This window comes from Flintibacter sp. SJQ-8 (genome assembly GCF_054108085.1).
On sequence record NZ_JBPJWR010000011.1, the window covers coordinates 224,668 to 279,182 of the forward strand.

The 54,515-nt window shown below is 62.6% G+C and carries 58 protein-coding genes, 1 tRNA gene, 1 other RNA gene and 2 pseudogenes (2 of these 62 only partly in view); 42 read left to right on the forward strand and 20 right to left on the reverse strand.

Annotated features, from left to right (window positions below):
- Together ACSAMP_RS09315 and ACSAMP_RS09320 are read left to right on the forward strand one after the other, a co-directional pair.
- Positions 1-75, forward strand: partial view of a hypothetical protein gene (locus ACSAMP_RS09315; RefSeq protein WP_457800280.1) — the final stretch only. 174 nt of this gene lie to the left of the window's left edge; only the last 75 of its 249 coding nucleotides appear in the window; its start codon lies beyond the left edge, outside the window; the stop codon is at positions 73-75.
- The gene (locus ACSAMP_RS09320) at positions 72-842 is read left to right on the forward strand and encodes a peptidoglycan recognition protein family protein (protein WP_457800281.1); all 771 of its coding nucleotides are present in this window, start codon (positions 72-74) and stop codon (positions 840-842) included. Before ACSAMP_RS09315 ends, ACSAMP_RS09320 begins: the two co-directional genes overlap by 4 nt.
- A gap of 118 nt (positions 843-960) precedes the next feature.
- Here ACSAMP_RS09320 and ACSAMP_RS09325 read toward each other — a convergent pair.
- Both ACSAMP_RS09325 and ACSAMP_RS09330 read right to left on the reverse strand, forming a co-directional pair.
- Positions 961-1,158, reverse strand: a pseudogene (locus tag ACSAMP_RS09325) (manganese catalase family protein); the annotation flags it as partial.
- 3 nt (positions 1,159-1,161) lie between these two features.
- Positions 1,162-1,623, reverse strand: coding sequence for a spore coat protein CotJB (locus ACSAMP_RS09330; RefSeq protein WP_441795637.1), 462 nt, complete (start codon positions 1,621-1,623; stop codon positions 1,162-1,164).
- Positions 1,624-1,756: 133 nt separating this feature from the next.
- Here ACSAMP_RS09330 and ACSAMP_RS09335 point away from each other — a divergent pair, with 133 nt between their 5' ends.
- From ACSAMP_RS09335 to ACSAMP_RS09345, 3 genes are read left to right on the forward strand one after another with little or no spacing between them, the layout of a single operon-like run.
- On the forward strand, positions 1,757-2,458 hold the full coding sequence (locus ACSAMP_RS09335) for an N-acetylmuramoyl-L-alanine amidase (protein WP_457800282.1): 702 nt from the start codon (positions 1,757-1,759) through the stop codon (positions 2,456-2,458).
- Positions 2,459-2,509: 51 nt separating this feature from the next.
- Positions 2,510-2,788 carry a DUF4160 domain-containing protein gene (locus tag ACSAMP_RS09340; protein ID WP_457800283.1) on the forward strand — a complete coding sequence of 93 codons (279 nt, stop codon included), beginning with the start codon at positions 2,510-2,512 and terminating at the stop codon, positions 2,786-2,788.
- Between the two features lie 33 nt (positions 2,789-2,821).
- The gene (locus ACSAMP_RS09345) at positions 2,822-3,268 is read left to right on the forward strand and encodes a DUF2442 domain-containing protein (protein ID WP_457800284.1); all 447 of its coding nucleotides are present in this window, start codon (positions 2,822-2,824) and stop codon (positions 3,266-3,268) included.
- Between the two features lie 36 nt (positions 3,269-3,304).
- Here ACSAMP_RS09345 and ACSAMP_RS09350 read toward each other — a convergent pair whose 3' ends face one another.
- Entirely contained in the window at positions 3,305-4,201 is an 897-nt protein-coding gene (locus ACSAMP_RS09350; protein ID WP_457800285.1) for a DegV family protein, read from the reverse strand.
- Between the two features lie 133 nt (positions 4,202-4,334).
- Between ACSAMP_RS09350 and ACSAMP_RS09355 the strand changes: the two genes are divergently transcribed.
- Positions 4,335-4,928 (forward strand): TetR-like C-terminal domain-containing protein, encoded by a 594-nt coding sequence (locus tag ACSAMP_RS09355; protein ID WP_457800286.1) that lies wholly within the window; start codon positions 4,335-4,337, stop codon positions 4,926-4,928.
- Between the two features lie 23 nt (positions 4,929-4,951).
- On the opposite strand, the gene ACSAMP_RS09360 is transcribed toward ACSAMP_RS09355, so the two are convergent.
- The gene (locus ACSAMP_RS09360) at positions 4,952-6,025 is read right to left on the reverse strand and encodes a radical SAM/SPASM domain-containing protein (protein WP_457800287.1); all 1,074 of its coding nucleotides are present in this window, start codon (positions 6,023-6,025) and stop codon (positions 4,952-4,954) included.
- A gap of 242 nt (positions 6,026-6,267) precedes the next feature.
- Between ACSAMP_RS09360 and radA the strand changes: the two genes are divergently transcribed.
- A complete protein-coding gene (gene radA, locus ACSAMP_RS09365) occupies positions 6,268-7,650 on the forward strand; it encodes a DNA repair protein RadA (protein ID WP_457800288.1) in 1,383 nt (460 codons plus the stop codon).
- 193 nt (positions 7,651-7,843) lie between these two features.
- The gene (locus tag ACSAMP_RS09370; RefSeq protein ID WP_457800289.1) at positions 7,844-8,695 is read left to right on the forward strand and encodes a patatin-like phospholipase family protein; all 852 of its coding nucleotides are present in this window, start codon (positions 7,844-7,846) and stop codon (positions 8,693-8,695) included.
- On the opposite strand, the gene ACSAMP_RS09375 is transcribed toward ACSAMP_RS09370, so the two are convergent.
- Positions 8,680-8,877 (reverse strand): hypothetical protein, encoded by a 198-nt coding sequence (locus ACSAMP_RS09375; RefSeq protein WP_441795646.1) that lies wholly within the window; start codon positions 8,875-8,877, stop codon positions 8,680-8,682. The genes ACSAMP_RS09370 and ACSAMP_RS09375 overlap by 16 nt on opposite strands.
- A gap of 84 nt (positions 8,878-8,961) precedes the next feature.
- Here ACSAMP_RS09375 and ACSAMP_RS09380 point away from each other — a divergent pair, with 84 nt between their 5' ends.
- Positions 8,962-9,372, forward strand: coding sequence for a DUF3842 family protein (locus ACSAMP_RS09380; protein WP_457800290.1), 411 nt, complete (start codon positions 8,962-8,964; stop codon positions 9,370-9,372).
- 28 nt (positions 9,373-9,400) lie between these two features.
- Positions 9,401-9,619 carry a hypothetical protein gene (locus ACSAMP_RS09385; protein WP_457800291.1) on the forward strand — a complete coding sequence of 73 codons (219 nt, stop codon included), beginning with the start codon at positions 9,401-9,403 and terminating at the stop codon, positions 9,617-9,619.
- A gap of 70 nt (positions 9,620-9,689) precedes the next feature.
- Here ACSAMP_RS09385 and ACSAMP_RS09390 read toward each other — a convergent pair whose 3' ends face one another.
- Both ACSAMP_RS09390 and ACSAMP_RS09395 read right to left on the reverse strand, forming a co-directional pair.
- A complete protein-coding gene (locus tag ACSAMP_RS09390; protein ID WP_457800292.1) occupies positions 9,690-10,730 on the reverse strand; it encodes a uridine kinase family protein in 1,041 nt (346 codons plus the stop codon).
- A 4-nt stretch (positions 10,731-10,734) separates the two neighbouring features.
- Positions 10,735-11,277 carry an ECF transporter S component gene (locus ACSAMP_RS09395; protein WP_457800293.1) on the reverse strand — a complete coding sequence of 181 codons (543 nt, stop codon included), beginning with the start codon at positions 11,275-11,277 and terminating at the stop codon, positions 10,735-10,737.
- A gap of 311 nt (positions 11,278-11,588) precedes the next feature.
- Between ACSAMP_RS09395 and ACSAMP_RS09400 the strand changes: the two genes are divergently transcribed.
- The 5 genes from ACSAMP_RS09400 (at position 11,589) to ACSAMP_RS09420 (ending at position 14,325) form a co-directional block, all read left to right on the forward strand.
- Positions 11,589-11,828, forward strand: coding sequence for a hypothetical protein (locus ACSAMP_RS09400; RefSeq protein WP_457800294.1), 240 nt, complete (start codon positions 11,589-11,591; stop codon positions 11,826-11,828).
- A gap of 210 nt (positions 11,829-12,038) precedes the next feature.
- Positions 12,039-12,956: a hypothetical protein gene (locus ACSAMP_RS09405; protein ID WP_457800295.1), complete on the forward strand. Its 918-nt coding sequence runs from the start codon at positions 12,039-12,041 to the stop codon at positions 12,954-12,956.
- 270 nt (positions 12,957-13,226) lie between these two features.
- The gene (locus ACSAMP_RS09410; RefSeq protein ID WP_457800296.1) at positions 13,227-13,436 is read left to right on the forward strand and encodes a helix-turn-helix domain-containing protein; all 210 of its coding nucleotides are present in this window, start codon (positions 13,227-13,229) and stop codon (positions 13,434-13,436) included.
- A 113-nt stretch (positions 13,437-13,549) separates the two neighbouring features.
- Positions 13,550-13,801 carry an IreB family regulatory phosphoprotein gene (locus ACSAMP_RS09415; protein ID WP_147562932.1) on the forward strand — a complete coding sequence of 84 codons (252 nt, stop codon included), beginning with the start codon at positions 13,550-13,552 and terminating at the stop codon, positions 13,799-13,801.
- A gap of 86 nt (positions 13,802-13,887) precedes the next feature.
- A complete protein-coding gene (locus ACSAMP_RS09420; RefSeq protein ID WP_441795848.1) occupies positions 13,888-14,325 on the forward strand; it encodes a 2-thiouracil desulfurase family protein in 438 nt (145 codons plus the stop codon).
- Positions 14,326-14,359: 34 nt separating this feature from the next.
- On the opposite strand, the gene sigG is transcribed toward ACSAMP_RS09420, so the two are convergent.
- From sigG to ACSAMP_RS09440, 4 genes are all read right to left on the reverse strand, one after another.
- Entirely contained in the window at positions 14,360-15,130 is a 771-nt protein-coding gene (gene sigG, locus ACSAMP_RS09425; protein WP_441795847.1) for an RNA polymerase sporulation sigma factor SigG, read from the reverse strand.
- 85 nt (positions 15,131-15,215) lie between these two features.
- Positions 15,216-16,442: an MFS transporter gene (locus tag ACSAMP_RS09430; RefSeq protein ID WP_457800297.1), complete on the reverse strand. Its 1,227-nt coding sequence runs from the start codon at positions 16,440-16,442 to the stop codon at positions 15,216-15,218.
- Between the two features lie 87 nt (positions 16,443-16,529).
- On the reverse strand, positions 16,530-19,523 hold the full coding sequence (locus ACSAMP_RS09435) for an FtsK/SpoIIIE family DNA translocase (RefSeq protein WP_457800298.1): 2,994 nt from the start codon (positions 19,521-19,523) through the stop codon (positions 16,530-16,532).
- 41 nt (positions 19,524-19,564) lie between these two features.
- Positions 19,565-20,443 carry an undecaprenyl-diphosphate phosphatase gene (locus ACSAMP_RS09440; RefSeq protein ID WP_457800299.1) on the reverse strand — a complete coding sequence of 293 codons (879 nt, stop codon included), beginning with the start codon at positions 20,441-20,443 and terminating at the stop codon, positions 19,565-19,567.
- A gap of 193 nt (positions 20,444-20,636) precedes the next feature.
- Here ACSAMP_RS09440 and ACSAMP_RS09445 point away from each other — a divergent pair, with 193 nt between their 5' ends.
- The 8 genes from ACSAMP_RS09445 (at position 20,637) to ACSAMP_RS09480 (ending at position 25,497) form a co-directional block, all read left to right on the forward strand.
- Positions 20,637-21,056 carry a MarR family winged helix-turn-helix transcriptional regulator gene (locus ACSAMP_RS09445; RefSeq protein WP_441795843.1) on the forward strand — a complete coding sequence of 140 codons (420 nt, stop codon included), beginning with the start codon at positions 20,637-20,639 and terminating at the stop codon, positions 21,054-21,056.
- A 69-nt stretch (positions 21,057-21,125) separates the two neighbouring features.
- Positions 21,126-22,139, forward strand: a complete 1,014-nt coding sequence (locus ACSAMP_RS09450) for an MATE family efflux transporter (RefSeq protein ID WP_457800300.1) — start codon at positions 21,126-21,128, stop codon at positions 22,137-22,139.
- Positions 22,140-22,269: 130 nt separating this feature from the next.
- Positions 22,270-22,944 carry a hypothetical protein gene (locus tag ACSAMP_RS09455; RefSeq protein WP_457800301.1) on the forward strand — a complete coding sequence of 225 codons (675 nt, stop codon included), beginning with the start codon at positions 22,270-22,272 and terminating at the stop codon, positions 22,942-22,944.
- Between the two features lie 98 nt (positions 22,945-23,042).
- A complete protein-coding gene (locus ACSAMP_RS09460; RefSeq protein ID WP_457800302.1) occupies positions 23,043-23,600 on the forward strand; it encodes an RNA polymerase sigma factor in 558 nt (185 codons plus the stop codon).
- Positions 23,597-23,863: a hypothetical protein gene (locus ACSAMP_RS09465; protein ID WP_457800303.1), complete on the forward strand. Its 267-nt coding sequence runs from the start codon at positions 23,597-23,599 to the stop codon at positions 23,861-23,863. Before ACSAMP_RS09460 ends, ACSAMP_RS09465 begins: the two co-directional genes overlap by 4 nt.
- Positions 23,823-24,158, forward strand: a complete 336-nt coding sequence (locus ACSAMP_RS09470; RefSeq protein WP_457800304.1) for a hypothetical protein — start codon at positions 23,823-23,825, stop codon at positions 24,156-24,158. Before ACSAMP_RS09465 ends, ACSAMP_RS09470 begins: the two co-directional genes overlap by 41 nt.
- 146 nt (positions 24,159-24,304) lie before the next feature.
- Complete coding sequence (locus ACSAMP_RS09475) at positions 24,305-24,658, forward strand: transposase (RefSeq protein ID WP_457799214.1); 354 nt, start codon at positions 24,305-24,307, stop codon at positions 24,656-24,658.
- Complete coding sequence (locus tag ACSAMP_RS09480; protein ID WP_457799222.1) at positions 24,652-25,497, forward strand: IS3 family transposase; 846 nt, start codon at positions 24,652-24,654, stop codon at positions 25,495-25,497. The genes ACSAMP_RS09475 and ACSAMP_RS09480 overlap by 7 nt, the downstream gene beginning before the upstream one ends.
- 68 nt (positions 25,498-25,565) lie before the next feature.
- Here the strand turns inward: ACSAMP_RS09480 and ACSAMP_RS09485 are convergent.
- A tRNA-Gly gene (locus ACSAMP_RS09485) sits at positions 25,566-25,639 on the reverse strand.
- Positions 25,640-26,129: 490 nt separating this feature from the next.
- On the opposite strand from ACSAMP_RS09485, the gene trpE reads away from it, so the two are divergent.
- From trpE to trpA, 7 genes and pseudogenes are all read left to right on the forward strand, one after another.
- On the forward strand, positions 26,130-27,608 hold the full coding sequence (gene trpE, locus ACSAMP_RS09490; RefSeq protein WP_457800305.1) for an anthranilate synthase component I: 1,479 nt from the start codon (positions 26,130-26,132) through the stop codon (positions 27,606-27,608).
- Positions 27,605-28,174: an anthranilate synthase component II gene (locus ACSAMP_RS09495; RefSeq protein ID WP_441795837.1), complete on the forward strand. Its 570-nt coding sequence runs from the start codon at positions 27,605-27,607 to the stop codon at positions 28,172-28,174. The genes trpE and ACSAMP_RS09495 overlap by 4 nt, the downstream gene beginning before the upstream one ends.
- Position 28,175: 1 nt before the next feature.
- Entirely contained in the window at positions 28,176-29,192 is a 1,017-nt protein-coding gene (trpD, locus tag ACSAMP_RS09500) for an anthranilate phosphoribosyltransferase (RefSeq protein WP_441795836.1), read from the forward strand.
- A gap of 3 nt (positions 29,193-29,195) precedes the next feature.
- A pseudogene (gene trpC / locus ACSAMP_RS09505) lies at positions 29,196-29,989 on the forward strand (indole-3-glycerol phosphate synthase TrpC).
- A complete protein-coding gene (locus tag ACSAMP_RS09510; RefSeq protein WP_441795834.1) occupies positions 29,986-30,585 on the forward strand; it encodes a phosphoribosylanthranilate isomerase in 600 nt (199 codons plus the stop codon). The pseudogene trpC and the gene ACSAMP_RS09510 overlap by 4 nt, the downstream one beginning before the upstream one ends.
- 19 nt (positions 30,586-30,604) lie before the next feature.
- Positions 30,605-31,789, forward strand: a complete 1,185-nt coding sequence (gene trpB, locus ACSAMP_RS09515; protein WP_441795833.1) for a tryptophan synthase subunit beta — start codon at positions 30,605-30,607, stop codon at positions 31,787-31,789.
- Positions 31,786-32,556 carry a tryptophan synthase subunit alpha gene (gene trpA / locus ACSAMP_RS09520; protein WP_441795832.1) on the forward strand — a complete coding sequence of 257 codons (771 nt, stop codon included), beginning with the start codon at positions 31,786-31,788 and terminating at the stop codon, positions 32,554-32,556. The genes trpB and trpA overlap by 4 nt, the downstream gene beginning before the upstream one ends.
- A 94-nt stretch (positions 32,557-32,650) precedes the next feature.
- On the opposite strand, the gene ACSAMP_RS09525 is transcribed toward trpA, so the two are convergent.
- Entirely contained in the window at positions 32,651-33,670 is a 1,020-nt protein-coding gene (locus tag ACSAMP_RS09525; protein WP_457800306.1) for a cytidylate kinase-like family protein, read from the reverse strand.
- 15 nt (positions 33,671-33,685) lie between these two features.
- On the reverse strand, positions 33,686-35,122 hold the full coding sequence (locus ACSAMP_RS09530) for a sodium:proton antiporter (protein ID WP_457800307.1): 1,437 nt from the start codon (positions 35,120-35,122) through the stop codon (positions 33,686-33,688).
- Between the two features lie 439 nt (positions 35,123-35,561).
- On the opposite strand from ACSAMP_RS09530, the gene ACSAMP_RS09535 reads away from it, so the two are divergent.
- Both ACSAMP_RS09535 and ACSAMP_RS09540 read left to right on the forward strand, forming a co-directional pair.
- Positions 35,562-35,897, forward strand: a complete 336-nt coding sequence (locus ACSAMP_RS09535) for a hypothetical protein (RefSeq protein WP_457800308.1) — start codon at positions 35,562-35,564, stop codon at positions 35,895-35,897.
- Positions 35,894-36,232, forward strand: a complete 339-nt coding sequence (locus ACSAMP_RS09540; protein WP_457800309.1) for a hypothetical protein — start codon at positions 35,894-35,896, stop codon at positions 36,230-36,232. Before ACSAMP_RS09535 ends, ACSAMP_RS09540 begins: the two co-directional genes overlap by 4 nt.
- 68 nt (positions 36,233-36,300) lie before the next feature.
- Here the strand turns inward: ACSAMP_RS09540 and ACSAMP_RS09545 are convergent, their stop codons facing one another.
- The 3 genes from ACSAMP_RS09545 to ACSAMP_RS09555 all read right to left on the reverse strand — a co-directional run bounded on the left by ACSAMP_RS09545 (position 36,301) and on the right by ACSAMP_RS09555 (position 38,882).
- Positions 36,301-37,956 (reverse strand): carbohydrate-binding domain-containing protein, encoded by a 1,656-nt coding sequence (locus tag ACSAMP_RS09545; protein ID WP_457800310.1) that lies wholly within the window; start codon positions 37,954-37,956, stop codon positions 36,301-36,303.
- A gap of 160 nt (positions 37,957-38,116) precedes the next feature.
- Positions 38,117-38,583, reverse strand: an RNA gene (gene rnpB / locus ACSAMP_RS09550) — RNase P RNA component class A.
- A gap of 59 nt (positions 38,584-38,642) precedes the next feature.
- On the reverse strand, positions 38,643-38,882 hold the full coding sequence (locus ACSAMP_RS09555; RefSeq protein WP_457800311.1) for a hypothetical protein: 240 nt from the start codon (positions 38,880-38,882) through the stop codon (positions 38,643-38,645).
- A 235-nt stretch (positions 38,883-39,117) separates the two neighbouring features.
- On the opposite strand from ACSAMP_RS09555, the gene murD reads away from it, so the two are divergent.
- From murD to ligA, 8 genes are all read left to right on the forward strand, one after another.
- The gene (murD, locus tag ACSAMP_RS09560; RefSeq protein WP_457800312.1) at positions 39,118-40,503 is read left to right on the forward strand and encodes a UDP-N-acetylmuramoyl-L-alanine--D-glutamate ligase; all 1,386 of its coding nucleotides are present in this window, start codon (positions 39,118-39,120) and stop codon (positions 40,501-40,503) included.
- 253 nt (positions 40,504-40,756) lie between these two features.
- Positions 40,757-41,797 (forward strand): M42 family metallopeptidase, encoded by a 1,041-nt coding sequence (locus tag ACSAMP_RS09565; RefSeq protein ID WP_457800313.1) that lies wholly within the window; start codon positions 40,757-40,759, stop codon positions 41,795-41,797.
- Positions 41,790-42,824 (forward strand): M42 family metallopeptidase, encoded by a 1,035-nt coding sequence (locus ACSAMP_RS09570; protein ID WP_457800314.1) that lies wholly within the window; start codon positions 41,790-41,792, stop codon positions 42,822-42,824. Before ACSAMP_RS09565 ends, ACSAMP_RS09570 begins: the two co-directional genes overlap by 8 nt.
- A 12-nt stretch (positions 42,825-42,836) precedes the next feature.
- Complete coding sequence (locus ACSAMP_RS09575) at positions 42,837-43,838, forward strand: M42 family metallopeptidase (RefSeq protein WP_457800315.1); 1,002 nt, start codon at positions 42,837-42,839, stop codon at positions 43,836-43,838.
- 51 nt (positions 43,839-43,889) lie between these two features.
- Positions 43,890-45,140, forward strand: coding sequence for a methionine gamma-lyase family protein (locus ACSAMP_RS09580; RefSeq protein ID WP_457800316.1), 1,251 nt, complete (start codon positions 43,890-43,892; stop codon positions 45,138-45,140).
- Between the two features lie 61 nt (positions 45,141-45,201).
- Positions 45,202-45,879 carry a sporulation protein YunB gene (gene yunB, locus ACSAMP_RS09585; RefSeq protein ID WP_457800317.1) on the forward strand — a complete coding sequence of 226 codons (678 nt, stop codon included), beginning with the start codon at positions 45,202-45,204 and terminating at the stop codon, positions 45,877-45,879.
- Positions 45,880-45,918: 39 nt separating this feature from the next.
- A complete protein-coding gene (locus tag ACSAMP_RS09590) occupies positions 45,919-46,596 on the forward strand; it encodes a VanZ family protein (RefSeq protein ID WP_441795820.1) in 678 nt (225 codons plus the stop codon).
- Positions 46,574-48,547, forward strand: coding sequence for an NAD-dependent DNA ligase LigA (ligA, locus tag ACSAMP_RS09595; RefSeq protein ID WP_457800318.1), 1,974 nt, complete (start codon positions 46,574-46,576; stop codon positions 48,545-48,547). Before ACSAMP_RS09590 ends, ligA begins: the two co-directional genes overlap by 23 nt.
- A gap of 427 nt (positions 48,548-48,974) precedes the next feature.
- Here the strand turns inward: ligA and ACSAMP_RS09600 are convergent, their stop codons facing one another.
- From ACSAMP_RS09600 to ACSAMP_RS09610, 3 genes are all read right to left on the reverse strand, one after another.
- The gene (locus ACSAMP_RS09600) at positions 48,975-51,965 is read right to left on the reverse strand and encodes an S-layer homology domain-containing protein (protein WP_457800319.1); all 2,991 of its coding nucleotides are present in this window, start codon (positions 51,963-51,965) and stop codon (positions 48,975-48,977) included.
- A complete protein-coding gene (locus tag ACSAMP_RS09605; protein WP_457800320.1) occupies positions 51,962-52,690 on the reverse strand; it encodes a TetR/AcrR family transcriptional regulator in 729 nt (242 codons plus the stop codon). The genes ACSAMP_RS09600 and ACSAMP_RS09605 overlap by 4 nt, the downstream gene beginning before the upstream one ends.
- 445 nt (positions 52,691-53,135) lie before the next feature.
- Positions 53,136-53,876 (reverse strand): ZIP family metal transporter, encoded by a 741-nt coding sequence (locus ACSAMP_RS09610; RefSeq protein WP_457800412.1) that lies wholly within the window; start codon positions 53,874-53,876, stop codon positions 53,136-53,138.
- A 225-nt stretch (positions 53,877-54,101) separates the two neighbouring features.
- On the opposite strand from ACSAMP_RS09610, the gene ACSAMP_RS09615 reads away from it, so the two are divergent.
- A complete protein-coding gene (locus ACSAMP_RS09615) occupies positions 54,102-54,416 on the forward strand; it encodes a GIY-YIG nuclease family protein (RefSeq protein WP_457800321.1) in 315 nt (104 codons plus the stop codon).
- 16 nt (positions 54,417-54,432) lie between these two features.
- Positions 54,433-54,515 carry the start of a YbaK/EbsC family protein gene (locus ACSAMP_RS09620; protein ID WP_441795815.1) on the forward strand. The gene runs 388 nt beyond the window's last position, so the window shows 83 of its 471 coding nt (coding positions 1-83); it begins with the start codon at positions 54,433-54,435; the stop codon falls past the right edge of the window.

A 54,515-nucleotide genomic window follows, 5' to 3' on the forward strand; every position in this document is an offset into this window, starting at 1 on the left:
TTCCGCAAGGGCAAGGCGGCCTTTGAGGCGGTGGCCGAGGTCCTCTATACCGAGGATGTCGAGGCCGCCCGGTGAGGCTGTACACCCAACTGCTGGTCCACAACAGCTGTTACATCAAGGGGGAGCATATCCGGCCCCGTGGGGTGATGGTACACTCCACGGGGGCCGCCAACCCCTGGCTGCGGCGGTATGTCGCCCCGGATGATGGGCGGCTGGGGGAGCCGTCCTCCCGGCACTGGAACCAGGGCGGCGTGGGGGCCTGCGTCCACGCCATGATCGGCAAAACCGCGGACGGAAGCGTAGCCGTCTACCAGACCCTGCCCTGGACCATGCGTAGCTGGCACTGCGGGCGGTCTGGAAACGACACCCACATCTCCTTTGAGATCTGTGAGGACGGCCTGACCGACAGGGCCTATTTTCATGCCACGTATCAGGCCGCCGTAGACCTGACGGCTTACTTGTGTCGGCGGTTCAGGCTGGACCCCCTGGCCGATGGGGTGGTGCTGTGCCACAGCGAGGGCTATCGGCGGGGCATCGCGTCCAACCACGCGGACGTGATGCACTGGTGGAAAAAATTCGGCGTGGACATGGACGATTTTCGGGCCGCTGTGGCGGCCAAATTACGGGGAGGCGAACACGATTTGACAGAGCAGCAGGTGCGGGCCATCGTCCGGGAGGAGCTGGCCGCCGCCCAGGCGGCGCGGGACAAGCTGCCCGCCAGCGACTGGGCGGCAGAGAAGCTGAAACAGGCCAAAGCCGCCGGCATCACCGACGGCACCAGGCCCCGAGGGTTTGCTACCAGGGAAGAGGTTGCCCTTATGGTGGCCGCCGGGAAAAAGTAAACTGAATGAGACGTGAAAACGCCTCCTCCGAAGTTTGACGTGGACGACGGGGGAGGCGTTTTTTGTTGGGAGATGCTGAGAATAGGGACGTGGTGAGATACAGGTATCTTGAAGGGGCTAATTCTTCCACCCCAATATCCGTCAGCACGCCCTTGGCCTCGGCGTAGGGCATGGTATAGCGCTGGGAGAGGTAGCGCATGGAGGCGCCAAGCTCCCCATCGGGGCCACCGTATTGGCTGATGATAAAGGCTGCCAGCTTGGGGTTGGGTGTGGCGATCTTCACGGGGAACTGGAGCTTCTTCTCATAAAAAAACATGTCTTAGTTCACCTCATTCTGCTCATAGCACCAGGGCCAGGGCTCCTGGAGCCAGCGATAGCTGTCGCCGCCGGCGGCGGACTGGGTCAGGGGGCCGAAGCGGTCCTCATAGGCCGCCCGGGCCGCCTTCTCCATGGCGGTGTACTGGCGGAACAGGGCCAGAGCCTCGGTGTCCTGGGGATGGGTGTCCAGATAGATGCCAAGCTCCAGCACCACGAACTCCAGGGCCTGAAGCTGGGCCATGGGGGTGTCCGGCAGGGTGCTGTTCTCCGTCTTCAGGTGGAAGGGCAGGTTCAGGCCGGGGAAGAGCGTCCCGGCGCTGAGGGCCTGGTCCTGGGCATATTGCTTGGGGTTCTCCTGCTGAAAGGGAACATAAGGCACGGCCAGTCCGGCGCAGGACGGCATGGTGCCATAGTGATCGGGGCAGTGGGGCAGCGGGCAGGCGCTGCCGTTGGGCGTGTTCAAAGAAGATCCCTCCTCCATGGAATATAAGGGACGCTGACAGGTCCCTCACATCAGTCTATGCCGCCGGAGGGCGGGCGTCACTTCCGGCATAGTCCGGGGAGCGCGCCCATAGGATAGGGCGGAGGTGGTGGGCTTGAAGCGCACGATAGTTTGGGCGGCGGCCTGGGTGGGGCTGGCCGTTTTTCTCATGTTTCTGGCGGGGCGGTGTTTGCTGGGGAGGACGCTCCCGGCGTCTAAAACCGTCGTCCCGGCGGAGGAGACCCTGATCCTGGACGCGGGCCACGGGGGAGAGGACGGCGGCGCGGTGTCCGTCACCGGGGCCAGGGAGAGCGACATCAATTTAGAAGTAGTCCTGCGGCTGCGGGACCTACTGGCCTTTTACGGCACCGACCCGGTGCTGCTGCGGGAGACGGACATGTCCCTGCACAGCCCCGGGGCGGTGAGTCCCAGGGAAAAGAAGACCTCCGACCTGAAAAACAGGACGGAGGCGGTGAACCATATTCCAAACGCGACCCTGCTGAGCATCCACCAGAATTCCTACCCAGAGGGCAAATATTGGGGTAGCCAGGCCTTTTACGCCAAAACAGAGGGTTCCCAAGAACTGGCCCAGGCGCTGCAAACGGCCCTGCGGGAGGACTTGCAGCCGAACAACCACCGGGAGTGCAAGAGCGTGCCCGACACCGTCTACCTGATGAACCATGTGAATTGCCGGGCGGTGCTGCTGGAGTGCGGTTTCCTTACCAACCCAGAGGAGGAGGCCCGCCTGCGGGACGGGGATTATCAAAAGAAGCTGGCGGCAGTGACGGCAGCGGTGTGGTTGACACATACTTCGTGACCGACTTATGTCGGTCATTTTTGTTGCCCGCAGATAACAGAGTGTTCTCTCTTGACTTTTTCACGGTATCGTGATATTCTGTTTATCACTCGGTTCTATGGCCTTACGGTCAAAATGTACTTGCTTGGCAAAGAGTACAATCCGCCGCATATCCATATCCTGTACGGAGAATATAATGCCGTCATCGACCTTCAAACGCTCACGCTGATGGAGGGCGATCTTCCCGGTAAGGGCCTTGCCATGGCCATGGAGTGGGCCACGATTCACCGGGACGAGCTTTTAGAGATGTGGTCCTCCCAGAATTTCAGACATCTGCCCCCGCTCCAGTGAGCGGGGCGCAGAGCGCAGAAAGGAGAGTCTGCTATGTTCCACAAAATCCAGTCCGTGACCCCCCTGCCTGATTTCAGGCTGCTGGCGCACTTTACCGACGGGACCTCCAAAAACTATGACGTGGCCCCGCTGTTTGACGAAATGCCTGTGTTCTCCCCTCTGCGGGATGTCCCAGGGCTTTTCGAGCAGGTCAGCGTAGACCCCGGCGGCTATGGTATCTCCTGGAATGACGACATCGACCTGGACGCTTCCGAGCTCTGGGAGAATGGCACCCCGGCGGCTTCACCCTTTGATGGGTTTCTGTCCTTCGCGGATGCTACCGCTCTCTGGGCGCTGAATGAAAGCACCCTGCGCAAGGCCATCTCTTACCGAAAGCTGGTCCCCGGGCTTGACGCGCAGAAATACGGAAAGCAGTGGGTCATTACCCGTGCCGCCATGGAACGGGAATATGGGCCGCTTCCGCAGAGCAGCTCAGTCTGAACAACGCTTCGCCGCCCCGATTCGGGGCGGTTTTTCTTATTTTCCCGCTGCCCGCTGCTCTAGCTCCGCCTTCGTCCTTGCCAACCTGCGGGTGACGGCCAGGCCTCGGGCGTTGGGGCCCACGTGGCTGCTGATGGAGAAGGCCAGGGGGCTGTAGCCGACGGGGTAATCGGGGAAGGCATCCTGGGCCGTCTGGTGCCAGAGCTGATTCTGCGCCGGGTCCACGCAGCTGGAGGCGGCGGCCACGTCGATGTCGTCCCACTTGGCGGCGTACTCCGCCGCCGAGTCGGCCAGGGCGGACAGCAGCCGCTTCTGACAGGCGGCGGAGCCACGGACCTTGGCAAAGGCGTCCAGCCGCTCCCCATCGATGCGCAGGACGGGCCTGATCTGCAAGACAGAGCCGATGGCTGCGGCGGCAGGGGTGACCCGCCCGCCCCGGCGGAGGTATTCCAGCGTCTCCACGCCGATGTAGATTACCGAGTCCAGGGCGCTCTGCTCCAGCTCCTGCCGGATCTCCGCCCCAGTGCAGCCCGCCTCGGCCAGGGCCAGGGCGTCTAAAATGGCGCTGCGCTGAGTCTCGGAGATGCGGTGGTTATTGACCACGGACACCCGGCCCTCATAGTCTTCCGCCAGGGCGGCGGCTGCGGCACAGGAAGAGGACAGACCGCTGGACATGGGGATATAGACCAGCTGGTCGTGGCTGGCCAGCACCCGGTCCCACAGAGAGGTCACGTCGTCCGGGGCGGGCTGAGAGGTGGTGACGGTCTGCCGCCGGTCCAGGGCCTGGAAGAACTGATGGGCCGTCAGGTCCACGTCCTCATAATAGACGGTGCCGTCGATGATGACGGGCATGGGCAGGACAAAAATGCCCAGCTCCCGGGCCTGGGCCTGGGTGATGCCGCTGTTGCTGTCGGTGACGATGGCTGGTTTCATGGTGTAAACGCTCCTTATCCTGTTGGTAGTGGCCGCTGTGGCGGAAAATGGTTTTGCTTGTCTGGCGGAAGAAAGTTTGTTATAATCCCACCAAGAACCTGAACGAAATCCGAACGGAAAACAGAGGAATCAAATGCGACGGACAAGACATGCGATCATGGCCGCCTTTGCGCAGCTGCTGGAGGAGCGGCCCATGAACAAGATCACAGTGAAGGACATCGTGGACCGCTGTGACGTCAATCGGAACACCTTTTATTATCACTTTCAGGATATCCCGTCCCTGCTGCGGGAGATGATGGAGACCCAGGTGGACGGCATCATCCGGGAGCACTGTGCCCTGGGCCGCCCCATGGACTGCATCGAACCCGCCCTGGAGTATGGCCTGGCCCACCGGCAGGCGGTGCTCCACGTGTATCGGGCCGTGCCCCGGGAGCTGTTTGAGCAGTATCTGGACCGGCTGGCCCAGCGGATGGTGGACGAGTATTTTGACAACGCCCTGAAGGACGCCCCCATCCTCAGCGAGGACGAGGCGGTGCTGAACCGCTATTATAAGTGTACCGTGGTGGGCTGCCTGTTAGACTGGCTGGACGCGGGCTTAAAATATGACCTGAAAGCCGCCCTAGAGCGGCTATGCCTGCTGATGGACGGAGCAGGGGAGCGGGCCATCCGCCTGGCCGCCCAGCGGGCCCGGGAGGGCAAAGCAGAACAGCAGGAAACGCCGCAGTGACCTGCGGCGTTCTGCATATTCGGTTAAAGGCCCAATTCCTGCTTCCGCTCCGCCCACAGCCGCTGGGCCTCCGGGGCCCAGTGCCTGGCGTAGGCGTCGCACTTGCCGCACAGGTGGTCTGCTGACTCCGGGGACTGGGGGTCGGTGGAGTGGGCTTCGCTGTCCAGGACCATCTTTCGCAGCCGCTCCGGGTTTTCCAGCATGGGGCAGGGCTGGAGCATGTTTTCGTTAAAGGGCATGTTGTGGTAATAGGCCATAAAAATGGGGCTTTGCAGTGCCTCCAGCAGGGTGCAGCTGCGGATGTTGGCGTTGGAATAGTGGACGAACACACAGGGGTCCACGTCGCCGTTGGCGTTGATGTGCAGATAGCGCTTTCCGCCTGCGATGCAGCCGCCCATATATTCCGCGTCATTTTGAAAATCCATGGCGAACAGCGGCTTTTCCGCCCGCAGCCGACGGATGCGGCGATAGACCGCCTCGCGCTGCCAGGGGGAGGGCAGCATCTCGTCGGCAAAAGATTCGTCGATGAGCGTACCATTGGTGAAGCACAGAAAGACGCAGTCGCTGTGTTTTTCGCACAGGCGAATCAGGTCGTCCTTGCGGACCAAAGGCTCTCCGCCGGTGTAGATGTACATATACACGCCCAGCTCTTTGCCCTGGCGGATGATGCGGTCTATCTCGTCGAAGGTCAGGTTCAGCCTGTTGCCGTATTCCGCCGCCCAGCAGCCGGTGCAATGGAGGTTGCAGGCGGAGGTGGGGTCCAGAAGAATGGCCCACGGGATGTTGCACTGATACTGGGCCCGACAGACCTCCTGCTTGCGCCAGCCGATCATGCTGGCGTTGATAAACAGGTTGACGGCGACGGTCTTCATGACCTCCGGGTCCACGTCCTGGACGATATGGAGGATATACTGGTGATAGGGGTGGCTGGGGTCCTCGATGGCCTGGCGGATGACCTTGCGTTGAACGGCGAAATCTCCGTTGTCAAAGCGGTCTGCCCAGTCCATGATCTTCAGCAAATTGCGCTCCGGGTCTCGATAGAGATAGTCAAAGGCCTGCTCCAGGCCAAATTTTTTTATGGTGTCTGCTACGTTCATACCCTGGTTTTCCTTTCTGTCTCCCTCCCGTGGCGCCTTCGGGCTGAAAAGTAGTATTGTCACTATTTTAAGAAAAACAGTGTGGTTTGGCGATAGACAAACAGGGCCGAAGTGTTCGATTTCAGACATTTCGGCCCTGTTTGCCTAAAAAATCAGGTGGGAGAAAAGGGTTTTCGCCCTCTTGCGGGAGAGGGAGAATCCTGCTACAATAGAAACAAATGTATCAGACTAGGAGCGGAAACATGAAGGCAAAGACGCTGTTTTACTGTACCGACTGCGGCAACGAGACGCCCAAGTGGATGGGCCGCTGTCCGGCCTGCGGGGCCTGGAACACCATGGAGGAGCGCCCGGCGGAGAAGCCTGCGGCCAAGAGCCGGAAGACGGGCTATGCCGTGGCCCGAGGCTCTGACACCGGGGTGGCCCTGAACCGCCCCCGGGCCATGGCCGACGTGGAGACCACCGACGAGCTGCGCTTTCAGACCGGCATGGGCGAACTGGACCGGGTGCTGGGCGGCGGCGCGGTGAAAGGTTCGTTGGTGCTGGTGGGCGGCGCGCCGGGCATCGGCAAGTCCACCCTGATGCTGCAAATTTGTGACAGCCTGTGCCGGTTTGCCAAGGTGCTGTATGTCTCCGGCGAGGAGTCGGAGCGGCAGATCAAGCTGCGGGCCGAGCGCCTGAAGGTCCAGGGGGAGGGCCTGTACCTCCTGGCCGAGACCAATTTAGAAAATCTGGTGGACGCCGTCCACGCCATGCGGCCCGACGTGCTCATTGTAGATTCGATCCAGACCATGTACAACGGGGACGTGGGTGCCTCCCCCGGCAGTGTGAGCCAGGTGAAGGAGTGTACCATGACCCTGATGCAGCTGGCCAAGGGGGAGGGCGTCACCGTCTTCGTCATCGGCCACGTGAATAAAGAGGGTTCCATCGCCGGACCCAAGGTGCTGGAGCACATGGTGGACTGCGTCCTCTATTTTGAGGGGGAGCGGCACATGGCCTATCGTATCCTCCGGGCAGCCAAAAACCGCTTTGGGGCCACCAACGAGATCGGCGTGTTCGAGATGGAGGACTGCGGCCTGTCCGAGGTGCCCAATCCGTCCGAGGCCCTGCTCAGCGGGCGGCCCGCCGACGCCCCGGGCACCTGCGTCACCTGCGTGATGGAGGGGGTGCGCCCGGTGCTGGCGGAGATCCAGGCCCTGGTGGTGCCCAGCAGCCTGGGCAACCCCCGGCGGGTGAGCAACGGCATCGACTATAACCGGGCGGCGCTGCTGCTGGCGGTGCTGGAGAAGCGGGGCGGGCTGATGCTGAGCAACTGCGACGCCTATATGAACGTCATCGGCGGCCTGGACCTGGAGGAACCCGCCGCCGACCTGGCCGCCATTCTGGCCATGGCCAGCAGCTTTCGGGACAAGCCCGTGCCCCACGACCTTACCGCCATCGGAGAGGTGGGTCTGACGGGGGAACTGCGGGCGGTGAGCGCCCTGGGCCAGCGGCTGGCGGAGGTGCGGCGGCTGGGCTTTACCAAGTGCCTGGTGCCCAAGCGCACCCAGGGCAAGCTGACGGTGCCCGAGGGGCTGGAGCTGATCCGGGTGGCCAACATCCGGGAGGCTTTGGCGGCACTGCTATAAAAGACGGATTGCCACGTCGGGCTTCGCCCTCCTCGCAATGACAAGAAAAATAGGCCCCCTTGTGAAAGGCCGATTCCCCCTGTCAGGGGGAAATGTCCCGTAGGGACAAAAAGGGTAGGGCAAGCTGTCATCGCCGCAAGGCGATGACTGAGGGATTCAACCACACTATGCAAATTCAAAGAGAGGTTCAGCAATGAAAAAAGGGATCGTATTGGAAGGCGGGGCCCTGCGGGCCATTTTCTCCAGCGGCGTGTGCGACGCCCTGCTGGAGCAGGACGTGATGCCCGACTATCTGGTGGGTGTGTCCGCCGGCATCGCCTATGGCGTGAGCTATCTGTCCCGCCAGCCCCAGCGGAACTTGAAGGTGGTCACCACCTATGCCCGGGACCACCGGTATATGGGCATGCGGAATCTGGCGGATAAAAACAACCGGAGCTATTTCGGCCTGAAGTTCGCCTATGACACCATTCCCAACCAGCTCATCCCCTTCGATTACGACGCCTTTGAGGCCTGGCCCGGCCAGGTGGAGGCGGTGGTGACCAACCTGAACACGGGCAAGGCGGAGTATTTCCCCGTGCCCCGGCGGGACCGGGAGTCCACGCTGCTCCAGGCCACCTGCGCCATGCCCCTGATGTTCCCCATCTATCACCTGGGCGGCCAGCCCTATCTGGACGGGGGCATCGGCGACGCCATCCCCTGGAAGCACGCCTTGGAGCAGGGCTGTGACCGGCTGCTGGTGGTGCTGACCCACCCCCGGGACTATGTACGAAAGCCCGACCCCATGCAGAAGCTGCTCCACCGGACCTATCGGGACTATCCCAACTTCCTGCACGTGATGGAGCACCGGGCCCACGTGTATAACGAGAACCGGGAGGAGCTGTTCCAGCTGGAGCGCCAGGGAAAAGTGAAGGTTATCCTGCCCGACTCCACCATGGGGGTGTCCCGCACGGAGAAGGACCCGGAGAAGCTGCGCCTGCTGTGGGCCAAGGGCTATCAGATGACCGTGGACCGGATGGAGGAGCTGAAGGATTACTTTTCCGACTGATCGGGCTGGTCCGGCTGACACAGGTCGGGCTGAAGGGCGAACAGGGCCAGCGTGTCGCCCACCACGGTGAAGAAGGCGGCCAGGCGGCCCAGCTGCTGGGCGTCCTGCCCCTGGGCCAGGAGCATGGACAGGGCCACGGCCAGCGCCATCAGCTCCCGGCTGTCGCCGCAGGACAGGTTCATATCACACCACCACCGGACCCATTCTATGCGGAGAGTCCGGCGGTTGGTCTGCAAATCGAGCAAATCAAGAAGGAGTAGAGCGAGATGAAGATCGTAGTCATCGACGGCCAGGGGGGCCGCCTGGGCAAGCTGCTGGTGGAGGGGGTCAAGGCCCGCCTGCCAAAGGCGGAGGTGTGGGCCCTGGGCACCAACAGCATCGCCACCGCCACCATGTTAAAGGCCGGGGCGGACTGCGGAGCCACGGGGGAGAACCCGGTGGTCCGGGGGGTGATGGACGCCGACGCGGTGCTGGGCCCCATCGGCATCGTAGTCGCCCACGCGATTTTAGGGGAGGTGACCCCCGCCATGGCCCAGGCCGTGGGCGGCTGCCGGGCCAAAAAGTTCCTAGTGCCCATGAACAGCTGCGGGGTCGTGATCGCCGGAGTCCAGGACCAACCCTTGCCCGGATATGTCGCCCAGGCAGTGGAGCAGATGGTGAGAGAGTTGGAGAAATAATTCACCTACCGGTTAGGAGGTAGTATTTATGTCTAACATGGCTATCGACGCGGCCCGTATGATGGATATGCTGCCTGATGAAGATAAAACCTTTGCCTACGAATTCATCAAGAAGCTGGTGAAAGCGTGGGACCCCGACTTCACAAAGGTGACGCCGGAGGAGGCGCAGCGCATCAAGGCTGCGGAAGAAAGCGGCTTTGTTGCAGACAGCGACATTGATTGGGATAACCTCAGTGCCATCGTGTAATGTAAAAAGCGAGAGAGTTTTATAGCAAAAACAGGCATCGTCCAACCGACGATGCCTGTTTTTCTGTAAACTAGTTGTCTCCATTCCAAACCAGCTGGCAGCACTCCTTCACCTGACAGGCGGCGAAGTAGCGGTCCTCCAGGGGTATCCAGACCTGCTGGAAGCGGGCGGTGCAGCCGGGGCCGCGCTGGGCGATGCGCTCCAGCCGGGTCTCCCAGGGGGCCTCGGTCCAGATGCGCAGGTGATAGCGCTCCCGCAGGTCGGGGCGGAGGGAATAGCTGCCCTCGAATACCATAAGCGGGGCGGGGCAGAGGGTGATCTCCGGCCCCAGGTCGCCGGTGCGGCACCGCCAGGGGCGATAGCGGGCGGCTTCGTTCCGGTACAGGGGGGAGAGGACCTGGGCGTCAAAGCGCTCATAGTCCACGTTGCCCCCGGGCTGAGCCAGCCGCTCCGGGGTGCGCTGGTGGGGTTGGAGGAAGAAGTCGTCCATGTGGACCACCGGGCAGCGGTAGATATCCGCCAGCGTTTTCGCCAGAGTGGACTTACCGGAGGCGCAGGGGCCGTCGATGGCCAGGCGCACATGCTCCCGCCGGGCCATCTCCCGGTCAATGGCCGCCAGAATGGGCACCAGCGCCCCGAACCGGGCCAGCACCACCCGATAGGCCGGGCGGTAGCGCTCTCGATATGTGCCGCTGTGGCTCACCGCCGGGCAGCCCTGGCGGTGATAATCGGCCAGAAAACGTTCTGACCCGGGCAGCTTTAGATCCCGGACCTGATTCAGCGCCCCCTCAAACGCCACCCGGTCCCCCTGAACTTGCTGGGCGGTGAGGAAGAACAGACGGTTCAGGGTGACGGGGGAGAGGCCCGCTTTCTGGCTTGGCCGGAGGTTCAGCCGGCACAGACCATTGCCCAGGGGCTGGGTCAGGAACTCGCCAAAATCGGGGCCGCACTGTTTTAGCTCCTCGGTCAAGCGGGCCAGAGAAGCCGACTCCGAGGGGACCAGATGTCCCGGCCCCAGATAGCTCTGATACAAAAATTTTACCGCGTCCACGGTCTCCAGACCGGGGTGGTTGTCTACATGCTCCTTCAGGAGCGCCGCGATCTGCTCCATGGCGTCAGGCGGTCTGGGGCATCAGGCGGGCCTTCTGCAGGGCTACCACCACCACGGGGATGGCCACCAGCTGGAGGATGATACCGGGAATGGCGGAGGTGAAGGCACCGGCGATGAAGGCGGCGAAGGAGAACTGGGTGTTGCCCGTCAGGGTCAGCAGGGCCCGGACAATGCCCCACACCACGCGCCCGGCGAGCATGGCGCCGATGAGGGAGGCATAGATGCCGCCCAGGCTCTTGGGCAGGCGGCGGTACAGCGCGCCGGACACCAGGCCGTAGACGGCCATCTCAAAGGCCATGGAGATGGCGGTGGGGAACATGGGGGGCATGCCCACCAGCACGGAGCGGAGCAGAGGGGCCACAAAGCCCACCACCGCGCCCCAGACGCCGCCGCACAAAAAGCCGCACAGCAGCACGGGCAGGTGCATGGGCAGCAGCATGGAGCCGATCTGGGGGATGTTGCCGGTAAAGTTGGGCAGAACATAGGCCAGGGCCAGCATCAGGGCGGCCACCACCAAGTTCTTCACGGAACGATCAGTGTTTGTCATAGGGAATGCGTCCTTTCTTGGGTCTTAGATTTTCCGGGGTCTCTGGGTTTCGGACGAAAAAACACCGCAAAGGCAGACCCGCCCTTCTGGGCAGGCGATACCTTCGCGGTATTGATGCTTCGTCTGTATTGAGATAAAACGCGGGGGAGGGGATACGCGGGGCCGGCTTCATGCCGACATTTACTTTAGTATAGCACAGAAGAGGGGCGTGTTCAACCTTGAATTTCAATCAAACATAACCTTGTTAGTTTACACTTCTATTCGAACAGGGGCCACACCTGTAAAACGAAAAAGAAAGAGGTAAACAAAACATGAAAATCAAGGTTATCGGAAAGGCCCACCTGGAGGGGACCAGCAAGAAAACTGGCAAGCCCTACAACCTCAATCAGCTGCACTACGTTGGCAAGGCCCAGGGCGTGGAGGGCGACGCTGCCATGACCATGCCCCTTGACCCTACCTTCTGCCCCTATGCCGCCATCATCGTGGGCGGCGAGTATGACGTGGAGTTCGGCCCCCACGGTCGCGTCATGAACTTCACGCCCTGCAAGTGACATGGGCCTGTCTCACCTGTCGGAGGACCACCCATGCTCTGACTGGGGTCCTCGCTGCCTGAAATGCCGTCTGCGCCCGTGGTGCGTCCTAATCCGCACCCGTCCCCCACCAGCTGCCCCGGCGCGCAAGCGCCGGGGTCGGTAAAGGCCAGTATTACCCTTTACCGACTTTTGTAGAATTGTAGAAAGTAGAAAATCGGGGGATGTATCATGCCACAGTCGCGGAAATGGCAGTTGACCGTAAACAATCCACTGGAAAAGGGCCTGACGCACGAGGTCCTGAAAGAAGCCCTGGCGAAATGCACCGGAATGCTCTACTGGTGCATGTGCGATGAAGAGGGCGACGAGTGCGAGACCTATCACACGCATATTTACTTCGTCCTTCGGACTGCCACCCGCCACACGGTGGTAGATAACCGCTTCCCGAATATCCACCGGGAAATCGTCCGGGGGACCAGCGCCGACAACCGGGCCTATGTCCTGAAAGACGGCGAGAAGTACCAGAAGCAGCCGGACGGCTCCTACGACTATACGGACACCTCCGGCAAGCAGCACAAGGGCAAGAACTACAGCGACACCTTTGAAGAGTGGGGCGAAATGCCCCAGGAACACCAGGGCAAGTCCAAGGACGTGGAGCGTATCTACTCCATCTTTGCGGATAGCTGGCGCGATCTGACCGTGACCTACATATTTGGCACCACCGGCGTGGGCAAGACCCGCTCTGTGATGGACAAGTTCGGCTATCGCAACTGCTACCGGGTCACGGACTACAAGCACCCCTTCGATACCTACGACGGCCAGGACGTGCTTATTCTGGAGGAGTACCGCTCTCAGTTCAAGATAGCGGATATTCTGAACTATCTGGACGGCTACCCGCTCCTGCTGCCCTGCCGCTACTTCAACCGCCAGGCTTGCTTTACCAAAGTGTTCCTCATCACGAACGTCCCCCTGGAGGACCAATACCGCACGGTGAGCGAGGAGAGCCGCAACGCTTTCCTCCGCCGTATCCACAAGGTGGTCCAGCACGGCCCGGATGGCCCGGTGGAATATGATTCCGTCCCCGCCTATCTGGCCCGGAACCGTTGGACAGACCAGGCGGACATAGCCCCGACAATGGAGGGCTTTTGATGTATTAAGCGACGATTTACGACCTGAACGGCCAGGTCCTGTGTGTCTGCTACTCCGGCTGGATGGCCTACATGGTCTATCAGGAGTGCGCACGGCGGGGCGTCTCCGTTCGTATCAAGCAACAGCATATATAAGGCCACTTTCGGTCTCACATCATTGACTAATGAACACAGGTTGTAAAGCTGAAAGTTAGAAGAGATGAGTTAGGAGTTGACCCTTGCGTCGGGGCGGCGGCTTCGGTTATACTAGGAAAAAGGAGGTACATCCGAGATGATAAGCTATGCGCCGTTGTTTGAGACGATGAAGAGACGGGGTGTGACCTCCTATCGGCTGGAACGGATGGGGTTTTCCCGGGCGACCTATTACTCCATCAAGCAGGGCAACAGCGTCTCCACCAACACCATTGACCAGCTGTGTACCCTGCTCCACTGCACCGTGGGCGAGGTCATGGAATTTATCGAGCCGGAGGGGGACAACTGAGGCTTCTGCCCACGAAAACTGTTTAAATTTCCTTTAATTTCTTCCCGCCCCCTTTACAGACGGGGGAATTTGGAGTAAACTAACCACAGTTGTTGTTACAGGAGGTGTTCCAAATGGAAGAGTTGGACCTGACCCGAAAGTTCAGTCTGGGCGACCAGCGGGACATGGAGATCAAGGCGATCTTGTCCACGGTCTATCAGGCCTTGCAGGAAAAGGGCTATAACCCCATCAATCAGATCGTCGGGTACATCCTGTCTGAGGACCCCACCTACATTACCAACCACAACAATGCCCGGGCCCTGATCCGCAGGGTGGACCGGGACGAGCTGCTTCAGACGCTGGTGAAGTATTACCTGACCCACTAAAGCGTTTTGGGGCCTATTTCAGACCCACGGCGGTCCGCCAGGAAAATGGCGGGCCGCTTTTCTGTACCCAAAGGAAGGTGCCGACCATGAACATTCTCATCAGCCGCTGTCTGCTGGGCGTGCCCTGCCGGTATGACGGAAAAAGCGTCCCCGTCCCCGGACTGGAGGTGGCCCTGACCCGGGCGGGACACACCCTGATCCCGATCTGCCCGGAGGTGGACGGCGGTCTGCCCACACCCCGCCCCCCGGCGGAGCTTCAAAGCGACGGCCGGGTGGTGAACCGGGAGGGGAAAGAGGTCACCGCCCAATATCAGGCGGGGGCGGAGCTGGCGGCCAGACTGGCCCAAGAGCACGGCTGCACCGTGGCCGTCTTAAAGGCCAAGTCCCCCTCCTGCGGGGGCAGGCAGGTGTATGACGGCAGCTTTTCCAAAAGACTCATCCCCGGCCAGGGCTGCGCCGCCCGCCGGCTGGCAGAGATGGGCGTGAAGCTGCTGGACGAGACAAATTGGAGAGAATTGGGGTAAAATTTAGCCTTCTCCCACACAGGAGGAAGGCCGGTCACATCTCTTTTCTGATCTGCCGCAGCGCGTTCTTCTCCAACCGGGACACCTGGGCCTGGGAGATGCCGATCTCGGCGGAGACCTCCATCTGGGTCTTGCCCTGAAAGAACCGCAGAGCCAGTATTTTCCGCTCCCGGTCGCTGAGCCGGGACACCGCCTGGTTCAGGGCGATGCGCTCCACCCACATCTCGTCGGTGTTCTTGCTGTCCTTCACCTGGTCCATGACGCACAGGGCGTCCCCGTTGTCAGAGTACACCGGCTCGTACAGGGACACGGGGTCCACAATGGCATCCAGGGCAAAGACGATGTCCTCCCGGCGGATACCCAGAACGGCGGCGATCTCATCCACGGTGGGTTCCCGCTGGTGTTGAGCCATAAAGGCGTCCTTGGCCTGGAGAACTTTATAGGCCGTGTCCCGCATGGCCCGGGACACCCGCAGGGCGCTGTTGTCCCGCAAATATCGCCGCACCTCGCCCAGGATCATGGGCACTCCATATGTGGAAAACCGCACGTCCAGGTCGGTGTTGAAGTTGTCTATGGCTTTTATCAGTCCGATGCAGCCCACCTGGAACAGGTCGTCCAGATTCTCCCCCCGGTTGGCAAAGCGCTGGATGACAGACAGCACCAAGCGCAGATTCCCGGCGATCAGTTCCTCACGGGCCTGCTTGTCTCCCGCTTTGGCCCGCAGGAGCAGGGCCTGGGTCTCCTCGTTTTTCAACACCTTCAGTTTGGCGGTGTTCACCCCGCATATCTCTACCTTGTGCTGCATAAAACAAAGCCCCCCGCCTGTGATACTGTACTTCCAGTATCTCCTGGCAGGGGGCTTTTATCCGCTCAGCGGGGGGCAAAATATTTTACTGTGGGACAGATTTCGATGGATTTTTCCGCCCCACCAAATGTGCCGCCGCCAGCTGCAACACGCAGGACAAAGCGGCCAGGTAGAACACATAGGACACGCCCAGGCGGGCCCAGATGATGCCCATGATGGGGGAGACGGAGATGGCCATGATGTGGTCCACGCTGAGACCCACGGACAGGGTCTCCGTCACCTCCTCCGGGTCCAGGGCGATGGCGCGCATCATGAAGGAGTGGACCATGTTGAACTGCTCGAACAGGATGCACAGCACATAGGCGGCGTAGACCAGCCAGCACTGCCAGCCGTCAGTGGCCAGGGCCCCGGCGGACAGCATTCCCGCCAGAACGCCCATGAGGGTGAAGGAGACCAGAATATAGCCCGACTCCAGCCACAGCATCTTCCGGGTGCCCAGCTTGTCCAGCATCCGGCCCAGCAGGGGAGCGAACCAGCTGCCCACAAAGTAGGTGGCGATGGACAGCAGGGCCACCGTGTCTGCCCCCTTGCCCAGCAGCTGGATGATGACCCAGGGGGCGAAGACGATCTTGATGCGCTTCTGACAGCCATAGGCCAGGGTGACCAGGTAATAGGGGGTGTACTGCCGCCGGAACAGCAGGCGGAAGGGGTGGGTGCGGCCTTTATGTCCGCCCATGCCCCGGGCCATAACGATAAGCAAAAGAATGGCGGCTCCGGCGGCCAGGGCAGCGATGACAAAGGGCAAGATCACCGGCGTGGCGAAGGAGAAGATACCCGCCCGAAAGCCCACGAACACGGCGCAGGCGGCCAGCATCGTGACCACTGTATTTACTGATTTGAACCGGCCCATCATGGCCCCCACTTTGCCCCGCTCCGCCAGGTCCATGGAGATGGCGTCGTTTAAGGGCATGAACAGGTGCATCCCCATGGAGTGGAGAAACAGAAAGGCCAGCATCACCCCATAGCTGGGGGAGAACAGGCCCATGACCACCAGGCCGATGAGCACCAGCGCCTGGGCCACCACCGACATCCACAGGTTGCCCAGGGGGGCCAGCAGGGCCACCAGGAGCATACATAAAATGCCCGGGCTCTCCCGGGGGATCTCCAGAAAGCCCCGTTGGATGGCGTCGATGTGATAGACCTCGCTGTAGTAATTGGAAAAGATGCTGGCCCCCAACCCTCCGGCCACGGCCAGAAAGGCCAGGACCAGGGTGAAGAGGCGGATGTTGCGCTGGCGGACGGATTCCTCCATAAAACTCTCTCTCCTTATGTCTCTATATCGCTTGCAGAAACAGCGCACGGAGCGGGCCGGGAAAGGGCACGCTCCGTGCGGTGTCTGTTACAGGGTGTCCTCCTCCGTGCGGTCCAGGGGGGAGGGGGCGTCGGACCAGGGGGGCGGATCGGATGCGGGGGGCGTTGAAACCGGAGCGGCGGGTGCTGCGGGAGCGCTCTCGCTCTGAGGCGGCGGGTCGGTCACCACGCCCTGGCGGTATTTCAGCTCCTGCCACTGCTCCTTGGTGATGAGCAGCTGGCGGGGCTTGCTGCCCTCGAAGGGACCCACGATGCCCTTCTCCTCCAGCTGGTCCACCAGGCGGGCGGCCCGGGCATAGCCCAGCTTCAGCCGCCGCTGGAGCATGGAGACCGAGGCCTGGCCCGTCTCCACCACCACCTCGGCGGCGGCGTCGATCAGCTCGTCAAACTCGCTGTCCACGTCGTCGGGGGCGGAGCCGCCCACGCCCTTGCTGCCCTTCTCCTTCTCGGCGGCGTGCTGCTCGATCTCCCGCATGACGTCATCGTCATACTGGGCCGCGCCGCTCTTTTTGACGAAGTTCACTACGGCGGCCACCTCCTGGTCGGAGATCAGGCAGCCCTGGACACGGGTGGGCTTGCCGGAGCCGAGAGGGAAGTAGAGCATGTCGCCCCGGCCCACCAGCTTTTCCGCGCCGGTGATGTCCAGGATGATGCGGGACTCCAGACTGGAGGCCACGGCAAAGGCGATGCGGCTGGGGATGTTGGCCTTCATCAGGCCGGTGATCACGTCGGCGGAGGGCCGCTGGGTGGCGATAATTAAGTGCATACCGGCGGCACGGCCCATCTGGGCCACCCGGCAGATGGATTCCTCCACCTCTTTGGCGGCCACCAGCATCAGGTCGGCCAGCTCGTCGATGAGGACCACGATATAGGGCATCTTCTCCATGCCCTCGGTCCGGGCGGCCAGGGCGTTATACTCCTCCAGCTTGCGCACCCCCACCTCGGAGAAGGTGCGGTAGCGCTTCATCATCTCGGTGACGGCCCACTGGAGGGCCCCGGCGGCCTTTTTCGGGTCGGTGACCACGGGAATGAGCAGGTGGGGAATGCCGTTATAGATGCCCAGCTCTACCATTTTGGGGTCCACCATGATAAGGCGGACCTCCTCCGGCGTGGCCTTGTACAGCAGGGAGGTGATGATGGAGTTGGTACACACGGACTTGCCGGAGCCGGTGGTACCGGCGATGAGCAGGTGGGGCATCTTGGCGATGTTGCCCACGATAGGGTTGCCGCCGATGTCCTTGCCCACGGCGAAGGAGACCTTGGAGGCGCTGTCGGTAAAGGCTTTGGAGCCGATGACCGAGTGGATGTTTACCGGGGTGACCGCCTTGTTGGGCACCTCGATGCCCACCATGGAGATCTGGTCGGGGATGGGGGCGATGCGCACGCCGGTGGCCCCCAGGGACAGGGCGATGTCGTCGGCCAGGTTGGTCAGCTTGTTCAGCCGGACGCCCTGGTCCAGCTCCAGCTCATACCGGGTGACGGAGGGGCCCCGGGTGACGTTGATGATGTTGGCGTCGATGCCGAAGGAGTGGATGGTGTCGGTGAGCCGCTGGCGGTTGGCGTTCAGCTCGGCCATGGCCTGGCCGCCCATCTCCGCAGGACCCTCGGTCAGCAGGGACAGGGGGGGATACTGATAGGGGGGGACGGTTTGTCCCATATTTCCCTGGATGTCCTGGGCCACTTGGGCGGCCTGCTGGGCCACCTCGCCCTTGGAGACGGTCTCCGGCTCCTCGATCATGGGCTGGGGCGCGGAGGGCTCGGGCACGTGGGGGCTGGGCTGGACGGACAGGGGCCGGGGAGGAGCCACCGCCGCAGGCTGGCTGACCGGGGGAACCGGGGCGAACACAGGCTCCGGTCCCGGCTGGGGCGCAGGCGCGGAGGGTTCGGGGGCCACAGGGGCGTAAATAGGCTGGGAGATAAAAGCGGGTTCCTCCTGGGGGGCAGATTCAGGCTCAGTGTCAGATTCCAGAGTCAGCTCCTCGGGGGTGACAGGGATGGGCTCGTCCACGGGAGCCATGTCCGCAGATGCGAACTGGGCGGGCCCCGGCTCGGATCGCATGTCGGGCTGAGGCTCTGCCTGGGCCTTGCCCCGGCCCAGATGTCCGGCCAGCAGCTGGTCGGGGGAGGGGACCCGGGGCTTGCGGTCGAAGAAGCCCTTCTTTTTCTCCGGGGGCGGGGCGGCCTGGCGGCTCTGGCCGACAAGAGGGCCGTCGTCCACGGGGATGTCGATGTCCATCTCCGCCCGGCGGGAGAGGCTGGAGGCAGGCGCGGCATGGGCGGGGGCCTCCTGCTCCTCCTGCATCTCACGGCGGCGGCGGGGGCGCTCCGGCTCATATTCATACTGGGGGCGGTTGAAGAGCCACTCGGCCACGTCCACGATGGAGCGGTTGCAGGCGGCCAGAGCCAGGAAGAAGCCGCAGAGGACGCAGACGATGGTGCAGCCCAGCTTGGTGAACAGGCTGACAAAGACCTGGCCCAGCAGGCCGCCCAGGGCGCCGCCGGACTTCAGCTCCTCGCCGGTGGCCCACAGGGTCTTAATAAGCGCGGCGTCCCAGGGCAGGACTTGGCTGAGCAGCCCGTGAAGCATCACTGAGAGGGCCAGGGGCAGGGCCAGGGCGCAGCACAGCCGCAGGGCCACCGGGCGGCCCCGGTGGAAGGCCAGGATGTAGGCGCACAGGACCAGGGCCGGGGGCATGAGCCAGAAGCCATAGCCCAGCAGACCCTTCAGCAGGGCGCAGAACAGGTCGATGAACAGGGCCTTCATGTGAAAATAGCCAAAGGCGGCGAAGATGGCCAGCAGCAGGCAGACCAGCGCGCCCACCTCCCGGCGGAAGGGCTTGGGGGCGGGGGCGGTCTGGCGCTTGGCGGAGCCGGAGCGGGAGGAGGAGGCCCTGCTGCCGCCGCCCGAGGCGCGCTTCCCGCTGGAGGTCCGCTTTCCGCCGGAGGAGCGGCTTCCGCTGGCGGCTCTGCTTCCGCCGGAGGCGGCGCGGCTGCCGCCCGATCTCTTTTTCGTGGTTGCCATGGCGATCCAGTTCCTTTCGTCAGGTGGTTAGGGGTGTCCCGTCAGGGGAGAGGGGGGTCAGAAAAACTCAGGCGTGGACAAAGGTGACCCCCAGCAGGGAGAGCACCAGGAAGATGGCGCCCGCGATCCAGCAGTAATAGGCGAAGGCGCCGAACTTGCCCTTGTCGGCCAGCAGGTTCACCAGGCGGATGGCGAAATAGCCCACCACACCGGCGATGACCATGCCCAGCAGATACTTGGGCAGCATCCCGTCGGGGATACCGGATCCGGCGCTGAGGGTGTCCTTCACCTCCAGCAGGGTGGCGCCGAACACGGCGGGCAGAGGACATGAGGAAGGAGTACCGCACGGCAAACTCCCGGCGGAAGCCCAGGGCCATGCCGGCGGAGATGGTGCAGCCGGAGCGGGACAGACCGGGGATGGTGGCGATGCCCTGGGCCGCGCCCACCAGCAGCACATCTTTTACCGTGGCGCTGCGGGCAGTTTTTCTGCCGCTGGCCATCCGGTCAGAGAAGAAGAGGATGCAGCCGGTGACCAGCAGGGCGAAACTGACGAACACGGGGCTGCTGCCCAGGCCCTCTACATACTTCTTCACAGGCAGGATGAGGAACAGGGGCAGGGTGCCCACGATGACCAGAAAGACCAGTCGGCGGGTCTCCGGCGGCTCCCCCTGGCCGGGCTGACGGGAGAACATGGCGGCGATGCCCCGGAAGAACTCCAGAATCATGCCCAGCACGTCCTGGAAATAGTAGATGCACACCGCCAGCAATGTGGCGAAGTGGAGCAGGATGTTGAACAGCTGGTCGGGCTCCTCCATGCCGAAGAAGTGCTGGAGCAGGGTCAGGTGGCCCGAACTGGAGATGGGCAGGAATTCAGCCACCCCCTGGACCAAGCCGAGAATGGCGGACATGAGATAGGTCACGATAAGTACCTCCTTACAGATGATAAATGACATAAAATCTCTTTTACTATATTAGCACAACTGTTCTGAAAATTCCAGACCTTTTCTTGCCCGGCCTTTTGGCAAAACAGCCGAAAGAGCATAGCACGCTATTGACGCAAGAATAATAGCGTGCTATTATTAATGCGATATAAAGAGAAAAGGAGGGCGCGCCATGGGAACGCCAACTGGGCTGCTGTTCAAACAGATCCACGATAAACTGGAAAAACAGGCCAACAACACCCTGCGGCAGCAGGGGCTGACCATGATGCAGGTGTCCGTCCTGCTGACGATACAGGGGGCGGAGGGCAAGCGCTGCTCCATGAAGGAGCTGGAGCGCTTTTTCGGCGTGGCCCAGTCCACGGTGGCGGGGGTCGTCTCTCGGCTGGAGCAGAAGGGCCTGGTGACCGCCACAGGTGCCCCGGAGGACAGGCGTGTAAAGTTGGTCTGCATTACAGGATCTGGAGAGAAATGCTGCGGCCAGGCGGCCTGTCACATGGACCAGGCAGAGGAGAGGCTGCTGCGGGGCTTCTCCCCGGAGGAGCGGGCGCAGCTTAAGAGCCTGCTGGTCCGGGTGGCCGATAACCTGAATTGAAACCGTCCCTCCTGGCGGAGGGATGTTTCTTACGCAAATCAATAGCTTGCTATCAAAGAGGAGGACAACATGAACAAGGATCAAGGGATGGATGTGTTTGAAAAGGTCCCGGTGGGTCGGGCGGTGCTGCAAAATGTGCTGCCCGCCATGGCGGCCATGCTGATGGTGCTGGTCTATAATCTGGCGGATACCTTTTTCATCGGGCAGACCCGCGACGCCCTACAGGTGGCGGCGGTGTCCCTGGCCACGCCGGTGTTCCTGCTGTTTATGGCGGTGGGTTCCGTCTTTGGCATGGGCGGCACCTCGGTCATCTCCCGGGCCATGGGGGAGGGGCGGCGGGAATACGCCCAAAAGGTCTGCTCCTTCTGCATGTGGAGCTACGTGGGAGTGGGCCTGGTGATGGCGGCCCTGTTTCTGCTGTGTATGGATCAGATCCTGGCCCTGGTGGGGGCCAGCCCGGACACCTGGGCATACGCCAAGAGCTATCTCACCATCGTCAGCGTCTCCGGGCCCTTTGTGCTTGTTGCAAACTGCTATTCCAATGTGATCCGGGCGGAGGGGCAGTCGGGCAGGGCCATGATGGGCCAGCTGCTGGGCAATCTGCTCAACGTGGTGCTGGACCCCCTCTTTATCCTGGTTTTCCACTGGGAGATCACCGGGGCGGCCATCGCCACCGTCATTGGAAACGTGGTGGGCGCGGGCTATTACATCGTCTATTTCTGCCGGGGCGGTTCGGCGCTGAGCATCCGGCTTCAGGACTTTACCGTGGGGGACAAGGTGGCCTCCGGCGTGCTGGCCATCGGCGTGCCCGCCGCCCTGGGGTCCTTCCTCATGAGCGTATCCAGCATTCTGTTCGGCGTGTTCTATGTGCTGGTCAACGCCCTGCAAGCCTGTGGTGCGGCCACGGAATCCCTAATCGTCAACATCTCCCGCCAGGGGCTTGTCTACATTCCCGCCATGTTCCTGCTGGGCGCGGCCTTTCACGAGCAGGGACTCATCTGGGCCCAGCCCGTGGCCGACGTGCTGTCCCTGCTCCTGGCGGCGGCGCTGTACATGCGAAAGAGCAGGAAAATGATGGATTGACAAATTTCGACAGTCATGTTATAATGCAGTCGAATTTCATACTTGATACATATTTGGACACAGCGACACTGTTTACATAGCGAAACAGGCTCGCTATGTCCATTTTTATGTTTCAAGGAGAGATGTTAAGATGATCGTGTTTTTGTTGGATCTGGCCATGGTTTCGGTGGTGATCCTGCTGGCCTATGTGCTGCACGTCAGTCAGTGGGTGCTGACGGGGCTACAGTCCGGGGGGCGGGGTATCTGCGGACTTGCGGACCCGGCGGTCTGGTGGAAGGGCGTCCGGGGCTGGGACGACTTTGTCCTGGTGGACAGCTGCCTGCTGCAAGTGAGCCTCCGCCACTGGGTATGGGTCCTGTCCAGCCTGGGGCTGTGCTGCCACCTTCCGGCCCTGCTGGTGCTGTTTCTTATCCATCAGCTGGCGCCGGAGACGCTGCACTGGCAGGGGGAGCTGGCAGCCGCTGGAGGGGTGCTGCTGATGCTGGCCATTGCCGCGGCGGCCTCCTGGTACAGCATCGGTGAGTTCCACGACTTGATGGCGGAGTCCTTCTCCTTTGTGGCGGCGGTGCGGACCTTCCTGCGGGGGCGCTTCAGCGAGGCAGAGCAGAATGCCGTGCTGCACCTGGCATTTAAGCTGCTGGAAATGGCGGACCAAGTGGTGCCCAAGATCTATGACACCACCCCCGAGGGCGGGAGGGAGGCCCTGCTGGACGTGCTGGCTATGATCAATGAAACCGGCGACTGGACCCAGCGCATCTCCCCGGAGGAGCGGGAGCTGTATGAAAAGCTGTCGGAATTTCTGTAAGACCGCCGGAAAAATTTTCACCGCCCTGCAACCGCGCCCGGGAAAACCGGACTATAATCAGTGAAAGCGGACGATAAGACCGGGAGAGGAGGGCAGACATGGACGACAGAGACATCATCGCCCTGTATTGGCAGCGGGCGGAGCGGGCCATCCACGAGACGGCGGCCAAATATGGCGGCCTGTGCTATACCATCGCCCACAACATTCTGTCCAGCCGGGAGGACAGCGAGGAGTGCGTCAACGACACCTATCTGGGCCTTTGGAACGCCATCCCGCCCCAAAAGCCGGAGCGCTTTTCCGCGTTCGTGGCCCGGGTGACCAGAAACCTGGCCCTGAAGCGGTTTGACCACGTGAACGCCCAAAAGCGGAACCCGGTGGCGGTGCGCTCCTTGGAGGAACTGGGGCAGTGCGTGTCCGGGCGGGAGAGCGTGGAGACCGAGGTGGAGGCCCGGCGGCTGAAAGAACTGCTGGACGCGTTCCTGTGGGCGCAGGACGAGGAGCGGCGGAACATATTCCTCCTGCGGTATTGGTATTTCCAGTCCATAGACGGCATCTGCCGCCGCACCGGCTATAGCCAGAGCAAGATCAAATCCATGTTGTTTCAGACGCGAAAGAAGCTGCGGGCATATCTGGAAAAGGAGGGCGTGGCGCTATGACGGCGAGGGAATTGGCGGAGAACATGGGTAACATCGACCAGCGATTGATCGAGAGCGCGGGGCAGGCCCCCAATTACGGGCGGCGGAGGAGAACGGGCCGCCTCCGCCGGGCCCTGGCCCTGGCGGCGGCGGCTGTGCTGATGACGGCCAGCTTTGCCGCGGGGGCCCTGTCCGGGGGCAGGGGGCCGGAGACCCATCCCCATCCCGGAGACGGGGCTGACGGTGGTCCTGCCGGAGAGCTGGCGGGGAAAGTGCGGCTATGAGCTTCAGGACGGTTCCCTGGGCGTGTATCTCCGCGCCGCCCGGACGGGGGAGGGTCTGGACGAGGCGGGCTACCTCTTCACGGTGGAGTGTCACGAGGGCAGCTGCGACCCGGCAGCGGACTTCGCCGCCCGGCAGTATGTCATCGCCTCCACGCCGAAAGAGACATACTTTCTCATCCTGCCCTCCGACGTGCAGTACGACCCCAATAACGCCGCCGTGGCCCGGGAGTACCTGAATATGTCCCAGCAGATCGGCGAGGTGCAGGTGCTGTTGGCGGATTGGTTGGGGGAGTGAAGCGAAGGGACGGTTTCTGATGACAGAAGTTGCCCGCCATCATTGCGGTCTTCCTCACAATGGAATAAAAAAGAGACATCTGCTATGAACTGCACCCCATTTGTTAGACAGTATGGTATACTATCTAACAAGTGGGGTGTTTTGCTATGCCAAAAGGAGTACCAAACAAACGATATACGCCGGAATTCAAAAAACTGGTGATTGAAACCATGCAGAAAGAGAAATTGAGTTACAGCGAAACCTGCCGTAGATTTGAGGTAAACAGTAGAGATCGAATCAAATCATGGGAGCGAATCTACCTGGAAGAAGGGCCGGAAGGGTTAGCCATCGAACGGCGTGGCCGCAGCAGTAAGGGTCGTCCGCCAAAGCAGCTGCCGAAGCAGGTGGAAGAAGATCTGCTGGCCGAAGTGCAGCGACTGCGTGCGGAGAACGATTACCTAAAAAACTTGCAAGCCTTGGTTTTGGAAGACGAGCGACGCCAGCGCAGAAAACGCTGGTAGTTCAGAAGCTAAGGCAAAAACACGCACTCAGTATTCTGCTCTCAATCGCTCAGCTGCCCCGTGCAACTTTCTACTATCATTTGAAGCAGATGCAGAGAGAAGACAAATATGCATCTGTTAAGGAAGAAATCGCAGCAATTTACCACGAAAACAGGGGCCGGTACGGCTATCGCCGGATCACGGCAGAACTTCGCAAGCGTAAATTCTCTGTGAACCACAAGACTGTCCAGCGGCTCATGAAGAAGCTGGGCTTAGTTTGTCGTGTCAGGATGAAAAAATATCGTTCCTACAAGGGAGAAGTAGGCAAAATTGCACCAAATTTGCTAAATCGGGATTTTCATGTCGAAAAGCCGAATCAGAAATGGGTCACGGATGTGACGGAGTTCAGCCTGTTTGGAGAGAAGCTCTATCTGTCCCCGATTCTCGATCTGTGCAGCAGCGATCTGGTCAGTTACACCATATCGGATCGTCCTGTACTCAGCATGGTAACCACCATGCTGGACGAGGCGTTTGCAAAGATCCCGGCCGGAACAAACCTGATTCTCCATTCTGACCAGGGCTGGCAGTACCAACACAAACAATACCAACAGATGCTCCGGGAGAAAGGTGTTCGCCAGAGCATGAGCCGGAAAGGAAACTGTCTGGACAACGCCGTGATAGAGAATTTCTTCGGCTTACTCAAAAGTGAACTGCTGTATTTGCAGGAGTTCCGCTCCATGGAACACTTCAAACTGGAACTGATCGAATATCTGGATTACTACAACAACCGCCGCATCAAGGCAAAGCTAAAGGGCTTGCCGCCTGCAATTCACAGACAGCAAGCCCTTTCGGCTGCTTGAACAATTTTTACTTCAAAATATTGTCTAACTTTTGGGGGTCACTTCACTATAGGCAGATGTCTCTTTTTTGGAGCAGGTAAAGGGAGTCGAACCCTCCTATCGACCTTGGGAAGGTCGCGTTCTACCGATGAACTATACCTGCATCAAACTTTACTTGCTCATTATAGCAAAGCCGGGACCAAAATGCAAGCATTTCTTTTCCGGCGGCTTCGATTTTTTTCTTCCCGGGGGAACAGGGGAGGGGGGACGGGAAAAAATTTCAGTCACGCGGAAAAAAGTGATTGACAAATGGGCGGGATGGGCTTATAATGCGGACAATAACTTCATTAGGCTAAACCATTGATGTGAAGATAACGTCTGTTGTGCCCTTACAGAGAGTCCGGGCGGCTGAGAGCCGGATAGAACGCAGGCAGGCAAATGGATCACGGAGGGCGCAAGGAACGGCCGAAAGGCTCAGTATTTTGCGACGTGGAGGCATACGTCAGTTGCCGGGGATATGTTGGTATCCCGCAAAGTGCGCGGCCCAAAGCCGCGAAGCAAGGTGGCACCGCGAGACTGTTTTTTCAGACTCGTCCTTGACAAACATTTGTCAGGGACGAGTCTTTTTTTCATCCCTGAGACAGGAGGTCAAGATGTATTATCCCACGCTGAAAGAGGCCCGGGCCCTGGCCCAGAGCGGCCCCTATGGACAGGTCCCCGTGACGCGGGAGCTGCTCAGCGACTTTATCACCCCCATCCAGGCCCTGCGCATCCTGCGCTCACAGGACAACCACTGCTTTCTGCTGGAGTCCGCCGCCGACAGCCAGGGCTGGGGCCGGTACTCCTTCCTTGGGTTCGAGCCCAGCCTGGAGGTCACCTGTAAAGACGGCATCGTCCAGCTGAAAAGCGAGACAGGGGAGACCGAGACCCGCTTCTCCGCCCCCGGCCCGGTGCTGCGGGACCTGCTGGCCCGGTATAAAAGTCCCCGGCTCCAGGGCCTGCCCCCCTTCACCGGCGGTCTGGTCGGCTACTTCGCCTATGACTACATCAAGTACGCCGAACCCAGCCTGCACCTGACGGCGGAGGACCAGGAGCACTTTAAGGACCTGGACCTGATGCTGTTTTCCAGCGTCATCGCCTTTGACAACTTCCGGCAGAAGATCGTCCTCATCACCAACGCGGAGACGGAGGACCTGGACAGCTCCTATCCCGCCGCCTGCGCCCGGCTGGACCGCATGGCCGAGCTGCTGCGCCACGGCCAGCCCCTGCCCCGGCAGCCGGGCCGCCTGACCACCCCGGTGAAGCCCCTGTTCGACAAGGACAGCTACTGCGCCATGGTGGAGCGGGCCAAGCACTATATCCGGGAGGGGGACATCTTCCAGGTGGTGCTGTCTAATCGGCTGGAGGCGGGCTTTGCCGGGTCCCTGCTGGACGTGTACCGGATGCTGCGCACCACCAACCCGTCCCCCTATCTGTTCTATTTCACCAGCGATGACATGGAGCTGGCCGGGGCCTCCCCGGAGACGCTGGTGAAGCTGGAGGACGGCGTGCTGCACACCTTCCCCCTGGCGGGGACCCGCCCCCGGGGCAAGACCAGAGAAGAGGACCTGGCCCTGGAGGCCGAACTGCTGGCCGACGAGAAGGAGCGGGCGGAGCACAACATGCTGGTGGACCTGGGCCGGAACGACATCGGCAAGATCAGCCGCTTCGGCACGGTGGAGGTGGAGGAGTATATGGCCGTGCAGCGCTACTCCCACGTGATGCATTTGGGCTCCACCGTGCGGGGAGAGCTGAGGGAGGGCCTGGACGCGGTGGACGCCATCGACGCCATCCTGCCCGCCGGGACTCTGTCCGGCGCGCCCAAGCTGCGGGCCATGGAGATCATCGACCAGCTGGAGAACAACAAGCGGGGCACCTATGGCGGGGCCATCGGCTATCTGGACTTTACCGGCAACCTGGACGTGTGTATCGCCATTCGATTGGCCTTTCAGAAAAACGGAAAGGTCTTCGTCCGGTCCGGGGCGGGCATCGTGGCCGACTCCGTGCCGGAGAAGGAGTATCAGGAGTGCATCAACAAGGCCCAGGCGGTGGTGTCCGCTCTGGAGCTGGCCCAGAAGGAGAAAGACTTATGATCCTGCTCATCGACAATTACGACAGCTTTTCCTATAACCTCTACCAGCTGGTGGGCAGCATCTGCCCGGACATCCGGGTGGTGCGCAACGACCAGGTAACGGTGGAGGACATCCGGGCTATGGCCCCAAGCCATCTGCTGCTGTCCCCGGGGCCGGGGCGGCCCGACCAGGCGGGTATCTGCGAGGAGGCGGTGCGCCGCCTGGCGGGAGAGATCCCTATCCTGGGCATCTGCCTGGGCCACCAGGCCATCTGCGAGGCCCTGGGGGGCAGGATCATCTACGCCAGCCGACTCATGCACGGCAAGCAGTCCCAGGTGGCGCTGGACGAAAGCTGCCCCCTGTTCCAAGGGCTGCCGGGGGAGATCCCCGCCGCGCGATACCACTCCCTGGCGGTGGCGGAGGACAGCCTGCCCGACTGCCTGAAGGCCGTGGCCCGCACCCAGGACGGGGAGGTCATGGCGGTGGCCCACCGGGACTGTCCGGTGTACGGCCTGCAATTTCACCCGGAATCCATTCTCACCCCCGACGGCGGGACCATTTTGAAAAACTTTTTGGAGGGAAACTGACATGATCCGAGAGGCTATTATTAAAATCGTGGACAAACAGGACCTGACCTATGACGAGGCCTATCAGGTGATGAACGAGATCATGAGCGGCCAGACCAGCCCCACCCAGAACGCGGCCTTTCTGGCGGCCCTGTCCACCAAGAGCACCAAGGCGGAGACGGTGGACGAGATCGCCGGATGCGCCGCCGCCATGCGGGACCACGCCATGAAGGTGCCCAACGACCTGGACCTGCTGGAGATCGTGGGCACCGGAGGCGACGGGGCACACAGCTTCAACATCTCCACCACCTCGGCCCTGGTGGCCGCGGCGGGGGGCGTGAAGGTGGCCAAGCACGGCAACCGGGCGGCCTCCTCCAGCTGCGGCACCGCCGACTGTCTGGAGGCCCTGGGGGTGAACCTGGACCTGTCCCCGGAGAAGTGTCTGGAGCTGCTGAATACCGTGGGCATCTGCTTCTTCTTCGCCCAGAAGTACCACACCTCCATGCGCTATGTGGGGGCCATCCGTAAAGAGCTGGGCATCCGCACCGTGTTCAACATCCTGGGGCCGCTGACCAACCCCGCCGCCCCCAAGCGCCAGGTGCTGGGGGTGTATGACCAGTCGTTGGTGGAGCCCCTGGCCCGGGTGCTCACCAGCCTGGGGGTGCGCCGGGGCATGGTGGTCTATGGCCAGGACAAGCTGGACGAGCTGTCCCTCAGCGCCCCCACCTCCGTGTGCGAGTTTGAGGGCGGGAACTACCGCTCCTATGTCCTCACGCCGGAGGAGCTGGGCCTGAAGCGCTGCACCAAAGAGGACCTGCGGGGCGGTGCGCCGGAGGAGAACGCCGCCATCACCCGGGCCATCCTTCGGGGGGAGCGCGGCCCCAAGCGGGACGCGGTGCTGCTCAACGGCGGCGCGGCACTGTACATCGGCGGCAAGGCGGACAGCCTGAAATCCGGCGTGGAGCTGGCGGCCCAGCTCATCGACAGCGGCGCGGCGGACCAAAAGCTGGACGAGTTTATCAAGGCCAGTCAGGAGTAAGCCATGGCGGAAAACATTTTGCAGACCATCGCCGCCCATGCCCGGACCCGGGTGGCGGCGGACCGGGCCAAAATCAGCCTGGAAGAGCTGAAGGCCCTGTGCCAAGAGGCCGGGCCGGGGCAGGGGGAGCAATTCGTCTCCGCCCTGAACAGGCCAGGGCTGTCCTTCCTGTGCGAGATCAAAAAAGCGTCCCCCTCCAAGGGCCTGATCTCCCCGGACTTCCCCTATCTGGACATCGCCCGGGCCTATGAGGCGGCGGGGGCGGACGGGGTGTCCTGTCTACGGAACCAAAGTGGTTCCTGGGGTCGGACGACATCTTCCGCCAGGTGCGGCGGACCATCTCTCTGCCCATGCTGCGCAAGGACTTCACCGTGGACGAGTATCAGATATACCAGGCTCGGCTGATGGGGGCCAACGCGGTGCTGCTCATCGTTTCGCTGCTGGACGGGGAGACGTTGAAGGGGTATCTGGATCTGTGCCGGAGCCTTGGCCTGGCCGCCTTGGTGGAGACCCACGACGGGCAAGAGGTGGACGCGGCCCTGAACGCCGGGGCGGAGATTATCGGGGTGAACAACCGGAATCTGAAGGACTTCTCCGTGGACTTCAGTAACGCCGCCCGGCTGCGGGACCGCATCCCGCCGGGGGTGCTGTATGTGGCCGAGAGCGGCCTGACCGGCCCGGAGGACGCCGCCGCCCTGAAACGGCTGGGGGCGGACGCCGCGCTGGTGGGGGAGGCCCTGATGCGCGCCCCGGATAAAGGAGCCATGCTGGCATCTCTGCGGAGGGCAGCGGAATGAAGATCAAGATCTGCGGCCTGTCCCGGCGGGAGGACGTGGCCTATGTGAACCAGACCCGGCCCGACTGGTGCGGCTTTGTCATCGACTGCCCCAAAAGCCGCCGGAACGTAAGTGGGGAGCAGGCCGCCGCCCTGCGGGCGGAACTGGCCCCGGGCATCGTGCCCGTGGGGGTGTTCGTGGACCGGCCTGTGGACCAGGTGGCCGGGCTGCTGCTTGACGGGACCATCGCTGTGGCCCAGCTCCACGGCGGGGAGGATGAGGGTTATCTGGCCGCCCTCCGGGATGCCGCGCCGGGCTGCGTGTTATGGCGGGCCTTTCGGGTGCGGAGCCGGGAGGATCTGGTCTCCGCCGCCGCATCCAGCGCCGATCTGGTGGTGCTGGACAACGGGGCGGGGACGGGACAGGTCTTTGACTGGTCCCTGCTGAAGGGCTTCCCCCGGCCCTATCTGCTGGCGGGAGGGCTGACCCCGGACAATCTGCCCCAGGCGGCGGCCCTGGGCCCCTTTGGGGTGGACCTGTCCAGCGGGGTGGAGACCGACGGAAAAAAAGACGAAGCCAAAATTCTGGCGGCGGTGGCCGCAGCCAGAAGGGTGTAATAGATTTAGGAGGAACAACATGTCAAAAGGAAGATTTGGCGTTCACGGCGGGCAGTATATGCCCGAGACGCTGATGAACGCGGTGATCGAGCTGGAGGAGGCTTATAACCACTATAAGCAGGACCCGGAGTTTCAGGCCGAGCTGACCGCTCTGCTCAACGACTACGCCGGGCGGCCCTCCCGGCTGTACTTTGCCCAGCGGATGACCGAGGACCTGGGCGGGGCCAAGATTTACTTCAAGCGGGAGGACCTGAACCACACCGGCGCCCACAAGATCAACAACGTGCTGGGCCAGGCCCTGCTGGCCAAGAAGATGGGCAAGACCCGGCTCATTGCCGAGACGGGAGCGGGCCAGCACGGCGTGGCCACCGCCACCGCCGCCGCCCTGATGGGCATGGAGTGCGTGGTGTTCATGGGGGAGGAGGACACCCGCCGCCAGGCCCTGAACGTGTATAAGATGCGCCTACTGGGGGCGAAAGTCGTCCCCGTGACCACCGGCACGGCCACCCTGAAGGACGCGGTGAGCGAGGCCATGCGGGAGTGGACCAGCCGGGTGGCGGACACCCACTACTGCCTGGGCTCCGTCATGGGTCCCCACCCCTTCCCCACCATCGTGCGGGACTTTCAGGCGGTGATCTCTAAGGAGATCAAGGCCCAGGTGCTGGAGCGGGAGGGCAGACTGCCCGACGCGGTGCTGGCCTGCGTGGGCGGCGGCTCCAACGCCATCGGGGCCTTCTATCACTTCATTGACGACCCCTCTGTGCGGCTGATCGGCTGCGAGGCGGCGGGGCGCGGCGTGGACACGGCGGAGACGGCGGCGACTATTGCCACCGGACGCCTGGGCATCTTCCACGGGATGAAGAGCTATTTCTGCCAGGACCAGTATGGGCAGATCGCCCCTGTATATTCTATTTCCGCCGGGCTGGACTATCCGGGCATCGGGCCGGAGCACGCCTGGCTCCACGACATTGGCCGGGCGGAGTATGTGCCCGTCACCGATGACGAGGCGGTGAACGCCTTTGAGTACACCAGCCGCATGGAGGGCATCATTCCGGCCATCGAGTCGGCCCACGCGGTGGCCCACGCCATGAAGCTGGCCCCGACCATGGGCCGGGACCAGATCATGGTGGTAAACATCTCCGGGCGGGGGGACAAGGACTGCGCCGCCATTGCCCGGTATCGGGGAGAGGAGGTCTCTTTATGAATCGCATCAAAACGGCATTTTCCAAGGGGAAGGCGTTTATCCCCTTCTTTACCTGCGGCGACCCGGACCTGGAGACCACCGAGCAGCTGGTGCTGGCGGCGGCGGAGGCGGGAGCCGACCTCATCGAGCTGGGCATCCCCTTCTCCGACCCCACGGCGGAGGGACCGGTGATCCAGGGGGCCAACATGCGGGCCCTGGCCGGGGGTGTGACCACCGACCTGATCTTCGGCCTGGTCCGCCGCCTGCGGGAGCAGACGCAAGTCCCCCTGGTCTTTATGACCTACGCCAACGTGGTCTTCTCCTATGGCACGGAGCGCTTTCTCACCCAGGCCGCCCAGGCGGGGGTGGACGGGCTGATTTTGCCCGACGTGCCCTTTGAGGAGAAGGAAGAGTTCGCCGCCCCCTGCCGGGAGCACGGTTTAGTGCTGATCTCCATGGTGGCCCCCACCTCTGAGGGGCGGGTGGCCCAGATCGCCCGGGAGGCGGAGGGCTTCCTCTACTGCGTGTCCTCCATGGGCGTGACCGGAGTGCGCAGCCAGATCACCACCGACGTGGGGGCCATGGTGGCCCTGGCCAAGCAGGCCAACCCCAACGTCCCCTGCGCCATCGGCTTTGGCATCTCTACCCCGGAGCAGGCCGCCGCCATGGGGGCCAAGGCCGACGGGGTCATCGTAGGCTCCGCCATCGTGAAGCTGGTGGGCCAGCATGGCCGCCAGGCGGTGGAGCCGGTGCGGGAGTTCGTCCGCCAGATGAAGCAGGCTCTGTAAGCCAAAGAGAACAAAAAAGACCAGCGCCGTCCCGGCAAAGAACCGGGGCGGCGCTGGTTTTATGTTGTCAAAGAGAGAATGCGGGGGAGAGGGGTCAGTCGTCGGCGCCCTCCCGGCTCTTTTCAATGAGCTGGCGGATCAGGGCCACGGAGCCGTCGATGCCGTAGGACGCGCTGTTGAGACACAGGTCATAGTTGGCGGGGTCGCCCCAGCGGTGGCCGGTGTAGAACTCGTAATAGTGGCGGTGGCGGCGGTCCAGCTGGTGGAGCAGCTTGGTCGCGCCCTTCTTGTCCAGGCCGTCGGTGTCCATGACCCGGCGCACCCGCAGGTTGAAGGGGGCGTTGATGAACAGGCTGATGTGGGGGATGCCGTTGTTGGACAAGATCACGTCGGCGCAGCGGCCCATGATGATAAAGTCCTCCCGCTTGGCCATGTCGCACAGCAGGCCGCTCTGGTTGAAGAACACGGCGTCCTCGGTGGGCAGACCGTGGTAGCGGTTGAACTCCTTCAGGCGCTCTTTGATGCCGCGGTACTTGTCCAGGCCAAGGCTCTGGTTCAGGTTCTGCTTGTGGGCAAAGCTCACCCAGTCCTGAACGGACTTGGGGTCGGCCTCCAGCCGCTCCAGCACCTCGGCAAAGATCTCGGAGTCGTAGTAGTTGATCTTCAGGGCGTCGGCCAGGGCAAAGCCGATGTCGGTGCCCGCGCTGCCATAGGTGCGGCCAATGCACACCACCAGGTGATTCCCCTGGTCAAAGCGGCGGTCAAGCTGAAGGCTGTTCAGGTGGGCCATCTTGGGGTCCAGAATGTCCAGGGAGTTGAAGTTGGTGGGCAGCTTGTCCAGGGCGTGGAGGATCTCATTGTACTCGGTCATCAGCCGGGAGCGGTCCGCCTTGACGGGGATGGTGCGGGCCATGTTGGAGATCAGGGCCAACTCGCTGCGGAGATAGTGGCCCTGGGTGAAGTCGCACATCAGGTTGGCCAGGCGGCGGACCGTCATGTCCCGGTCCCCGTTGAACACCCGGCCCAGGCTGGAGCCCAGCACCTTATAGACCTCCGCGTCCAGATCGTAAATACGGCGGGCAATTTCCAGCCGCACATTCATATTGTCATCCATGTAATCCAGGCCTCCTTACAGAAAGAAGATGAGCGAGTCCAGCAGGAACACGGGACCCAGGAAACAGATCGACCACAGCAGATAGCCGAAGAAGGAGGGCATGCGAATACCGTTTTCATCCGAGATGGATTTTACCATAAAGTTGGGGGCGTTGCCAATATAGGTGTTGGCGCCCATGAACACCGCGCCGCAGGAGATGGCCTCCAGCATCTGCACGGGGACCACGCCTAACGTGGTGTTCACGCCGCTGGTAAAGCCCTGGGCGCAGGCGGTGGTGAGGAAGACCAGATAGGTGGGGGTGTTGTCCAGGAAGCTGGACAGCGCGCCGGTGGCCCAGAACATCTGGAAGGGGGTGGTCAGCCCCAGTTCGGAGCCGTGGGCCTGGAGGAGCATCAGGGCGGGCTTCATGGTGATGAAGATGCCGATGAACAGCACGGCCACCTCCTGGATCGCGCCCCAGGTAAAGTGGTTGGAGCGGCGGACCTCTACGCTGGTGGTCTTAAAGGACAGCAGGGCGGCCAGCAGAATGATGACGATCTCGATAACGGCGGGCAGGGTGAGCCGGACTTCACCGAAGATGGTCAGGCCCAGCACCTGGCCCTGGGCATCCTGCATGGCGGGCAGGTTGGGCAGAGTGCCGCTGAGAATGACGGCGGCCACGATCATCAGCAGGAAGATGACGTTGTGCAGCCCCCGGATATGGACCTGGGTGCCGGGGCCGCTGATGTCGGGCTTGCGGCCCTCGGCGATGTCGCGGCGATAGGCCCGCATGTCCACGTGATAGAACAGGAACAGCAGCACCGCCACGTTCAGCAGCAGCATGGGCACCAGGCGCAGGCTCCAGAAGAAGGGCACGCCCCGGGAGAAGCCCATGAGCAGCGGGGGGTCGCCGATGGGGGTGAGGCAGCCGCCGATGTTGGAGATGAGGAAGATAAAGAACACCATGATGTGGCGGCGGCGCTTGCGCCAGGCGTTCATCTTCAGCAGGGGACGGACCATGAGCATGCTGGCGCCGGTGGTGCCCACCAGACTGGACAGCATGGTGCCGAACAGCAGCAGGGCCACGTTGACCCGGGGGGAGCCGGCCAGGTCGCCCTCCAGGGTGATGTTGCCGGCCACGCAGAACAGGCCGAACAGCAGCACGATAAAGGTGAGATAGTCGTCCACCAGGCACTCCAGCGCAGACTGAACAGAAGCGCCCGCCCCGTTCACCACGGCGAAGGGGATGAGGAAGAGCAGGGACCAGAGGGCGACGACGATGGGCTGGTGGTGCTCCCACCAGACGGGGGCCGCCAGGGGCATCACGGCGATGCAAAGCAGGATACCGGCGAAGGGGATGCACATCCAAAGGGCAGCCGTGGGCTCGGCGATCTCAGCCGCCTGGCCGCCCGCAGCCAGCACCGGGACGCAGAGCAAAAGCAGGGCCGCCAAAAAAACCGGGATTTTTTTCAATGACAAGACCTCCTTGTGGCCGACACACACATTTGGCCACCGTTCATTTCATTTTCATTGCGTTCTTATGGGCGTCTATGAATCTTAGCTGTTTTTGTCGGGAATGTCAACGCCGAAGCTGGTAAGAAAACGGGAGAAAAACAAAATATTCATGGGCAAAACCACCAAAGAGGTCGGGAAAGCACGAAATCAGCCGGGGAAAACAAAGGGGAAAGGGGGAGAAACTTTCGTTTTTTTAACGGGAAATTAACGCTTTCTTTATGCCAGAGTGCGGGAATTGAAATTTGGCGAAACGACAAGAGGGTCGGGGTGGGTCGTTTCGGATATGGAAACGGCGCGTTTTTCAAACGACGGAGAAAGCCGTTGCAAACCGGGCGTGGATACGATATACTATAAACTGTAAATGGCATATCGTTTTCGGCCCACAGGAGGAGATACCATGCTGAAGCTGGAGATCAAGTTTGATGACGCCAAGATACAGGCAGATCGCAAATATGCCCCCGAGACCATTTATGCCGCAGTGGACAGGGCCTTTGCAAAGTATCATTTTCCAAAGCAGACCCTTCCCGATGGCACGGTCTGCTACTGCGGAACGGGCATGGCCCGGGACTATGGCACCTTTGGCCGGATCATCACTACATTAAAAGACAAAGAGTGGTTCATGGCTTATCTGGTCAAATGGCTGTGGTACAACAGCGACGACGGCGAAAATGAAACGGACTTCACCGTGGAGGATGTGCTCTATCACTACACCCACCGGGAAAGCGCGGCGTGATGGCCAGGAGAGAAGCAAAGCACTTTAAGGCCCTTTATTTTGATCTGCGGATCAAGGACCTGGAGGAGCATTACTCCAGAACGCGGCCCAAAGGCGCTTATGAGAAGATACAGAAGTTTTTGAGCAGACGGAACTTCTCCCACGAACAATATTCCGGCTATCACTCCCTCTATAAAACGACGGACTTGGAGATATTTGATTTGATCCGGGATATGAGTGATGCGTTCCCGTGGCTCCAGCACTGCGTCAATCATTTTGAGGTGACGAATGTGGGGGCAAACCACGACTTGATGGACCTGTTCACGGAAGATGTGGCGGACCCCGTCGGGCTGTAATTATTGAGAATATAAACGTTCAGGCCCGCACTGTCTTGGATTGGCAGTGCGGGCCTGATGTTTTGCGTTTATCCGTTCTCGCTGTCGCTGATGCCGGAGAAGGCGTGGTGGTCTCCGGTGAGGGTGAACTGGGTGGAGGGCTCGGTCTGGCTGTCCTGGGTCTGGTTCTGACCGGGCTGCGTGCCGGGAGCCTGGCCGTCAGGGGCCTGACCGCCGTTTTCCGGGGGCTGGGGGCGGTCCTGCTGGGCGCTGTCGCCGTCAGGCTTCTCCGGGGGCTGCTGGCCGTTGGTATTGGGAGCCTGGCTGCCGTCGGGTTTTTCGGGGGGCTGCTGCCCGTCGCTCTGGGGAGGCTGCTGGCCATCCTGACCGGGCTGGCTGCCGTCACCGGGCTGCTGGCCGTCGGGGAGCTCCGGGGGCTGGCCGCCATTGCCGGGGCCCATGCCGCCGGCGGAGGTGCCGGTGTACTGCTGCGTCACGCCGTCCACCGTGAGGGTATAGTCCACGTCCTGCTTCAGATCGGGGGAGGAGAAGACGATGGACTGGGCGGACTTCTCCAGGGTGAAGGAGAGCAGCTGGTCGCCGCTGTCATCGGTGAGGGCGATCTGGCTGCCCGCGGGGAGGACGGAGGCGAAGGTCAACTGGATATACTGCTGGGCGGAGTCGTCGGAGATGGGATCGTTGCGGATGCCCACGGCCACCACATAGCCGCCGTTGATGAGGATGTCCTCGTCGGCGTCCAGACCGCCGTCAGGGCTTGCCTGGTTGGCCATGGTGTACACGTTGCCGCCGTTGATGACCAGAAAGCCGTTGGAGTCGATGCCGTCCCCCTCAGCCCCCAGCCCGGCGTTGATCTGAAGGGTGCCGCCGTTGACGGTGACCACGGACACGCCGTCCTCGTTGACGTTGATGCCGTCGTCCTGGGCCTGGATGTTGATGACGCCGCCGTTGATGGTCAGGTGCAGCTCGGTGTCCAGACCCTCGTTCTCGCCGGTGATGTTCAGCACGCCGTCGCCTTCCGACTCCCCGCCGATGTTCATGGACATCTTGGAGTAGAAAGCCCCGTCGTACTTGTGGAGCTTCTTGGTGGTGCCCTCCTTATAAATACGGGCCACGTAAGAGCCGGAGATGTTGTTCACGCTGCCGTCGGCCAGGATGACGTTGGCTCCGGCGGCGGAGGTGTCCACAGTGGGGGAGGAGACATAGTTGTCCGTCTCCTCGTTGTCATAGGCGACGAAGTCGGCGTCGCACTCATAGACGTTGTAGAAGATCACTGCCGGGGCCACGGTGCAGGTGATGTCCACCCCGTCCAGGATGAGCGTGACCACAGAGGAGGGGTCGGTCTTGGCGTCATCGCCTAAATCAACGGCCAGCTGACCAGCGGACAGGCTGCCGGAGACCCGATAGGTCCCGGCCTTGCGGATGGTGACCACCGTGTGGGCACCGGCCTCCTCGGCGGTGTGCTCGTCGTCGGCGGAGCCCGCGCCGTAGTCCTCGCCCTGGCCGGCCTGGTAATAGACGATGTCGTGGCTGACGGTGACGGCTCCGTCCGTCCCCTCAGATATCGTATTGCCGTCCAGGGTCACGGACTGGTCGGACAGGACCAGGGCGGATTCTGTTCCGCTGTTGGCAGAGGAGCTGCCGCCGCCGCTGTTGGAGGCGCCGCAGGCGGCCAGCTGAAAGACCATGGCTCCGGCCAGCGCCAGAGCGGTCCAGCTTCGTTTCATGGAAAAGTCTCCTTTCGGGTTTTGGTGAGCCTATCCTAGCACACAAGTTCAAACATTTTCGAAACAACAGGAAACGATTTTGAGACGAAACTGTAAAAAAAGTGTGAATGAGACACAGCATAAAAAAGACCGCAAAGGGTTTTGTCCCCTCGCGGTCTTTTTGACAAGTAAGCCTGTAAGCCGGGTTCTGTCTTTTAAGACAGCCATCTATCTCGACGTGGAGTTGCCCCCACGCTCCAGCCGCCCCCTGAACGCGACCGGGCCGGTCTATTGCGTTCCCACGGCGTTGCTCCGAATAGAGTTTACAGCGACGGACTGTTCCCAGCCGTCGGGTGAGCTCTTACCTCGCCTTTCCACCCTTACCTCGTCGACGCAAGCTCCATATCCCTCGCTTCACCGCAAGCGGTAAAGCTCGCTCATTTCGCTGCGTCTCCTCTCCCCACAAAAGCAAACGCTTTTGCGGGGGCCCCATTTTATAAAAACGTGACCACGAGGCGGTATATCTCTGTTGCACTTTTCCTAGGGTCGCCCCCGGCGGGTGTTACCCGTTATCCTTGCCCTGTGGAGCCCGGACTTTCCTCACAGACGAGCCTTTCGCCCCGCCCGCGCGGCTGTCCAGCTTACTTGCCTTGCCTATGATACAGGAAAATGCGGGGGTTGTCAATGTCGGATTCCCGCGTCCGTTGTTATGAGGGGAGCATCTCCAGCTTCTGGAGGATGGTGCGGGTGTACTCCTCGGTAAGGTTATTTTCCTTTGCCGCAGCCGCCACGGAGCCGGTCCTGTGATACGCCCGGACGACGCCCGCCACCACATTCAGCGCCTGCTCCTCGCCGCGTTTGATGCCCTGCTGCATTCCGCGCTGGAGTCCCTGCTGCATTCCGCGCTTGATGCCGCGCTCTTCGATTTCGGTTGTGATCCTGCACATGTCGATCCCTCCTTCATAGCCGCTCTTGACGATGTCGTCGTATGCATTTAAAAGTTTGTTGTCCTGGGTCAGGGCTGAGATCGTTGTGCTTTTATTATACTGCCGCAGGCTGGGATTGCAAGAAATTTTCCGGCTGACAGCAGGCGGGACAGATAGCAATACTTTCGATTGAATTTTTCGGGGAATCGTGGTAAAATCTCTAGGTTACAAAGAAAAACATGGAAGGAGGACGTTTATGTCCACCATTGCTGAATATTTAGAGTCCCTGCGGGGCAAGTCTGTTGCCGTCATCGGCATGGGCGTGAGCAACACCCCCCTTATCCGCATGATGCTGCGCGCCGGCTTGAAGGTCACGGTGTGCGACAAATCCCCCCGGGAGCGGGTGGAGGAGCTGGCCGACGAGCTGGAGAGTCTGGGCGCCAGCTTCCAGCTGGGGGAGAACTATCTGGACAAGCTCTATCGCTTTGACGTGATTTTCCGTACCCCCGGCCTGAGCCCCAATCACCCGGAGCTGAAGAAGGCGGCGGAGAAGGGCCGGGAGATCACCTCGGAGATGGAGCTGTTCTTCCAGCTGTGCCCCTGCAAGATCTTCGGCGTGACGGGAAGCGACGGCAAGACCACCACCACCACCCTCATCAGCGAGTTTTTGAAAGAGGCCGGGTTCAACGTCTACGTGGGCGGCAACATCGGCAAGCCCCTGCTGCCCGACGTGGGCGGCATGACGGCGGATGACATGGTCGTGGTGGAGCTGTCCTCCTTCCAGCTGATGACCATGACCCTCAGCCCCAACGTGTCCGTGTTCACCAACCTGTCCCCCAACCACCTGGACTATCACCACACCATGGAGGAGTATACCAACGCCAAGCGGAACATCTATCTCCACCAGCAGGCGGGGGACCGGGCGGTATTTAACTTCGACAACGACATCACCAGAGAGCTGTCCAAAGAGGCACCCGCTGGCGTGACCCTGTTCAGCCGGAAGAGCAAGCTGGAGGAGGGTGTGTATCTCCGGGACGAGGCCATCTGGCTGACCAACGCCATGGGCAGCCGTGAGGTCCTGCCCCTGGCCGACATCCGCATCCCCGGCGTCCACAACATCGAAAACTACATGGCCGCCATTGCCGCCGTGGATGGGGTGGTCCCCGACAAGTGCGTCCGGGCCGTGGCCAAGCGCTTTACCGGCGTGGAGCACCGCATCGAGCTGGTGCGGGAGCTCTGCGGCGTGAAGTATTATAACGACTCCATCGGCACCAGCCCCACCCGGACCATGGCCTGTCTGGACTCCTTCCAGCAGAAGCTCATTCTGATCGCCGGGGGCTATGACAAGGGCGTGCCCTTCACCCAGCTGGGCCGGGAGATCTGCAAGAAGGTCAAAGTCCTGGTGCTGTGCGGGGCCACCGCCCCCGCCATCCGCCAGGCGGTGGAGACTGCCCCGGAGTTTGCGGGCAGCGGCCTGGAGATCCTGGAGACAAACGACCTGGCCGCCGCCGTGGCCGCCGCCCAGGGGGCCGCTGTGGCCGGGGACGTGGTGGTGCTGTCCCCCGCCTGCGCCGCCTTTGACCAGTTCAAGAACTTTATGGAGCGGGGCAAGCGCTTCAAGGCGCTGGTGAACGAACTGTAAGGACATCTTGTCACTGCGAGGAGGCCCAACGGGCCGACGCAGCAATCCGTAACCCCCGTCCCTTGGCCCCCTTGTTAAAGGGGGCTGTCAGCGAAGCTGACTGAGGGATTCCGTTCTTAGGACAGCTTCCCAGTGGTCGGAATCCTTCCGTCACGGCTGCGCCGTGCCACCTCCCTTTGACAAGGGAGGCTGTTGGACGGGGTTACGGGCATTGCCTTCCTCGCAATGACATCAAAAATCGGAGGGTCTGAGTTTGGACTACGAAGAAGTATTGAAACACCTGTGCGCCCTGCCGGGGCCCAGCGGCTTTGAAAGCCCGGTGGCCCAGGCGGCGGCGGAGCTGCTGCGTACCCTGGTGGACGAGGTGCGGGTGGACCGCATGGGCAGCGTGGTGGGCCTGCGCCGGTGCGGGAAGGAGAACGCCCCCCGGCTGCTGCTGGACGCCCACCTGGACGAGATCGGCTTTCTCATCACCGGACACGAGGACGGCTATCTCCGCTTCGCCCCCCTGGGGGGCGTGGACCCCCGGATGCTGCCCGACCGGGAGCTGACCATCCTCACCCAGCCCCCCCGGCTGGGGGTGGTGGCCTGTATGCCTCCCCACGTGCAGACGGCGGAGGACATGAACAAGCCCCAGCCCATAAAAGATCTGTATATCGACGTAGGTCTCAGCCAGGAGGAGGCCGAGCGGCTCATCCCCGTGGGCACCCCCGCCGTCTATCGGGCGGGCTGCACCCGCCTGGGGGACAAGCTGCTGTGCGGCAAGTCCCTGGATGACCGGTCCTGCTTTGCCATCCTGCTGGACGCTTTAGAACGTTTGAAGGGGGAGAAGCTGGACGTGGACGTGTACGTCCTAGGCTCCACCCAGGAGGAGACCCACAGCACCGGGGCCATCACGGCGGCCTATGGCATCGTGCCCGAGCTGTGCGTGGCGGTGGACGTGACCCACGGGGACAGCCCCGACGGGGACAAGGGCAAGACCTTCCCCCTGGGGGGCGGCCCGGTGATCGGCGTCGGCCCCAACTGCACCCGGTGGATGTCACGCCGTCTCCAGCGCAAGGCGGAGGAGGCCGGGATGGACTGCCAGATCGAGGTGATGGCCGGCCACTCGGGCACCAACGGCTGGCCTTTACAGGTGAGCCGGGAGGGCGTGGCCACCGCTGTGCTGTCCCTGCCCCTGCGCTATATGCACACCCCCATCGAGACGGTGAGCCGGGAGGACATGGAGAACACCGCCGCCCTGCTGGCCGACTTCATCCGGGGCCTGGGAGAGGAGGCGCCCAGCTATGATTGATCTGCTGAAACAGCTCTGCCGCCAGAACGGCGTGTCCGGGGACGAGGACGCCATCCGGGCCTTTATCCGGGAACAGGCCGCGCCCTATGCCGACAGCATCCGCACCGACGCCTTGGGCAACCTGATCGTGTGCAAAAAGGGCCGCCGGTCCGACGGGGCAAAGCTGCTGCTGTGTGCCCACATGGATGAGGTGGGCCTGATCGTCACCCGGGTCACCGACGAGGGCTTCTGCAAGTTTGACTTTGTGGGCGGGGTGGACCGCCGGGTGGCCATCGGCAAGCCGGTGGTGCTGGGCCCGGAAAATATCCCCGGCGTCATCGGCCTGAAGGCCATCCACCTGGTCAGCCGGGAGGAGGGCAAAAAGGTCCCCAAGACGGACAGCATGTATATTGACATCGGAGCCGCCGACAAGGACGAGGCCCTGGCCCTGGTCCAGCCCGGGACCTATGGCTCTTTCCTGGGCGAGCCCGAGGAGCTGGGGGAGGGGATGCTGAAGGCCAAGGCCATCGACGACAGAATTGGCTGCGCCATCATGCTCTCCCTGCTGAAGGAGGAACTGCCCATGGACGTGACCTTTGCCTTCACCGCTCAGGAGGAGGTGGGCACCCGTGGGGCCTTCGCTGCGGCTTTCTCCGTGAAGCCGGACATCGCCCTGGTGCTGGAGACCACCACCGCCGCCGACCTGCCCGGGGTGGAGGACCACCGAAAGGTGTGCGCCCCCGGCAAGGGCCCGGTGATCTCCTATATGGACGGAGCCACCATCTATGACCGGGGGCTGTTCCGCACCCTGACCCGGCTGGCGGAGGAGCACGACGTCCCCTGGCAGACCAAGGAGTATATCGCCGGGGGCAACGACGCCCGGACCATCCAGCGCAGCCGCGCCGGGGTGCGGGTGGCCGCCATGTCGGCGGCGGTGCGCTATCTCCACGCCCCGGCCAGCGTGGCCAACGTGGAGGACATGGAAAATATGCTGCGCCTGACCCGGCTGTTTCTGGAAGAGATGGCCCGGGACGGGGCGGAGAGATAAGGAGCGTTAAGAATGGAACTGCTGGAACTGATCCAGACGCTGAACGCAGCCCACGGCCCCTCCGGGGACGAGGGGGGCATCCGGGAGAAGCTGGCCGAGCTGGCCCGCCCCCTGGCCGACGAGATATCCACCGACGCCATGGGCAACCTGATCGTGCGCAAGCTGGGCAGCGGCCCCCGGGTGATGCTGTGTGCCCACATGGACTCCATCGGCTTTATCGTCACCCACGTGGAGGAGAACGGCTTTCTGCGGGTGGGCCGCCTGGGGGGCATCAGCCCCAAGGAGGCCGCCTATACCCCCGTGCGCTTTGCCAGCGGGGTGCGGGGCGTGATCGTGCCCGAGGAGAAGGCCGACTTCGGCAAGCTGAAACTGGACGAGTGCTATGTGGACATCGGGGCCAAAGACCGGGAGACCGCCCTGAAGTCTGTGGCCGTGGGCGACACGATGATCTATGATTCTCCCTGTTTTACCAACCAAGGTAAAGTGGTTTCCCCTTACCTGGATAACCGCATCTCCTGCGCCATTTTGCTGAAAGTGCTGGAGGAGATGGAGCTGTGCCCCAACGACCTGTACGTGGTCTTCACCGTGCAGGAGGAGGTGGGCCTGCGGGGGGCCAAGCCCGCCGCCTGGGCCGTGGACCCGGACTATGCCGTGGTGGTGGACGTCACCGACGTGGACGACACCCCCGGCTCTGAAAAGTGCGGGACGGTCCAGCTGGGCAAGGGCCCGGCCATCAAGATCATGGACTCCTCCGTCATCTGCCACCCGGACATGATTCAGAAGCTGGAGCAGCAGGCCAAAAACCTGGACCTGGCCAGCCAGCGGGACATCATGCGGGCGGGGGGCACCGACGCAGGCGTGATGCACACCACCCGCATCGGCGTGCGCACCGGCGGCGTGTCCGTGCCCTGCCGCTATATCCACACCCCCGTGGAGATGGCCGACCTGAAGGACGCCCAGGACTGCGTGAAGCTGCTGACCGCTTTTGTCCAGAGCAAGCTGGAGAGCCTGTAAGCGGGGGAGAAGTCCCCGCAACACATTGAAACAGATAGGATGACAAGGAAAATGCCTTTGCAGTTAGAGGAAAAAGTAAAAGAGCTGGGGAGCCGGGCCCAGGCCCAGCTGACCGAGCAGTTTGCCCGCATCGATGCCATTGCCCAGGAGAACACCGCCCGGGTGCTGGCCGCCTTTCAGGAGCACCGGGTGGCGGAGAGCTATTTCTCCGGCACCACCGGCTATGGCTATGACGACCTGGGCCGGGACAAGCTGGACGAGATCTATGCCCAGCTGTTCGGAACAGAGGCCGCTTTGGTGCGGCTCCAGTTCGTCAACGGCACCCACGCCATCACCGCCGCCCTGTTCGGGGCCTTAAAAGCGGGGGACGTGCTGGTGTCCGCCGTGGGGGCCCCCTACGACACCATGCTGGGGGCCATCGGCGTGGTGGACAAGGGCCACGGGTCCCTGAAAGACTACGGCGTGGAGTATCGTCAAGTGGAACTCCTTGACAACAAGCCGGACCTGGACGGCATGGCCAAGGCCGTGGCCGACCCCAAAGTGAAGGCCGTTTTGATCCAGCGCTCCAAGGGGTACTCCACCCGGGCCTCCCTGTCCGTGGACGAGATCGGTGAGATGTGTACCGTCATCAAAAAGGCCAACCCCAACGCCGCCATCATCGTGGACAACTGCTATGGCGAGTTTGTGGAGGAGAAGGAGCCCACCCACGTGGGGGCCGACCTGGTGGTGGGCTCTCTCATCAAGAACCCCGGCGGCGGCCTGGCCCCCACCGGCGGCTATCTGGCCGGGCGGCGGGACCTGATCGAAGGGGCGGCCATGCGCCTCACCGTCCCCGGCATCGGCGGGGAGTGCGGCTGCACCCTGGGCCAGAACCGCAGCCTGTATCAGGGCCTGTTCATGGCCCCCCACACCGTGGCCCAGGCCCTGAAGACCGCCGTGTTCGCCGCCAAGGTCATGGAGCTGCTGGGCTATGACACCGAGCCCCACTCCGACGCGGTGCGCCACGACATCATCCAGATGATCCACATGAAGGAGTCGGAGGCCCTGAAGAAGTTCTGTAGGGGCATCCAGTTCGGCGCTCCTGTGGACTCCTATGTCACCCCGGAGCCCTGGGACATGCCGGGCTATGACTGCCAGGTCATCATGGCCGCCGGGGCCTTTATCCAGGGCGCGTCCATCGAGCTGTCTGCCGACGCCCCCATGCGCCCGCCCTACACCGTCTATCTCCAGGGCGGCCTGACCTTTGAGTCCGGTCGGCTGGGCGTGCTGCTGGCGGTGCAGGAGCTGCTGGGCAGAGCTTAAATTTCGCCTGAATAGGCCAAGCCGCGGGCGGCATATCCTCTCCCTATGAGGGGGTGAGGGAATGTCCGCTGGGCCGTGGCGCAGGGGGATGGAGCGCCGTCTGCGCCGGGGGCTGCCCCCCTGGGTGCTCACCTGGCTGGTGGCCGCCGCCGTGATGCTGTGTGCCGTCCGGCTGACGGAGCACGCCCTGCGGCCCGTCTTATCCGCCGCCGCCCGCTATCAGGTCCAGCGCCAGGTGACCGCCGCTGTGGAGCAGTGGGCGGCCCAGGACTTGCAGCAGCGTGGGGTGGACTACAGCGACTTTGTGACCATCACCCGGAACGACGCGGGGGAGATCGTCTCCCTGTCCGCCGACATGGCGGCCCTGAACCTGCTGCGGGCGGAGCTGTCCGCCCATTTGCTTGCTAAACTGGCAGACAGCCGGTCCTTGGACCTGGCCGTCCCCGTGGGGAGCCTGCTGCCCTTTGAGCCCACCTGGGCCAGAGGGCCGGACCTGCACCTGCGGGCTCTTGCCCTGGGCACGGCGTCGGCAGAGTTTGAGAGTGAATTTACCTCCGCCGGGATCAACCAGACCCGGCACCGCCTTTGGCTGCGGCTGTCCGTGCCCGTCACGGTGCTGCTGCCCGGGGGCGGGGAGGAGGTGGCCGTAGACAGCCGCCTGTGCGTGGCCGAGACGGTGATCGTGGGCCAGGTCCCACAGACCTGGTTCCAGACAGGGGGCCTGCCCGCCGCCGGATGACGGGGCGGGCCCCTGACTTTTCCCAACGAAGGAGAACCCATGAATTTCGGAGAGCTGTTGTGGTGGTATCTGGGCAACGTGCGGGACTATGCCACCCAGATGCTGCCCTGTATGTGCGCCGCGGCGGCGGTCTATGCCCTGGCCCTGCCCGCCCGGCGGCGTCGATTGGACAGATTGGGGCTGGTCAGTCCCCTCCGGCGGGAGATCGCCCTGCTTTTCTGCATGATGTTTGGGGCGGGCCTGGCCGCCCTGACCCTGTTCCCGGCCAACTTCTGGCACCGTCAGCACTGGCTGGCCGCCCTGCGGGGGGAGCGCCCCCTGTTTCCCCACTGGGGGGACATCGACCACATCTTGCAGCTGGTGCCCCTCCAGGAGATACGAAGAGCGGTGCGGGGGCCGTGGGTCATGTTTTTGATGGTGGCCAACATCGGCATCTTCCTGCCCGTGGGCGTCTTTTCCGCCCTGCTGTGGCGCAAGCCCCGGTGGTGGAAGTCCCTGGCGGTGGGGCTGGGGGCTTCAACGGCCATCGAATCCATTCAATATTTCATCGGGCGCAGCGCCGACGTGGACGACGTGCTGCTGAACACCGCCGGGGCCCTGTTGGGCTTTTGGCTGTTCTGGCTGGCCCGGGCCCTGTGCCCCCGGCTGATCGCCGGGTTCCAATGCCATGAATGCCATGAGAGAGGTGACGACAATGGACTTTCACACGGAAATTGACCAGCTGCGCCGGGAGCTGGAGCGGGCGGGCTATGAGTATTATGTGCTGGACAAGCCCACCATGTCTGACTATGACTATGACCACAAGCTCCGCCGCCTGGAGGAGCTGGAGCAGGCCCACCCGGAGACGGTGACCCCCGACTCGCCCACCCAGCGGGTGGGGGGACAGGCCCTGTCTACCTTTGAGCCGGTGCAGCACCGGGTGCCCCTGGAATCCCTTCAGGACGTGTTCGACTTTGACGAGGTGCGGGCCTTTGACCAGCGGGTGCAGAGCACGGTGACGGGGGCCGTCTATGTGGTGGAGCCGAAAGTGGACGGCCTGTCCGTGGCTCTGGAATATGAAAACGGCCTGTTCGTCCGGGGAGCCACCCGGGGGGATGGCCAGGTGGGGGAGGACGTGACCGCCAACCTGCGCACCGTGCGGTCCATCCCCCTGCGGGTGGATGGCGCGCCGGAGCATCTCATCGTCCGGGGCGAGGTGTTCATGCCCAAAAAGGTCTTTCACACCCTGAACGACGAGCGGGAGCGCCGGGGAGAGGCCCTGTTCGCCAACCCCCGCAACGCCGCCGCCGGTTCCCTCCGCCAGCAGGACCCTAAAATCGCCGCCCAACGGAAGCTGGACATCCTGGTCTTCAACGTCCAGTGGAGCGACGGCGTGGCTTTCCAGACCCACGAGGAGACCCTGGACTATCTGGCCCAAAAGGGCTTTAAGGTCATCCCCCACAAGCTGTGTACCACCATGGACCAGGTGACCGAGCGCATCACCCAGATCGGGGAGGATCGGGACCAGTTCTCTTTTGACATCGACGGGGCGGTGGTGAAAGTAAACGACCTGAGCCAGCGGGCCGTCTTGGGCTCCACGGCCAAGTTCCCCCGGTGGGCCGCCGCCTATAAGTATCCGCCGGAGGTGAAGCCCTCCCGGCTCACCGACATCGTGGTCCAGGTGGGCCGCACCGGCGTGCTCACCCCCAAGGCGGTGCTGGAGCCGGTCCGGCTGGCGGGCACCACCGTCACCAGCGCCACGCTGCACAACCAGGACTTTATCTCGGACAAGGACATCCGCATCGGGGACACGGTGCTGGTGCGCAAGGCGGGGGAGATCATCCCGGAGGTGCTGTCCGTGGTGCTGGACAAGCGCCCGGCGGACAGCCAGCCCTATTTCCTGCCCAAGACGTGCCCCGTGTGCGGGGCGCCGGTGGAACGGGACGAGGACGGGGCCCACATGCGCTGCACCGGAGCCGAATGCCCGGCCCAGCTGCTGCGGAATCTGACCCACTTCGCCAGCCGGGACGCCATGGACATCGACGGCCTGGGCGTGGCCGTCGTCGAAAACTTGGTGAACGCCGGACTGGTGAAGACCCCCGGCGACCTGTACTTCCTGAAGGAGGAGGACGTGGCCGGGCTGGACCGCATGGGCAAGAAGTCGGCCCAGAATCTCATGGCCGCCATTGAGCGGTCCAAGAGCCAGGACCTGGCCCGGCTGATCTATGCCTTCGGCATCCGCCAGGTGGGGCAGAAGGCGGGCAAGATATTGGCCGCCCGGTTCCAGACCATGGACGCCCTGGAGCAGGCCACCCTGGAGGAGCTGACCGCCGTGAACGATGTGGGGGAGATCACCGCCCGCAGCATTTTGACCTGGCTGGAAAGCCCCCAGAGCCGCCACCTCATCGCCCGTCTGCGGGAGGCCGGGGTGAACATGACCGCCGCAGAGCAGGGCAGCGACCAGCGCTTTGCGGGCATGACCTTTGTCCTCACCGGGGGCCTGGAGCAGTTCACCCGGGACCAGGCCGCCGCCATGATCGAGGACCGGGGCGGCAAATCCGCCGGTTCCGTGTCCAAAAAGACCACCTACGTGGTGGCCGGGGAGGGGGCCGGTTCCAAGCTGAAAAAGGCTTTGGACCTGGGCGTCCCCGTCCTGACGGAACAGGAGTTTTTGGAGCTGATGGAGTGATGTTCATTAGCCTTCCCCACGCAGGGGGGAAGGTGCCCCCGAAGGGGGCGGATGAGGGTGGGTATCGTGGGTGCGGAGGCCATCGGGCGGATGGGGACATCCGCCCCTACGCCGGGTTACGATAGATTTCGTAGGGGCCGCTGTCCCCAGCGGCCCGGAATCCCCCCTCCGCCTTCGGCGGTGTCCCCCCTTTCACAAGGGGGGCTGATGTGCTGCACCATTAGGCCCCCTTGTGAAAGGGGGCTGGCATCGCCGCAAGGCGATGACTGGAGGATTCCCACGCAACAGCTCCCAATCCTTCGGCCTTCCCCTCATCCGTCACGGCTTACGCCGTGCCACCTTCCCCCAGGGGAAGGCTTTTCCCCAAAACACAACCCCGCCCGGTATTCCAAACACGGAACACCGGGCGGGGTTTTCTGCTGCTTATTTACTTCTCATACAGCCCAAACAAGAACGTGACGATCTGGGCGCGGGTACAGATGTTCTCTGTGCCGAACAGGCCGTTTCCGGTGCCGGAGGTGATGTGGTTCTTCACCGCCCAGGCCACGGGTCCGGCGTAGTATGCGCCGCTGTCCACGTCCAGGAAGCCGGAGCCGCCGGTGACGGCGGGGGAGCCCATGGCCCCATAGAGGAAGGTCATGGCCTGGGCCCGGGTGCAGGGCAGGTCGGGGCCGAAGCGGGTGGGGGAGACGCCGGAGACGATGCCCTGGCTGGCCGCCCAGCGGACGGCCTCGGCGTAATAGCTGCTCTCGGCCACGTCCTCAAAGGGCAGAATGTAGTTCACCACCGGGCTGCCCGCCGCCCGCCACAGGAAGGTGACGATCTGGGCGCGGGTGCAGGAGGCATCGGGGGAGAAGTGGTTCTCGTCCGTGCCGCCGGTGATGCCCTGCTCCGCCGCCCACTTCACTGCGTCGTAGTAATAGGCGCTGGCGGGCACGTCCACGAAGAAGTTCAGGATGGAATTGTCCTCCATGAAGGTGGCGTTTACGGTGACGCTGCCGCTGGGCATGGTGAAGGCAAACTTGCCGCTGCCCTTGTCCGTGAGGGTGAGGGCGCTGCCCCGGCTGTCGGTGACAGTGAGGGTCTCCAGGGTATAGCCCTTGTCGGGCTTCACCGTGACCGTGACCGTGTCGCCCCGGCGGGCGGTGGTATCGCTGAGGGAGAGGGTGCCGTTGCCGGTCTTGCCGGTGCTGACGGAATAGCTGGTCCGTCCGCCGCCGCCCCCTCCGCCGGTAGAGGCGGGGATGTCCTCCCACACCGCGTAGGCGGTGGTGCCCCGGAGGATGGTCAGCCCGCCGCCGGGGACGGCAGTGGTATCGCCGTCCAGGGAATCAATGGCCCAGTGGGCAAAGCGCTTGCCCTCGGGGGCGGTGAAGCCGTTCTCGGGGAAGAGATAGGTGGCGCCATAGTCCACCGTCACCGGGTCCATACTGCCGCTGCCGCCGTTGGGGTGGAAGGAGACGGTCAGCTTCACGACGGCATCCTCCACAATGGTGCCCGTGCCGGTGATAGCGCCGGAGAAGGTCCCGCCGTTGATCTTGCCGTTATTGGATACAGTGTCCAGGAACGTGCCGCCGTTGATCTGGCCGTTGGTGTTATTGGTCACGGTGCCATGATAGGTCCCGCCTGCAAGCAGAAAGTCGTTGATCGCGTCCCCGTTGAAAGTTCCGTCGGCAACATACGAGGCCTTGTTGTGCACCGTGCCGTTGAAAATGCCGCCAGCGACGCCGCCATTATTGAGGATCACATCGCCGTTGAACGTGCCGTTTTCAATAGAGCCCTCGCTGGTGACGGTGTCGTTGAACGTACCGCCGCTGATGGTGCAGCTGGGGTCGTTGGTCACGGGTCCCTCGAAGGTCCCGCCGGAGATAAGGCCCAGGGCCAACTCGCCGTGACTGTCTTTCAGCGTATTGCCATTCTGGTCCAGCGCTTTCTTATTGACCAGGTCGCCGGTGAAGGTCCCGTTTTCAATGACTGCACCGTTGTTGGTCACAGTGCTCTGGAAGGTGCCGCCGGTGATCTTGCCTTGACGCAGGTAAGTGTCGCCACGAGAGTCATACCAGAAACCGGCTTCATTCGTCACCGCACCGGTGAACGTGCCGCCGGAGATGGTGGCCGTCTTCTGATTTGTCACATCGCCGGTAAAGACACCGCCGCTGATGGTGTCGGTGTTATAGACTGCGCCGGAGAAGGTGGTGCCCTTGGTGTTTGCATCCGCCTGAATGGTGCCGCCGTCGTTGTATGCCGCACCGCCCTGATCTGCGGTGCAGCGCGTGATCTCGCCGCCGTTGGCGTTCATGGTAGCGCCGCCGTCAAGATACACGCCGCCGCCGATGCCGTCCCGCCCAATACTGCTCTCTTTTGCGTGGCAGTCGGTAATGGTGCCGCCGTTCATGGTAAAGACGGCCTCATCGGTGACGCATACACCGCCGCCGAAGCCGTTATTATAACCATAAGAAACGACGGTGCAGCTGCGGATCTCCGCGCCGGGGTTCATGGTGAAGGTGGAACTGGCGGAATGATTGGTGTAGACATACACGCCGCCGCCATAAAGCTGGTCTGCAGTGCCGTCGCGCATGGCAGTGCAGCCGATGATGCGGGCCGGGCTTTCGCCGTCGCCCAGGACGAAGGAAGCTCCAAGAACGACATACACGCCGCCGCCCTTGTCCGACGTGCAGCCCACGATGCTGCCGCTGAGCAGTTCTGCCGACGAGTTTCTCTCAATGAGAAGGCCGCCGCCGCTGCCGCCGTCGGGAGAATTCGCTTTCCACTGGTTGCCGGTAATAATACCGCCGAGGACCTCGTTTCCAGAGGTTGCGTTAGGGTCCCATGTCCACAGACCGCTGTTTTCATCCACCGTGAAATAATGCGGTTTGTTGGGGTCGCTGTCCACAATGGTCAGATTGCCCCCATCATAGACGCGTATCACATACTGACATTTGCGCTGAGCGTCCAGCACAAAGCCGTTCAGGTCCAGGGTGACGTTTTTCGTGACCGCCAGATAAGAGGTCAGGTCGATATTATTGGAGAGCTGGATGTAGTTGTTGTCGATTTGAACGGCGGCCTTCAAAGCGGCCTCGTCAGAGACATCCGTGGAGTTTTCTGCCGTGCCGGGGGAGAGCCGCAGTTTTAAATGCAGGGTGCTCTCCTTCTGGATGTTGTGGTCTGCCAGCGTTTCGTTATCATTCTCCAGCAGCTTGCCCTGATAGGTGAGCTGCTGCTGGTCGGGGGGAATACCCTCCTTTTCCTGTATTTTGGTTTTTACAGTGGAAATGTAGTCGCCGGGCTCCACCTCCAGGGTGATATGCTTTCCGGTGAGAGTCTTGACGAAAATCTGCATGGCGCTGGCGTTCATGCACAGCATGGACAGGCACAGAACGGTGGCTGTCAGGGTGCGGAACAGGCGTTTTTTCTTCATTGACGTTCCTCCTTCATGTCATGTGTATCTTGGTCCAGTTCTGGCAGCAGGGCAAAGCCCTGTTCGGCCTGCATTACGGTGCTCTGGATGATGCCCACGGCCATGGTGCGCAGGTTCAGCTGCAGCACGAAGTGGATGATCTCCTCCCGCTGCTTTTGGGGCACATGGTACAGGGTCAGGGCGCAGTCCAGAAAGCGGGAAATCTTGGCCTCGATGGTGAAATAGAGGTCGCAGGGGACGGACATAAAGCTGCGCATCATCCCGGCGGAGGCGAGCTCCATCTCGTAAAAGTCCTTGGCCTGGAGCTGGGGGAGATAGGGGCCGAAGATGACCTGAAGCCGCTTGGCGGTGCTGTGGTAGATGTAGGACGAGGTGGTGGGCAGGGAGTAGCCGGTGACGTACAGGTCCCGCAGGGGCTCGCTGAGCTCGGCGATATGCAGCTGTATGGCGGTCTCCACGGCGTACAGCACCACCGGGTCCGTCGGGCCGCTGTGCTGCTGGGCCAGGGCGAACTGGCCGGAGAACATCCGCCGCACCAGCTCCAGCAGCAGGGCCTCCTTGCTGGGATAGGCCCGGAAGAAGGAACTGGGGGTCATCCCCGCCGCCCGGGCGATCTCCGCCGTGGTCGTCCCCTCATAGCCCTTCTCCAGAAACAGCGACACCGCCCCCCGCAGCATCTTCTGCTGGGTCAGCAGCCCGCTGGTACGCTTCCCTTTGGCAGGCATGCGTTTCACCTCCTTCGTACAGTTGGGAATGAGTGGCATTGTGAGTATGGTCACAGTTTAGCATATCGGAGGGGAAAAGGCAAGGGGAAATTGGAAAATTAGCCTTCCCCTGGGGCCGATTCCCCTTATCAAGGGGAAATGTCCCGCAGGGACAAAAGGGATAGGGCAGGTGCCCCAGTGGGCACACTGGGGCGGATGAGGGGAACGCCGGAGGGTTGGGAGCGTGTGCGTAGGAATCCTCCAGTCATCGCCTAGCGGCGATGCCAGCCCCCTTTAACAAGGGGGCCTAATGGTGCAGAATAGCAGCCCCCCTTGTTAAAGGGGGGAGGGCCGCGAAGCGGCGGGGGGATTCCGTCAAGAGCGCTCAAATACCGCCACCCTTCCCCTCATCCGTCACGGGCTTCGCCCGCGCCACCTTCCCCCAGGGGAAGGCTTTTTTGGTTTCCTACCCCAGCGCCACGTCCAAAATCATCATCATCAAAAACCCCGCCATGACGCCCAGGGTGCCGGAGTGGCCGCCTTGGGAGAGGTTGGCCTCGGGGATCAGCTCCTCCACCACCACATACAGCATGGCCCCGGCGGCGAAGGACAGCAGCCAGGGCATCAGCGCCCGGACGGAGCCAACGGCCAGCACGGTGAGCAGGCCGAACACCGGCTCCACCACCCCGGAAAGGGCCCCGAGGGCGAAGGCCCGGCGGCGGCTCATGCCCTCCTGCCGCAGGGGCAGGGCGATGGCGGCCCCCTCCGGGAAGTTCTGAACGCCGATGCCCAGGGCCAGGGCCACGGCGGCGGTGAGCAGGGCGGGGTCCTCCGCCTGGGCGGCCAGGGCGAAGGAGACCCCCACGGCCATGCCCTCCGGGATGTTGTGCAATGTCACCGCCAGCACCAGCATCAGGGTCCGGCGGCGGGAGGTCTGGCCCTCCCGCCAGTGGAAGGACTCCGGGGCCAAATGGGGCAGCAGGGCGTCCATGGCCAGCAAGAATGCAATGCCCAGGGCTGACCCCCCGGCGGCGGGCAGCCAGCCCGCCAGATGCAGCTCCCGGGCCTTTTCAATGGAGGGGATGAGCAGGGACCACACGCTGGCGGCCAGCATCACCCCGGCGGCAAAGCCCAGCATCACCCGGTGCAGCCCCGGGGAGCTCTGGCGGCGGAACAGAAAGACCACGCAGGCCCCCAGGGCGGTCATCCCAAAGGTGAACCCCGTGCCCAGGGCGGCCAAAACAAGTGCCTGTGTCACAATGTACGTCCTTTCTTCTCAAAACGGCGGCGGGTCCCGGAAGGACCGCCCGACTGCGGATGCGTCCAAAGCAGGCTATGCCGGGGGAGAAGAAGGGGTGTCTGGCGTATGCGCTTGCGGCGGGGTGGGGGATGTGCTACAATACGAAGCAGACTGCGAGAGGGGGGCGGGGATATGGCCTGGTATGTCTATATGCTGCTATGCGGCGACGGAACGCTGTACACCGGCATGACCGATGACGTGCCCCGCCGCCTGCGGGCCCACCAGTCGGGCCGGGGGGCCAAGTATACCCGTGGCCGGGGGCCGTTGACCCTGGTCTATACCCAGGAGCAGCCCAGCCGTTCCGCCGCCCTGCGCCGGGAGCACCAGATCAAGCAGCTCTCCCGGGCCCAGAAGGACGCCCTGCGGGCGGGCTGGCCCGTTCAGCCTAGTCAGGGCGAAACAGAAAAAGAGACAGCGCCGGAGAACGAGACACCCCAGACGCTGTAAAGGAGGAACACCTGTTATGTCAGTGGAGAAGGTGCGGGCCTATTTCGCCCGCTTTGGAATGGAGGACCGGGTGAACGAGCTGCCCCAGTCCAGCGCAAC

What these genes read in the sequence shown, in the direction of transcription:
- ACSAMP_RS09345 (WP_457800284.1), top strand. Translation starts at nt 2,822, where the DNA reads ATGTTCCACAAAATCCAGTCCGTGACCCCCCTGCCTGATTTCAGGCTG.
- ACSAMP_RS09350 (WP_457800285.1), bottom strand. Translation starts at nt 4,201, where the DNA reads ATGAAACCAGCCATCGTCACCGACAGCAACAGCGGCATCACCCAGGCC.
- ACSAMP_RS09355 (WP_457800286.1), top strand. Translation starts at nt 4,335, where the DNA reads ATGCGACGGACAAGACATGCGATCATGGCCGCCTTTGCGCAGCTGCTG.
- ACSAMP_RS09360 (WP_457800287.1), bottom strand. Translation starts at nt 6,025, where the DNA reads ATGAACGTAGCAGACACCATAAAAAAATTTGGCCTGGAGCAGGCCTTT.
- radA (WP_457800288.1), top strand. Translation starts at nt 6,268, where the DNA reads ATGAAGGCAAAGACGCTGTTTTACTGTACCGACTGCGGCAACGAGACG.
- ACSAMP_RS09370 (WP_457800289.1), top strand. Translation starts at nt 7,844, where the DNA reads ATGAAAAAAGGGATCGTATTGGAAGGCGGGGCCCTGCGGGCCATTTTC.
- ACSAMP_RS09375 (WP_441795646.1), bottom strand. Translation starts at nt 8,877, where the DNA reads ATGAACCTGTCCTGCGGCGACAGCCGGGAGCTGATGGCGCTGGCCGTG.
- ACSAMP_RS09380 (WP_457800290.1), top strand. Translation starts at nt 8,962, where the DNA reads ATGAAGATCGTAGTCATCGACGGCCAGGGGGGCCGCCTGGGCAAGCTG.
- ACSAMP_RS09385 (WP_457800291.1), top strand. Translation starts at nt 9,401, where the DNA reads ATGTCTAACATGGCTATCGACGCGGCCCGTATGATGGATATGCTGCCT.
- ACSAMP_RS09390 (WP_457800292.1), bottom strand. Translation starts at nt 10,730, where the DNA reads ATGGAGCAGATCGCGGCGCTCCTGAAGGAGCATGTAGACAACCACCCC.
- ACSAMP_RS09395 (WP_457800293.1), bottom strand. Translation starts at nt 11,277, where the DNA reads ATGACAAACACTGATCGTTCCGTGAAGAACTTGGTGGTGGCCGCCCTG.
- ACSAMP_RS09400 (WP_457800294.1), top strand. Translation starts at nt 11,589, where the DNA reads ATGAAAATCAAGGTTATCGGAAAGGCCCACCTGGAGGGGACCAGCAAG.
- ACSAMP_RS09405 (WP_457800295.1), top strand. Translation starts at nt 12,039, where the DNA reads ATGCCACAGTCGCGGAAATGGCAGTTGACCGTAAACAATCCACTGGAA.
- ACSAMP_RS09410 (WP_457800296.1), top strand. Translation starts at nt 13,227, where the DNA reads ATGATAAGCTATGCGCCGTTGTTTGAGACGATGAAGAGACGGGGTGTG.
- ACSAMP_RS09415 (WP_147562932.1), top strand. Translation starts at nt 13,550, where the DNA reads ATGGAAGAGTTGGACCTGACCCGAAAGTTCAGTCTGGGCGACCAGCGG.
- ACSAMP_RS09420 (WP_441795848.1), top strand. Translation starts at nt 13,888, where the DNA reads ATGAACATTCTCATCAGCCGCTGTCTGCTGGGCGTGCCCTGCCGGTAT.
- sigG (WP_441795847.1), bottom strand. Translation starts at nt 15,130, where the DNA reads ATGCAGCACAAGGTAGAGATATGCGGGGTGAACACCGCCAAACTGAAG.
- ACSAMP_RS09430 (WP_457800297.1), bottom strand. Translation starts at nt 16,442, where the DNA reads ATGGAGGAATCCGTCCGCCAGCGCAACATCCGCCTCTTCACCCTGGTC.
- ACSAMP_RS09435 (WP_457800298.1), bottom strand. Translation starts at nt 19,523, where the DNA reads ATGGCAACCACGAAAAAGAGATCGGGCGGCAGCCGCGCCGCCTCCGGC.
- ACSAMP_RS09445 (WP_441795843.1), top strand. Translation starts at nt 20,637, where the DNA reads ATGGGAACGCCAACTGGGCTGCTGTTCAAACAGATCCACGATAAACTG.
- ACSAMP_RS09450 (WP_457800300.1), top strand. Translation starts at nt 21,126, where the DNA reads ATGAACAAGGATCAAGGGATGGATGTGTTTGAAAAGGTCCCGGTGGGT.
- ACSAMP_RS09455 (WP_457800301.1), top strand. Translation starts at nt 22,270, where the DNA reads ATGATCGTGTTTTTGTTGGATCTGGCCATGGTTTCGGTGGTGATCCTG.
- ACSAMP_RS09460 (WP_457800302.1), top strand. Translation starts at nt 23,043, where the DNA reads ATGGACGACAGAGACATCATCGCCCTGTATTGGCAGCGGGCGGAGCGG.
- ACSAMP_RS09465 (WP_457800303.1), top strand. Translation starts at nt 23,597, where the DNA reads ATGACGGCGAGGGAATTGGCGGAGAACATGGGTAACATCGACCAGCGA.
- ACSAMP_RS09475 (WP_457799214.1), top strand. Translation starts at nt 24,305, where the DNA reads ATGCCAAAAGGAGTACCAAACAAACGATATACGCCGGAATTCAAAAAA.
- trpE (WP_457800305.1), top strand. Translation starts at nt 26,130, where the DNA reads ATGTATTATCCCACGCTGAAAGAGGCCCGGGCCCTGGCCCAGAGCGGC.
- ACSAMP_RS09495 (WP_441795837.1), top strand. Translation starts at nt 27,605, where the DNA reads ATGATCCTGCTCATCGACAATTACGACAGCTTTTCCTATAACCTCTAC.
- trpD (WP_441795836.1), top strand. Translation starts at nt 28,176, where the DNA reads ATGATCCGAGAGGCTATTATTAAAATCGTGGACAAACAGGACCTGACC.
- ACSAMP_RS09510 (WP_441795834.1), top strand. Translation starts at nt 29,986, where the DNA reads ATGAAGATCAAGATCTGCGGCCTGTCCCGGCGGGAGGACGTGGCCTAT.
- trpB (WP_441795833.1), top strand. Translation starts at nt 30,605, where the DNA reads ATGTCAAAAGGAAGATTTGGCGTTCACGGCGGGCAGTATATGCCCGAG.
- trpA (WP_441795832.1), top strand. Translation starts at nt 31,786, where the DNA reads ATGAATCGCATCAAAACGGCATTTTCCAAGGGGAAGGCGTTTATCCCC.
- ACSAMP_RS09525 (WP_457800306.1), bottom strand. Translation starts at nt 33,670, where the DNA reads ATGGATGACAATATGAATGTGCGGCTGGAAATTGCCCGCCGTATTTAC.
- ACSAMP_RS09535 (WP_457800308.1), top strand. Translation starts at nt 35,562, where the DNA reads ATGCTGAAGCTGGAGATCAAGTTTGATGACGCCAAGATACAGGCAGAT.
- ACSAMP_RS09545 (WP_457800310.1), bottom strand. Translation starts at nt 37,956, where the DNA reads ATGAAACGAAGCTGGACCGCTCTGGCGCTGGCCGGAGCCATGGTCTTT.
- ACSAMP_RS09555 (WP_457800311.1), bottom strand. Translation starts at nt 38,882, where the DNA reads ATGTGCAGGATCACAACCGAAATCGAAGAGCGCGGCATCAAGCGCGGA.
- murD (WP_457800312.1), top strand. Translation starts at nt 39,118, where the DNA reads ATGTCCACCATTGCTGAATATTTAGAGTCCCTGCGGGGCAAGTCTGTT.
- ACSAMP_RS09570 (WP_457800314.1), top strand. Translation starts at nt 41,790, where the DNA reads ATGATTGATCTGCTGAAACAGCTCTGCCGCCAGAACGGCGTGTCCGGG.
- ACSAMP_RS09575 (WP_457800315.1), top strand. Translation starts at nt 42,837, where the DNA reads ATGGAACTGCTGGAACTGATCCAGACGCTGAACGCAGCCCACGGCCCC.
- ACSAMP_RS09580 (WP_457800316.1), top strand. Translation starts at nt 43,890, where the DNA reads ATGCCTTTGCAGTTAGAGGAAAAAGTAAAAGAGCTGGGGAGCCGGGCC.
- yunB (WP_457800317.1), top strand. Translation starts at nt 45,202, where the DNA reads ATGTCCGCTGGGCCGTGGCGCAGGGGGATGGAGCGCCGTCTGCGCCGG.
- ACSAMP_RS09590 (WP_441795820.1), top strand. Translation starts at nt 45,919, where the DNA reads ATGAATTTCGGAGAGCTGTTGTGGTGGTATCTGGGCAACGTGCGGGAC.
- ligA (WP_457800318.1), top strand. Translation starts at nt 46,574, where the DNA reads ATGGACTTTCACACGGAAATTGACCAGCTGCGCCGGGAGCTGGAGCGG.
- ACSAMP_RS09600 (WP_457800319.1), bottom strand. Translation starts at nt 51,965, where the DNA reads ATGAAGAAAAAACGCCTGTTCCGCACCCTGACAGCCACCGTTCTGTGC.
- ACSAMP_RS09605 (WP_457800320.1), bottom strand. Translation starts at nt 52,690, where the DNA reads ATGCCTGCCAAAGGGAAGCGTACCAGCGGGCTGCTGACCCAGCAGAAG.
- ACSAMP_RS09610 (WP_457800412.1), bottom strand. Translation starts at nt 53,876, where the DNA reads ATGACCGCCCTGGGGGCCTGCGTGGTCTTTCTGTTCCGCCGCCAGAGC.
- ACSAMP_RS09615 (WP_457800321.1), top strand. Translation starts at nt 54,102, where the DNA reads ATGGCCTGGTATGTCTATATGCTGCTATGCGGCGACGGAACGCTGTAC.